General features: G+C 44.4%; 41 protein-coding genes, 2 tRNA genes, 7 pseudogenes and 1 other annotated feature (2 of these 51 only partly in view). Of the genes and pseudogenes, 27 read left to right on the top strand and 23 right to left on the bottom strand.

Annotated features, from left to right (window positions below):
• From HGD77_RS13925 to HGD77_RS13885, 9 genes are all read right to left on the bottom strand, one after another.
• Positions 1-68, bottom strand: the 5' end (the start) of a protein-coding gene (locus HGD77_RS13925; protein WP_004281112.1) for a Na+/H+ antiporter subunit E. The gene continues 451 nt to the left of window position 1, outside the view; the window shows 68 of its 519 coding nt (coding positions 1-68); the start codon lies at positions 66-68; its stop codon lies beyond the left edge, outside the window.
• Positions 68-1,876, bottom strand: a complete 1,809-nt coding sequence (locus HGD77_RS13920; RefSeq protein WP_086044371.1) for a monovalent cation/H+ antiporter subunit D — start codon at positions 1,874-1,876, stop codon at positions 68-70. The genes HGD77_RS13925 and HGD77_RS13920 overlap by 1 nt, the downstream gene beginning before the upstream one ends.
• Entirely contained in the window at positions 1,876-2,241 is a 366-nt protein-coding gene (locus HGD77_RS13915) for a Na+/H+ antiporter subunit C (RefSeq protein ID WP_004281114.1), read from the bottom strand. The genes HGD77_RS13920 and HGD77_RS13915 overlap by 1 nt, the downstream gene beginning before the upstream one ends.
• Before the next feature lie 4 nt (positions 2,242-2,245).
• The gene (locus HGD77_RS13910; RefSeq protein WP_168731005.1) at positions 2,246-5,083 is read right to left on the bottom strand and encodes a monovalent cation/H+ antiporter subunit A; all 2,838 of its coding nucleotides are present in this window, start codon (positions 5,081-5,083) and stop codon (positions 2,246-2,248) included.
• Between the two features lie 435 nt (positions 5,084-5,518).
• On the bottom strand, positions 5,519-6,901 hold the full coding sequence (locus HGD77_RS13905; RefSeq protein ID WP_168730878.1) for an ATP-binding protein: 1,383 nt from the start codon (positions 6,899-6,901) through the stop codon (positions 5,519-5,521).
• 41 nt (positions 6,902-6,942) lie between these two features.
• The gene (locus HGD77_RS13900) at positions 6,943-8,445 is read right to left on the bottom strand and encodes a UvrD-helicase domain-containing protein (RefSeq protein WP_004281118.1); all 1,503 of its coding nucleotides are present in this window, start codon (positions 8,443-8,445) and stop codon (positions 6,943-6,945) included.
• Between the two features lie 15 nt (positions 8,446-8,460).
• Positions 8,461-9,243: a bifunctional phosphoribosyl-AMP cyclohydrolase/phosphoribosyl-ATP diphosphatase HisIE gene (hisIE, locus tag HGD77_RS13895; RefSeq protein WP_004732472.1), complete on the bottom strand. Its 783-nt coding sequence runs from the start codon at positions 9,241-9,243 to the stop codon at positions 8,461-8,463.
• A gap of 237 nt (positions 9,244-9,480) precedes the next feature.
• Entirely contained in the window at positions 9,481-10,368 is an 888-nt protein-coding gene (locus HGD77_RS13890; RefSeq protein WP_004644933.1) for an SDR family NAD(P)-dependent oxidoreductase, read from the bottom strand.
• A 295-nt stretch (positions 10,369-10,663) separates the two neighbouring features.
• A complete protein-coding gene (locus HGD77_RS13885; protein ID WP_004732469.1) occupies positions 10,664-11,941 on the bottom strand; it encodes an O-acetylhomoserine aminocarboxypropyltransferase/cysteine synthase family protein in 1,278 nt (425 codons plus the stop codon).
• A 308-nt stretch (positions 11,942-12,249) separates the two neighbouring features.
• Between HGD77_RS13885 and ettA the strand changes: the two genes are divergently transcribed.
• On the top strand, positions 12,250-13,911 hold the full coding sequence (ettA, locus tag HGD77_RS13880; protein ID WP_026056536.1) for an energy-dependent translational throttle protein EttA: 1,662 nt from the start codon (positions 12,250-12,252) through the stop codon (positions 13,909-13,911).
• Positions 13,912-13,988: 77 nt separating this feature from the next.
• On the opposite strand, the gene HGD77_RS13875 is transcribed toward ettA, so the two are convergent.
• The 5 genes from HGD77_RS13875 to HGD77_RS13855 all read right to left on the bottom strand — a co-directional run bounded on the left by HGD77_RS13875 (position 13,989) and on the right by HGD77_RS13855 (position 16,673).
• Positions 13,989-14,330 (bottom strand): membrane protein, encoded by a 342-nt coding sequence (locus HGD77_RS13875; protein ID WP_004281123.1) that lies wholly within the window; start codon positions 14,328-14,330, stop codon positions 13,989-13,991.
• A 157-nt stretch (positions 14,331-14,487) separates the two neighbouring features.
• Positions 14,488-14,563: transfer RNA gene (locus HGD77_RS13870), tRNA-Glu, on the bottom strand.
• A gap of 38 nt (positions 14,564-14,601) precedes the next feature.
• Positions 14,602-14,677: transfer RNA gene (locus tag HGD77_RS13865), tRNA-Ala, on the bottom strand.
• 57 nt (positions 14,678-14,734) lie between these two features.
• Positions 14,735-16,243, bottom strand: coding sequence for a glutamate--tRNA ligase (gene gltX / locus HGD77_RS13860; protein ID WP_004732466.1), 1,509 nt, complete (start codon positions 16,241-16,243; stop codon positions 14,735-14,737).
• A 127-nt stretch (positions 16,244-16,370) separates the two neighbouring features.
• Complete coding sequence (locus HGD77_RS13855; RefSeq protein ID WP_004281126.1) at positions 16,371-16,673, bottom strand: hypothetical protein; 303 nt, start codon at positions 16,671-16,673, stop codon at positions 16,371-16,373.
• A gap of 429 nt (positions 16,674-17,102) precedes the next feature.
• Between HGD77_RS13855 and HGD77_RS13850 the strand changes: the two genes are divergently transcribed.
• The 9 genes and pseudogenes from HGD77_RS13850 to HGD77_RS13810 all read left to right on the top strand — a co-directional run bounded on the left by HGD77_RS13850 (position 17,103) and on the right by HGD77_RS13810 (position 27,519).
• Positions 17,103-18,080, top strand: a complete 978-nt coding sequence (locus HGD77_RS13850) for a sulfate ABC transporter substrate-binding protein (protein WP_228761477.1) — start codon at positions 17,103-17,105, stop codon at positions 18,078-18,080.
• A gap of 244 nt (positions 18,081-18,324) precedes the next feature.
• Positions 18,325-19,344 (top strand): sulfate ABC transporter substrate-binding protein, encoded by a 1,020-nt coding sequence (locus tag HGD77_RS13845; protein WP_026056537.1) that lies wholly within the window; start codon positions 18,325-18,327, stop codon positions 19,342-19,344.
• 184 nt (positions 19,345-19,528) lie between these two features.
• Complete coding sequence (gene rsmH / locus HGD77_RS13840; protein ID WP_004281129.1) at positions 19,529-20,440, top strand: 16S rRNA (cytosine(1402)-N(4))-methyltransferase RsmH; 912 nt, start codon at positions 19,529-19,531, stop codon at positions 20,438-20,440.
• Positions 20,441-20,516: 76 nt separating this feature from the next.
• On the top strand, positions 20,517-20,783 hold the full coding sequence (gene ftsL / locus HGD77_RS13835) for a cell division protein FtsL (protein ID WP_370940785.1): 267 nt from the start codon (positions 20,517-20,519) through the stop codon (positions 20,781-20,783).
• A gap of 15 nt (positions 20,784-20,798) precedes the next feature.
• Positions 20,799-22,621: pseudogene (gene ftsI, locus HGD77_RS13830) on the top strand (penicillin-binding protein PBP3).
• A gap of 11 nt (positions 22,622-22,632) precedes the next feature.
• Entirely contained in the window at positions 22,633-24,129 is a 1,497-nt protein-coding gene (locus HGD77_RS13825; RefSeq protein ID WP_005265515.1) for a UDP-N-acetylmuramoyl-L-alanyl-D-glutamate--2,6-diaminopimelate ligase, read from the top strand.
• 9 nt (positions 24,130-24,138) lie between these two features.
• Entirely contained in the window at positions 24,139-25,542 is a 1,404-nt protein-coding gene (locus HGD77_RS13820) for a UDP-N-acetylmuramoyl-tripeptide--D-alanyl-D-alanine ligase (protein WP_005265516.1), read from the top strand.
• A complete protein-coding gene (mraY, locus tag HGD77_RS13815) occupies positions 25,543-26,661 on the top strand; it encodes a phospho-N-acetylmuramoyl-pentapeptide-transferase (RefSeq protein WP_005265518.1) in 1,119 nt (372 codons plus the stop codon).
• 54 nt (positions 26,662-26,715) lie between these two features.
• Positions 26,716-27,519 (top strand): putative RNA methyltransferase, encoded by an 804-nt coding sequence (locus HGD77_RS13810; RefSeq protein WP_005265527.1) that lies wholly within the window; start codon positions 26,716-26,718, stop codon positions 27,517-27,519.
• Positions 27,520-27,571: 52 nt separating this feature from the next.
• On the opposite strand, the gene ponA is transcribed toward HGD77_RS13810, so the two are convergent.
• Positions 27,572-30,097 carry a penicillin-binding protein PBP1a gene (gene ponA, locus HGD77_RS13805; protein ID WP_017397739.1) on the bottom strand — a complete coding sequence of 842 codons (2,526 nt, stop codon included), beginning with the start codon at positions 30,095-30,097 and terminating at the stop codon, positions 27,572-27,574.
• A 165-nt stretch (positions 30,098-30,262) separates the two neighbouring features.
• On the opposite strand from ponA, the pseudogene HGD77_RS13800 reads away from it, so the two are divergent.
• The 13 genes and pseudogenes from HGD77_RS13800 to HGD77_RS13740 all read left to right on the top strand — a co-directional run bounded on the left by HGD77_RS13800 (position 30,263) and on the right by HGD77_RS13740 (position 46,785).
• Positions 30,263-31,321 (top strand): annotated as a pseudogene (locus HGD77_RS13800) (pilus assembly protein PilM).
• Positions 31,321-31,960, top strand: a pseudogene (locus HGD77_RS13795) (PilN domain-containing protein). Before HGD77_RS13800 ends, HGD77_RS13795 begins: the two co-directional pseudogenes overlap by 1 nt.
• Positions 31,957-32,679, top strand: a pseudogene (locus HGD77_RS13790) (type 4a pilus biogenesis protein PilO). Before HGD77_RS13795 ends, HGD77_RS13790 begins: the two co-directional pseudogenes overlap by 4 nt.
• Positions 32,679-33,207: pseudogene (locus HGD77_RS13785) on the top strand (pilus assembly protein PilP). The pseudogenes HGD77_RS13790 and HGD77_RS13785 overlap by 1 nt, the downstream one beginning before the upstream one ends.
• Positions 33,208-33,269: 62 nt before the next feature.
• Positions 33,270-35,402, top strand: a complete 2,133-nt coding sequence (pilQ, locus tag HGD77_RS13780) for a type IV pilus secretin PilQ (RefSeq protein WP_415877830.1) — start codon at positions 33,270-33,272, stop codon at positions 35,400-35,402.
• Positions 35,403-35,438: 36 nt separating this feature from the next.
• Positions 35,439-35,975, top strand: a complete 537-nt coding sequence (gene aroK / locus HGD77_RS13775; protein ID WP_005265535.1) for a shikimate kinase AroK — start codon at positions 35,439-35,441, stop codon at positions 35,973-35,975.
• 28 nt (positions 35,976-36,003) lie between these two features.
• The gene (gene aroB / locus HGD77_RS13770; RefSeq protein WP_005265536.1) at positions 36,004-37,083 is read left to right on the top strand and encodes a 3-dehydroquinate synthase; all 1,080 of its coding nucleotides are present in this window, start codon (positions 36,004-36,006) and stop codon (positions 37,081-37,083) included.
• Positions 37,084-37,093: 10 nt separating this feature from the next.
• On the top strand, positions 37,094-37,972 hold the full coding sequence (locus HGD77_RS13765) for a hypothetical protein (protein ID WP_005265537.1): 879 nt from the start codon (positions 37,094-37,096) through the stop codon (positions 37,970-37,972).
• 448 nt (positions 37,973-38,420) lie between these two features.
• On the top strand, positions 38,421-42,896 hold the full coding sequence (gene gltB / locus HGD77_RS13760; RefSeq protein WP_017397742.1) for a glutamate synthase large subunit: 4,476 nt from the start codon (positions 38,421-38,423) through the stop codon (positions 42,894-42,896).
• A gap of 72 nt (positions 42,897-42,968) precedes the next feature.
• Complete coding sequence (locus HGD77_RS13755; protein WP_005265541.1) at positions 42,969-44,390, top strand: FAD-dependent oxidoreductase; 1,422 nt, start codon at positions 42,969-42,971, stop codon at positions 44,388-44,390.
• A 183-nt stretch (positions 44,391-44,573) separates the two neighbouring features.
• Complete coding sequence (locus tag HGD77_RS13750) at positions 44,574-45,164, top strand: LemA family protein (RefSeq protein WP_005108521.1); 591 nt, start codon at positions 44,574-44,576, stop codon at positions 45,162-45,164.
• Between the two features lie 29 nt (positions 45,165-45,193).
• Positions 45,194-46,231, top strand: a complete 1,038-nt coding sequence (locus HGD77_RS13745) for a TPM domain-containing protein (protein WP_005265542.1) — start codon at positions 45,194-45,196, stop codon at positions 46,229-46,231.
• Positions 46,225-46,785: a TPM domain-containing protein gene (locus HGD77_RS13740; protein ID WP_005265543.1), complete on the top strand. Its 561-nt coding sequence runs from the start codon at positions 46,225-46,227 to the stop codon at positions 46,783-46,785. Before HGD77_RS13745 ends, HGD77_RS13740 begins: the two co-directional genes overlap by 7 nt.
• A gap of 76 nt (positions 46,786-46,861) precedes the next feature.
• Here HGD77_RS13740 and HGD77_RS13735 read toward each other — a convergent pair.
• Positions 46,862-47,296: pseudogene (locus tag HGD77_RS13735) on the bottom strand (IS5-like element IS17 family transposase); the annotation flags it as partial.
• Between the two features lie 46 nt (positions 47,297-47,342).
• On the opposite strand from HGD77_RS13735, the gene HGD77_RS13730 reads away from it, so the two are divergent.
• A protein-coding gene (locus HGD77_RS13730) for an IS3 family transposase (RefSeq protein ID WP_155861555.1) occupies positions 47,343-48,562 on the top strand; the annotation gives its coding sequence in 2 pieces (ribosomal slippage) (positions 47,343-47,619 and positions 47,619-48,562; 1,221 coding nt in all).
• Positions 47,618-47,734: a sequence feature (AL1L pseudoknot), on the top strand. It overlaps the preceding gene by 117 nt.
• A gap of 38 nt (positions 48,563-48,600) precedes the next feature.
• Here the strand turns inward: HGD77_RS13730 and HGD77_RS13725 are convergent.
• Positions 48,601-49,107: pseudogene (locus HGD77_RS13725) on the bottom strand (IS5 family transposase); the annotation flags it as partial.
• Positions 49,108-49,678: 571 nt separating this feature from the next.
• Here HGD77_RS13725 and HGD77_RS13720 point away from each other — a divergent pair.
• Entirely contained in the window at positions 49,679-51,313 is a 1,635-nt protein-coding gene (locus HGD77_RS13720) for a PglL family O-oligosaccharyltransferase (protein ID WP_005265546.1), read from the top strand.
• Positions 51,314-51,361: 48 nt separating this feature from the next.
• Here HGD77_RS13720 and bfr read toward each other — a convergent pair whose 3' ends face one another.
• A complete protein-coding gene (gene bfr, locus HGD77_RS13715) occupies positions 51,362-51,826 on the bottom strand; it encodes a heteropolymeric bacterioferritin subunit Bfr (RefSeq protein ID WP_005265547.1) in 465 nt (154 codons plus the stop codon).
• A gap of 255 nt (positions 51,827-52,081) precedes the next feature.
• Between bfr and HGD77_RS13710 the strand changes: the two genes are divergently transcribed.
• Entirely contained in the window at positions 52,082-53,143 is a 1,062-nt protein-coding gene (locus HGD77_RS13710) for an RNA-guided endonuclease InsQ/TnpB family protein (protein ID WP_005265548.1), read from the top strand.
• Positions 53,144-53,300: 157 nt separating this feature from the next.
• Here HGD77_RS13710 and HGD77_RS13705 read toward each other — a convergent pair whose 3' ends face one another.
• The 5 genes from HGD77_RS13705 to gmk form a co-directional block, all read right to left on the bottom strand.
• On the bottom strand, positions 53,301-53,495 hold the full coding sequence (locus HGD77_RS13705) for a bacterioferritin-associated ferredoxin (RefSeq protein ID WP_005265549.1): 195 nt from the start codon (positions 53,493-53,495) through the stop codon (positions 53,301-53,303).
• 220 nt (positions 53,496-53,715) lie between these two features.
• On the bottom strand, positions 53,716-54,099 hold the full coding sequence (locus tag HGD77_RS13700; protein WP_005265550.1) for a RidA family protein: 384 nt from the start codon (positions 54,097-54,099) through the stop codon (positions 53,716-53,718).
• A 75-nt stretch (positions 54,100-54,174) separates the two neighbouring features.
• Positions 54,175-56,280 (bottom strand): RelA/SpoT family protein, encoded by a 2,106-nt coding sequence (locus tag HGD77_RS13695; RefSeq protein ID WP_005265552.1) that lies wholly within the window; start codon positions 56,278-56,280, stop codon positions 54,175-54,177.
• A gap of 214 nt (positions 56,281-56,494) precedes the next feature.
• On the bottom strand, positions 56,495-56,776 hold the full coding sequence (gene rpoZ / locus HGD77_RS13690) for a DNA-directed RNA polymerase subunit omega (RefSeq protein WP_004281186.1): 282 nt from the start codon (positions 56,774-56,776) through the stop codon (positions 56,495-56,497).
• 76 nt (positions 56,777-56,852) lie between these two features.
• Positions 56,853-57,476 (bottom strand): guanylate kinase, encoded by a 624-nt coding sequence (gene gmk, locus HGD77_RS13685; RefSeq protein WP_004281187.1) that lies wholly within the window; start codon positions 57,474-57,476, stop codon positions 56,853-56,855.
• 133 nt (positions 57,477-57,609) lie between these two features.
• Here gmk and ispH point away from each other — a divergent pair, with 133 nt between their 5' ends.
• A protein-coding gene (ispH, locus tag HGD77_RS13680) for a 4-hydroxy-3-methylbut-2-enyl diphosphate reductase (protein ID WP_005265555.1) crosses the window boundary here: on the top strand, positions 57,610-57,671 show its 5' portion. The gene runs 889 nt beyond the window's last position; 62 of the gene's 951 nt are visible here — the first part of the coding sequence; it begins with the start codon at positions 57,610-57,612; the stop codon falls past the right edge of the window.

Here is a 57,671-nt window from a genome sequence, read left to right as displayed (position 1 = left end):
CAGCTTAGCCCAACGATCACAGAAACTAGCGGATGCGGGAACCAACGTTGCAGGAATGATACAGCCATTAAGGTCCCTCCACCGGTTTAAGTTGATTATCATCATATCTGTTTTGTTCAACATACTGCTGATCAATCTGGCGTTGCTTGAATTCAGAAATATTTTCACCTTCCAGAGTGGCTTCCGAAATCGTATAAGGAACCAGATGTGCATTCGGATCGACTGTCTCACCACCGTACTTGGTTTCAGGTAAATAGCTTGGATCAAAAGGTTGCACACTGATAAACTGGCCTTCTGCATCGCGTTTTAACAAGGCAGCTTCATAAACCGGATTATTTTTAATCTGTTCTGCAGTCTGATAATTATATTGATAGATCGGTCCGGCAAACACCACATAGGCAGTCAGGCCAGCAAGCAATAGATAGATTACACGATCATTACGTGCCGGTGCCTTACTTGGTAGGGCTTCGTATTTGTGAAAATCTTCAGAATTAAGGTCATCCTCAGGTCTGGTCGAACGCCAGAACAGCACGAAACCAACCCGGGTAAAGGCCAGAATACTGAGGAAGCTTACCAATAAAATGGTCAGGATAATAATCATCTGATAGTCTGAATTGGCAGAAGCCTGCAAAATAAAGACTTTACCGAAGAAACCACTAAACGGTGGCAGGCCGGCCATCATCAAGGCAATGATGAAATAGACAATCGAAACCAGCTTGTTCTGTTTCATCAGTGGCGCGATTTTAAAGTGATCCTTAAATTCGCCGCGCTGTGAGGTAATCCAGCCTGACAGGATATAAAAGGCTGCGCCAATCAGGGTACTGTGCACCATATAATACAATGCACCGGCCCAGGCTGCAGTTGTATTCATGCCGATTGCTACCAGAATTGTTCCGACTGAAGACAGCACCATAAAGCCGATAAAACGGCGCAGACGTTCTGTGCCGATTGCGCAAATCACACCATAAACCGACGTAATCAGACCAATCACCAGCAGGCAATTCATCAGGATCTGGTGGCTGTATTCATCATCAAAAACAGTTCCATTAATCCGTAAAATTGCATACACCCCGACTTTGGTCATGATGGTAAAGAGTGCTGCCACAGGTGTGGTGGCTACGGCATAGGTTTTGGGTAACCAGAAGCCAAGCGGTAGCATCGCCGCTTTAATTCCGAACACGACAAACAGCATTAATCCACCAGCAACCGCCAGCTTGTGCTGATCTTCAGCGAGGGTAGGCATCAAGCGGGCCACATCTGCCATATTCAGACTGCCGACACTGCCATAAATCATCCCGAGTCCAATCAGGAATAGGGCAGAAGCAAACAGATTAATGGTGACGTAGTGGATTCCCAGCTGGAAACGGGCCTTGCCTTGTCCATGTAGCAGTAGTACATAGGATGCCATCAACAAGATTTCAAAAAACACGAACAGGTTAAACAGGTCACCGGTCAGGAAGGCACCGGTCAAACCCATCAGCAGGAAATGCACCATGGCATGGAAATAACGCCCACGCATATCCCATTCTTTACTGGCATACCAGAGCACCGGCACTGCAAGGGCATAGGTCAAAACCAGCATCATCGCAGAGAGCTGATCGAGAACCAGTACAATACCAAAAGGTGCGACCCATTCGCCCAGCGTATAAACATTGATCTGACCCTGACTACTGTCTACTAAATAGCTGACAGCAATGATCAGGCCCAAGATACTCGAGACATAGCTGATACCCCGACGCCAGGGCTGACGCCAGTCCGTCACCAGAGAGCCTGAACCCGGGTTGCCTAAAAGAACCAGGACAAAAGCGGTAAAGGCCGGTAAAAGAATACCGAAAATAGGGGTATGTTGATTCCAGAAATTGAGAAGATCAGTCATTAAGGCTCATCCTCGCGCGGGTCAAGATTTGGTATTTCTTCTTTGGAGTCAACGTGGTCTGTTCCTGATTCGTAGCGGCTACGCAATGCCAGTTGGACAATAAAGGCAGTGGTGGCAAAGCCAATCACGATGGCTGTCAGCACCAGTGCCTGAGGAAGGGGATCGGTCACTTTCGAGGCTTCAGTCAATACTGCAGGCGAATTCATCTGAATTCGGCCCATGGCAAATAAAAACAGGTTGACTGCATAACCAATCATGGCGAGACCCAACACTACCGGGAAGGTACGGGCACGCAGGATCAGATAAATGCCTGTGGCCGTCAGCAGGCCAATCGCAGAGGCTAATAAAAATTCTAAACTGATCATTCTATTATCCTCTTGGTACAGGGCCAGTCATGCTTGAGTGACGTGAATCGCCTAAGACTGAAATCATCAGCATCGTTGCACCCACAACAGTGACATAAACGCCAACATCAAACAGCGCAGCCGAAGCCAAATGCATTTCTCCAATCATTGGCGGAGAGACATAGATATGTGCACTGGTCAGGAATGGACGTGACCAGAACCAGGCCGCGACACCGGTCAAACCGGCAATGGTTAAGCCGACTCCAATCCAGATTTCATAGAGACGGCCAGATTTGGCCCCCAGCAACTGTTCGGTTTTATCCTGCCCCACTGCGATATATTGAATAATAAGTGCCAGTGAGGTGACCAAGCCTGCAATAAATCCACCGCCTGGCAAATTATGGCCACGCATAAAGATGTACAGGCTGACCACCAGTGCTACAGGCAAGATCCATGATGCAGTAATACGTAACATCAGGGGTGAAGGATTAAAACGATAGGTCAGACCCTGGGTGATGGTGGCGCCATGGGCACGCATTCCATCCATCAGGCTAAGTACACCAATCGCGGCAATTCCAAGTACGGTAATTTCGCCAAAGGTATCGAAACCACGGAAGTCGACCAGAATCACATTCACCACATTGGTGCCGCCGCCCAGTGGAATCGACTGTTGCAGGAAGAACCATGAAATGGAATTATGATCACGGGTCATGATCAGCCAGGCAATAGCTGCTATTCCAAGACCGCCACCTATTGCAATAATGGCATCACGCCAGCGACGGGTCGGACTCGATTCATACGGTGTTAACTGAGGCAGTAAAGATAAACTCATCAGTAGCAGAACCGTGGTGACCACATCGACCGTAATCTGGGTCAATGCCAGATCGGGCGCCGAGAAGCCGATAAAGACCATGGTGACGACCAGGCCGACTGCACCGCTAATCAGTACAGCTTTAATCCGCTCATGATGGAACCACAGCAGCATCCAGCAGGCAGAAAACAGGAGTAACCACAAGATAATCGCCAGAGCAGGGGCGTGGGTCAGTTCACGTGTACCCGTGCCCACCCCATTGTTCACCAGTGGGAAACTGACCAGTGCGACAGTAAAAATTACGATCCACAATAAATAGCTTTGTAATTTGCCATTTTCAGTGGCACGGCGGAAACGGCGTGAATTCAGCAGCAGATTTTTCAAAAACAGTTCGAACAATACCCGGCCCTGCAAGCGGCCCAGTTTTGGATCCAGGTCGATTTCACGTAAGACGCCACCTTTGGCGAGAGAAAAGTAAAAGATTGTTCCGCCGAGCAGAGAAATCACACTCATCAGAAGGGGCAGGTTGAAACCATGCCAAAGCGCCAGATGAGTGCCTTCAAAGGCAAAATTCTGGGTGGTGGCTTGAGTAGTGCTGTTGACAATTTTTTCCACCAGAAGAGCCGGTAATAGACCGACTAAAATACATAAAATTGCTAACAAAGTGGCCGGTGCGCGCATACCAAAGGCAGGTTCATGTGCATCTTTATTCGGGACCTGCTTGCCTAGCGGACCATCGAAAAAGACTCCATGCACCAGTCGAATGGAATAAGCCACCGCAAAAATCCCGGCCAGTGTTGCGACAATGGCTGAAACGACCATGACCGGACCACTCAAGTTCGCGACCAGTTCGGTAAAGAACATTTCCTTGGACAGGAAGCCATTGGTCAGTGGCACACTTGCCATAGCCGCCGCCGTAATCATGGTCAGGGTAGCGGTATAGGGTAGCAGTTGCCATAAGCCTGACAGTTTGCGCAAGTCACGTGTGCCCGATTCATGGTCGATAATTCCGGCAATCATAAACAGGGCCGCTTTAAAGGTGGCATGGTTAATAATATGAAAAATTGCAGCTGCAACCGCCAGAGGAGAACCGATCCCAAGCAGACACATGATCAGGCCTAAATGGCTGATGGTTGAATAGGCGAGTAAGCCTTTCAGGTCTTCCTTAAAAATGGCAAAGAAGGCGGCCATGCACAGGGTAAACAGACCGACAAAGGTCACAATATTATGAAACAGTGCAGCACCGGCAAAGATCGGGAGCAAACGTGCTACCAGGAATAAACCGGCTTTGACCATGGTGGCCGAGTGCAAATAGGCAGAGACCGGTGTCGGTGCAGCCATGGCATTCGGCAACCAGAAGTGGAACGGGAACTGCGCACTTTTGGTAAAGGCACCAAGTAAAATCAGCAACAAGGTTGGAACAAATAAATGATGGGACTGAATCTGCTCAGTCATCGTCAGGATTTGGTCAAGCTGATAAGTGCCGGTAATTTGACCAAGCAGGACAAAACCGCCCAGCATCGCCAGACCACCCATTCCGGTAATGGTCAAGGCCATACGTGAGCCGCGTTGCGCCGCTTCGTAATTGCTCCAGTAACCCACCAGCAAGAAGGAGGAAATACTGGTCAGTTCCCAGAAAACTAATAAGATAATCAGGTTATTTGACAATGAAATCCCGAGCATGGCGGCCATAAACAGCATCAGCAGAAGATACAGTTTGCTCAGTGAGTTTTTTGGATTGAGATAATAATAGGCATAAATATAAATCAGGGTGCCAATTCCGCTGATCAGCAAGGCAAACAGCAATCCCAGAGAATCCAGGCGAAAACTGAAATCAATGCCGAGCTGGGGCAGCCAGGACCAGGTCTGGGTCATCACTGCACCATCAAAGATGGCAGGCGCCTGACTCAATAATAATAAGAAACTGCTGAGGCTGACACCAATTGCCCCTAAAGCCGTTACCCCGCGCGAAAATTGCTTCAGCCACGAGACAAGGGTTGTGCCTAATACTAACGGTAACAATATAATAATCGGCAGCACACTCGTATCCATTGTCATGATTTAAGTTTTGACCAACCTAAGGTGAATCTTTATCTTTCAAGGATTACAGGACCCCAAGGAGCGACCCAAACCTCTCAATCTTGAAAGCCAAAAGAATATTCAAAAAGAATATAAAACAGTTGTATTGCGCAACTTATAAACGATAGCAAATTCCGATTTTACAATGAAATTCGCAAATAAAACCGATCATATTACAGGATAACAACAACATCAACGTTTTTATGTGGAACTTATAAATTATACGCCGGCTCGGATTTAACAGGCGCTGCATGCTTAAACAGATCATCCAGAAGTGACCGAAAATTAAGATTAAATTGCAGGCATTGATTGTAAATTTGACTCAAAATAGTTTAATCAGGGCAAAAGAGAATGCTGAAAAGGCTTCCTTGTTTACTCAAACAGTCGCGCTTATTTTTTTGAATCTGTTTAGAGCGACTGAGGTAGTGTCGGTTGAGGATCCTGGGCAAGTAAAGCCAGCAGTTCCTGTTGCTGTTCGGGATTGAGCTGTTCCCGGATCATTTGCAATACTGCAAGCAGTGTGACGGGTTCGGTGACCGTTTCCAATAAAGTATCTTCGGAAGATAGGTCTTTATTTCGCTGCAATTCCAGCTCTGCGTAGATCTGATCAAACTGGGTTTTCATACTTTCAAGATGAATGGGGTGCAGCTGTTTATTTTCCAGTTTCAGACATTGAAAGCCTTGCGCCTGTTCTAGTAATTCAGGCCGGTTGCCGGTTGCAATAATCTGCAAGTTAGGAAAAGCCTGATGCAGGCGTGACAGGATCACTGCTGCCATCTCCTGATCCAGTTGATGATCAATTGCATCAATCAACAAAACGCCTGTACCTTCCTGGCAAGGGAATAAACTGTTGGGATTCAACAGACAAAGACGCCGCACAATATCACCCACCAGTGCAATCCAGTTGCGGATACTGTTGGGCAGTTGCTGGAAGCTAAAGGTCTGTTGCTGATAGGTCACCATCAATTGCAGCTTGGGCTGGTATTTTAAATAAATCTGGCTGACTTCTGGCAGGATCAGCGACAACGCCTGTTTTAAAGCGCTGAGATTCGGTGCATGCAGATGTGCCTGGGCTTTCTCGATCTGCCGGGCCAGTTCATTTCCTCGAATGTTCTCAGGCTGCTGCAAGGCACGCGCCAAAATCTGGTTCATAACCTTGGCACTTTGCGCATTTTCAATATCACTGATTTCACGAAACCATTCAAAAAAACGGGCAAAGGTGGTGAAAGGAATCGCAGTGATTTCATAAGCATGTGCGGACTGGAGAATGGCCGGGTTATTTTTGTTGAGCAGATTGACTTCATTGGTAAAACGTTCAGCAGGATAATAGGCAATCAGGGGCAAGCCGAGCAGGGGATCGTGCAAGCGGGCTTTCTGATACAAGCTGAGCACACTTTCAAGCTGTGAGGTTTCTGCTTTGCTAAAACCCAGCCCCTGACTGTTTAAAGTCTTGTAGATTTGCCATGAACAGCTTTGTAGGTTCGCAGGCTCAGACTGACTGGATTCTGGCAAGCTGCCCATCTCTTCAGGAAAACCAATCTGGATATCGATTTTGGATTGCAGCCGGGTTTGCATGATGTCCTGATCTTGCATCACCAGACCCGCAGCACGGCTATCACGATAACGGGCTGCAAACCAGGTCAATGCCTGATAGCTAAAACGTAAAAGCGTAGTTTTGCCAGTTCCCTGATTGCCCAGAATCAAGGTAACCGGGCATTGCGGATAATTAAACTGAAGCTGAATGTCGAAAAAATGCAGGGTATGTTTCAGTTGAAGCGCTTGGATGTGCATAGATCACCTGTCCTATGATGTTTACATCCATGCCATGCACCTTAACCGACTGCCTGCCGAAGCGACTGCGGCATTTTGATCTTCAGTTGCTGAATCAGGTCATAAATGTGATGAATATTTAAACTCACTTTAGCACGTGTACAGGCCACGTAAAGTAATCTTAATTCTTCATCACTAATTTTATGGTCTTTTTCATTGAGCTTAAACTGATAGTCATCTTCAATATGAACCCGATCCCACTCTAGGCCTTTGGCCTTGTGCGCCGTGGAAATAATATAATCAGCCTGGGCAATTGGTGTGATTTTAGCCAGAGCTTTTTTCAGCGGATCGGTGCCATGTTCGTCCACCAGTTTGACCAGTGGCTTGATGTCACTGCCTTCATTGGTTTCACAGTATTCATGGACATCATGCCAGGAGTTAAACCAGGCCAGTTCCGGTACATCAACCACACGTTTGCCCTGTTTCAGCATGGCGGCCGCATCGACAAAACGATTCAGTTTGACGTGATCGGCTTGCAGACTGACTTTATCCCCACGAACTAAACCTGCTAATAACAGTTCCATGGCGCGGGCATTGGTCCGGCATAAAATTGCATCCCGCATTTTGGTATGCGGTTTATTCACGACTTTAGAATCTAACAACGGATTGCCGAGTAAAGGCACAGTTTCATTTAAGGCACCTAAAATGGCATTGGCATTCAGGGCAATTTCAGGACCGAAACGAAATGAGGTGGTCAGACGTGATTCAGGTAAAGGTAGTTGCTGCATGGCATTCACTGCACCACGCCAGGCATAAATCTGCTGATGCGCGTCTCCGACATAAATCACCTGGGTGCTGCGCTGTTTCAGCAAAATCCCCAGCATTAAGGGATCGGCATCCTGAGCTTCATCGAACAGCACATAATCGGCCGGGATATTTGGCTCAGACAGCGCCCAGAGCTTCAGATAAATGTCATGACCGATGCCGGCCTGATGATTTGGATCAATCGACTCTAGCCAGCGTCGTTCGACTGCCGGATAAAGTTTCTTCTGTAAAGTCTCGATATCATCCGGATGCAACCAGCTCGGCGCCTGAATATGCCGTGGGGCAGGGTATTGCGAACTGGTCGAGCAGAAATAGCCGACCGCATTGGCAACCAAACTTGCCAGACGCGAAGGCATCAAGACATATTTTTCATAACGCCCACCCATCATACGGCGCATGGTCATCGGTTCAAGCCGGTATTCTTTGGCAATAAAACTTGGACTCAAGCGTGGCAAGCGCAGTTTGTCGGTGACTCCACGTGGAACACTGCGAAACGCCAGCGAGTGAAAAGTACGGCAATCGACACCCCGGTGAAACTTGGCCTGTGCTTCACTGGCAATGGCCTTGTTAAAAGCCAGATACATGCCACGTCTTTGTGGCATGGCATCACTGATCATTTGCAGGGTCGTGGTTTTACCTGTGCCTGCATAGGCAATCACTTTAAAGGATTTGCCCAGACGTGCGTTATCAATGGCAGTGGCCTGCTCATAGGTCGCGGTCGGTTTTTTTAAATCGGACACAGATGAATTCAAGGCTTAATGCTGACGGTTGGCTTTTTCGACCAGACCGGACAAGCCTTGGCGGCGTGCCAGTTCATTTAATACCAATTGCACATCCAGGTCGAAATAACCCAGCATCACGATGGTATGGAACCACAGATCTGCCACTTCATAGATCAGATCATTTTTATGGTCTGCCGAAGCATCCTGATCAAAGTCTTTGGCTGCCAGCACGGTTTCAAAGCTTTCTTCACCGACTTTTTCCAGAATCTTGTTCAGGCCTTTATGATACAGCTTGGCCACATAAGAGGAGTCCGGATCGGCCTGTTTGCGTTCTGCCATCATCTGGCCCAGATAAGACAGGACTTCGACCTGCTCAGATTGCGCGGTTGACGCTTGCATCGCCAGCGTATGCGGATTCGTGGATTTTTCACCATAAATCGCAGACGGATCTTTCAGCTGTGCATCGACAATTTCCCAGCCCATTGGCGTGAGCTTGCGATAGAAACATGATTCACGGCCGGTATGGCAGGCAATACCACCATGCTGTTCAATTTGCAGCACAATCACGTCGGCATCACAGTCCAGACGGATTTCATGTACGGTCTGAAAATGTCCTGATTCTTCGCCCTTATGCCATAACTTGTTACGTGAACGGGAGAAATACACCGCCTGATTTTTTTCGGCAGTTAAAGCCAAGGCTTCACGGTTCATCCAGGCCACCATCAACACGCGTCCAGTTTGATGATGCTGGGCAATGGCAGGGACTAATCCTTGTTCGTTAAATTTTACTTCATCGAGCCATTGCGCGTTGTTCATAAGGGTTTCCATCATTTCAATCAAAATATAAAAATACGGATAGGAAATATCCGCTGATAGTGTACGTGATCTCGCAGCATTTGCGGCAAAAATCTGTGCTTGAAAGGACAGGCTGTGTCGTGGTTTTTTAAATCAGTTCACTTTATTCCAGATCTTGCAAAACTGAGACATAGAAAAGCCGCCCGGTCGGCGGCTCGCATTTCTATTAAATTATCCGTATGAAAACCGTATAAAAAATTACCAGTGTTCGCCCGGGAACAGACGTGCATATGCTTTTTGCACCAAGTTTAATTTTTGTGGTTGGCCCACAGATGCAGTTGAACTTGGGAACAGGTTATAGCCAATTGACATCAAGACATTGTTGATATCCGGTGCAATTGAATAGGTAATGGAAGCCAGGCGGCCCAAACCGGTCGCCACTTTCTTCGGACGTTTCACAATCGCATAGGCAATCAGGTCAGCCGCCTGTTCCGGAGAAAGCGTTGGGACATATTTATAAATTTTAGTTGGCGCAATCATTGGAGTGCGCACCAAAGGCATATAGATCGATGTGATTGCGATTTTATGTGAATGTACTTCTGCAGACAGGCAGCGGCTAAAGGCATCCAGCGCAGCTTTTGAAGCAACATAGGCCGAAAAGCGGGTGGCATTGGCCAGTACACCAATTGAGCTGATGTTAATAATATGACCCGCACGACGAATCATCATTTGCGGCAGGATATTCATCACCAGACGCACGGCGCCGAAATAGTTCAGCTGCATGGTCCGTTCAAAATCATGAAAACGATCTACTGACTCATGCACGGCACGGCGGATCGAACGTCCTGCATTATTGATCAGAATATCAATATGATCAACTGAGGCAATAATCTGTTTGGAGACTTCATCAATCGCTTCCATATTGTTTAAATCACATGGAAAGATTGAGGCTTTGCCGCCTTTGGCTTCAATTTCTGATTTTACTTGTTCTAGGGTTTCCTGAGTACGGGCTACCAGTAAAACATGGGCACCTGCATCAGCCAGTTGATGTGCTGTCGTTAAACCAATACCGCTGGATGCACCGGTAATCAGGACGGTTTTACCTGCAACACGTTTTTCCAGTTGTTTGTGTAGTCTAGTTTTCACGTTTGTTATCCCTAATTTGAAGTCAGCGTTCAAATTATTTTTATTAAAGGTATATGGCGCTCTAACAGAAGATGAGAGCGAAGGTGAGTCCAGATATGATAACCAATTCTTCAGGAAAATCTATAAATTAAAGTATTGAAATTAAAATAAAAATTAGAGTAATTGCTCTATTTTTGTTCACTCTTTCATTTAACTTTTAACATGAAAATAAAAAGTAAAGCAAGTGGCTGTTTTAGAAAATAAATAAAAAAACCTCACCAAAATGATGAGGTTTCGAAGCGGCTCGGGCACCTTTTTAAACGGCCGCCAGCGCCTGTTCCAGATCGGCAATCAGGTCATCACTATGTTCAATCCCAATGGATAAACGCACCATATCCTCACTGACGCCTGCCGATTTTAACTCTTCGGCATTGAGCTGACGATGCGTAGTAGTCGCCGGATGGCAGGCCAGACTTTTAGCGTCGCCGATATTGACCAGACGGGTGAACAATTGCAGGGCATCAATAAAACGTGTGCCGCCTTCGAGACCATGTTCTACCCCAAAGGTCAGAATGGCAGAAGGTTTACCTTTTACATATTTCTGTGCCAAGGCATGCTGTGGGTGATCTTTCAGGCCGGCGTAATTGACCCATTTCACTTTAGGATGTTTTTGCAGATATTCAGCGACTTTCAGTGCATTTTCGGTATGACGTTCCATACGCAAGCTTAAAGTTTCCAGACCTTGCAGAATCAAAAACACATTCTGCGGACTGATCGCAGCGCCGGTATTACGCAGTGGCACTACACGCGCACGTGCGATATATGCTGCTTCCCCCAAAACTTCGACATAGTTCACGCCATGGTAGCTTGGATCAGGCGTATTCAGGGCAGGGAAACGTTCAGGGTATTTACCCCACGGGAATTTGCCGCTATCCACAATAATGCCGCCAATTGAATTGCCATGACCACCGATATATTTGGTCAGGGAATGCACCACAATATCCGCACCAAAGTCGAAAGATTTTTGTAGTACTGGGGTGGCAACGGTATTGTCGACAATCACCGGTACGCCATATTCATGTGCAATTTTAGCAATGGCTTCCAGATCAATAATATTACCCAGTGGATTACCAATCGATTCGACAAAGACCAGTTTGGTTTTTTCATCAATCAAGTCACGCAGACTTTCCGGCTTTTCATAATCAAAGAAACGGACTTCAATGCCCTGTTTTGGTAGGGTATGGGCAAAGAGGTTATAGGTACCGCCATATAGCGTTGACACAGAAGCAATGTTGTCACCCGCTTCCGCAATGGTCTGAATCGCATAAGTAATCGCAGCCATGCCAGAGGCCAAAGCCAGCGCGCCAATTCCACCTTCCAGTGCTGCGACACGTTGTTCCAGAACCGCAGTGGTCGGGTTCATAATTCGGGTATAGATATTGCCCTGAACCTTTAAATCAAAGAGATCGGCCCCATGTTGAGTATTGTCAAAGGCATAAGACGTGGTTTGGTAAATCGGCACTGCAACAGCTTTGGTGGTTGCTTCTGGGGTATAACCTGCATGAATCGCAAGGGTTTCTGCTTTATAACTCATTCTGTTTGATCTTCTTGTTTAAGTTTATGGCTTGAGTGTAGCATTTTCACATATGAGTAAAAGTGCAATTTTATTGAAATAAATATATGAAATATTCATATATCGACCTGGATTTGAGTCGTTTATTTTACTGAAAACAACTGTTTAAAAAAACATCATCAATAAACTTGTAACAATGCATTGAAGTTCATGGCAATGGCTTATGTTTTCGCAGCTTTCTGCGTATAATAGCCGATTATTTTTTCGCTCATTTTTGAGCTGGGGTGGTTGTTTTAACCCCATTTGGTTTTTCAGTTGAGGAGTCCTACGTGGCCCAATATATTTACACGATGAACCGAGTGTCGAAGATGGTTCCGCCTAAGCGCGAAATCCTGAAAGACATCTCCTTATCATTTTTCCCAGGCGCTAAAATTGGTGTGCTTGGTTTAAACGGTGCAGGTAAATCTACCTTGCTTCGTATTATGGCGGGCGTAGATAAAGATTTCTCTGGTGAGGCACGTGCGCAACCGGGTACAAAAATCGGTTATCTGGAGCAAGAACCACCTTTAGATGAAACCAAAGACGTTCGTGGTAACGTCGAAGATGGTTTGCGTGAACCGCTTGATGCTTTAGCGCGTCTGGATGAAGTCTTTGCTGAATATGCAGCAGAAGATGCAGATTTCGATGCACTTGCGAAAGAGCAAGAGAAGCTTGAAGCAATTATCCAGACCTGGGATGCGCATAACCTTGCCAACCAGATGGATCAAGCGGCTGCAGCATTGAACTTGCCTGCCTGGGATGCAGACGTATCTAAGCTTTCAGGTGGTGAACGTCGTCGTGTGGCACTTTGCCGCTTACTTCTGTCTAAACCAGACATGTTGCTTCTAGACGAACCGACGAACCATTTAGATGCTTCTTCTGTATCTTGGTTGGAACGTTTCTTGAAAGATTTCCCGGGTACCATCGTCGCGATTACGCATGACCGTTACTTCCTGGATAACGTAGCTGAATGGATTCTTGAGCTTGACCGTGGTATGGGTATTCCGTATCAAGGTAACTATTCTTCTTGGCTTGAGCAGAAAAATGCCCGTTTAGAGCAAGAGAACAAGCAGGAAGAATCTTTTGCTAAAGCATTGAAAAAAGAACTTGAATGGGTTCGTTCAAATGCCAAAGGTCAGCAAAAGAAAAACAAAGCGCGTATGGAGCGTTTTGAAGAGCTTAACTCACGCGAATTCCAGCAGCGTAACGAAACCTCTGAAATCTACATTCCACCTGGTCCACGTTTGGGCAACAAGGTTGTAGAAGTTGAAGGTATCAGCAAGTCGTTTGGTGATCGTTTACTGTACAAAGATTTAACGTTCACAGTACCACCTGCTGCCATTGTGGGTATCGTGGGTGAGAATGGTGCGGGTAAAACCACGCTATTCCGTATGATGACTGGCGAACAGCAACCAGATACCGGTACGGTAACGCTGGGTGAATCGGTTAAAGTGGCTTATGTCGGTCAGATCCGTGACACGCTAGACAACAACAAAACTGTCTGGGAAGAAGTGTCTGGTGGTTTAGATATCTTGAAGATTGGCGAATACGAAATTGCATCACGTGCGTATATCGGTCGCTTTAACTTCAAAGGCCAAGATCAGCAAAAACGCGTAGGTCAATTGTCAGGTGGTGAGCGTAACCGTTTACAACTTGCGAAAATCCTGCAAATGGGCGCAAACGTTATCCTACTCGATGAACCATCAAACGACTTGGATATCGAAACCTTGCGTGCACTTGAAGATGCCATTCTGGTATTCCCAGGTACTGTGATGGTGATCTCGCATGACCGTTGGTTCCTGGACCGTATTGCAACGCACATCTTGTCATTCGAAGGTGAAACACCTGAATTCTTCACCGGTAACTATGCTGAGTTTGAAGAATATCGCCGTAAGCGTGATGGTGATGATCTTGTAGCGAAGCGTCAAAAATATCGCAAAATCGGTGTTTAATCATCTCCGACTTTTGTAAATAAAAAAACCAGCCTCAGGGCTGGTTTTTTTATGTTTATTATATTGTGGAGGGTAAATTAGATTTCCCACTCATGATTACATTCACGGCATTTCCATTTCTTTTGGGTTTGCATGAATGCCTGCATTGAAATTTTAAAATCAGGTAAGTCCTTATAGAACATAAAGCCTGCGATCAAAGAAAGAATAAAGACGATCACAGTCGCAGTCTGTAAAGTGGTACCTGCACCATCGCCAAAAATCCACATCGCGATGCTAATAATCACCAGCAATAGCAACAGGAACAGGGCAGGAACCAGAAACATTAAGCTTTTAGGAACCACTGGACGTGGAGCTGCTTGACCTGGCTGGGCCACTGGCATGATTTTCGGGCTTTGACACTTAGGGCAACGATATTGCATTACAACTCCAAAATTCTAAATTACTGATTATTTTATCGGAAGATGCGAAGAAACCGAAATATTGCCCAACATAAAATATACAGGCAATAAAAAACCCAAGTCGCGATGCTTGGGTTTTTTATAAGATGACCATAATATATTATGGTCATCTTGAATATGGCGTCCCTACGGGGATTCGAACCCCGGTTACCGCCGTGAAAGGGCGATGTCCTAGGCCTCTAGACGATAGGGACAATTGAGGCAAATAACACAGCTAAAGCAAGACTTGATTTGGTGGAGTCAAGGAGGATCGAACTCCTGACCTCTACAATGCCATTGTAGCGCTCTACCAACTGAGCTATGACCCCAGTCTGTGTGAGCGCTATATTAGGGATATCGCGCTCACACGTCAACACAAAAATTAATTAAGCTTGATCAACTGCTTCATTTTTCGGCAACTTTAAGCTTTCATTGAGTTTTTCCCAGACTTTCAGCTCTTTTTTGCTTGGACCACCGACAATTTCCAGCGCATGACGTAAACGTGCAAAGGTTAAATCAGGACCAATGGTAACCATCGTTTGCATCACGGGTGTAGACGCAGTCGAACCGGCGATCGCAATAAAGAACGCAGGCATGAAATCACGTAACTTGATTTCCATCTGTGTCGCCAAGTCCATCAAGGTCTGGCTCACCGTGTCGTTATTCCAAGTAAACAGGCTTTCTAAACGCCAAATTGCGAATTGAAGACTTTGACGTACCTGTTCATCCGACAGTTTCTTGCTTTCAAACTGTTCTTTAGACAGGGTCGGGAAATGGTTGAAATAATGTGCAGACCAGTTCACAGCTTCAGACAGCAGGTTAATACGCGGTTGAATCGCAGCTGCAATTTCTTCTAATTTGGCACGATCTGCTTTCCAGGCCAATAAGGTGTCTAGAAGTTCAGCCGGGCTGAGTGCCTTGATCCATTGACCATTTAACCAGTTCAATTTCTCAACATCAAAGATCGGACCACCGAGGGATACACGTTTGATATCAAAATGCTCAATCATTTCAGCCAAAGTGAATTTTTCACTTTCATCTGGCATTGACCAGCCCATACGACCCAAGTAGTTCAACAAGGCTTCAGGCAGTACACCGATGTCTCTGTAATAGTTAATTGAGGTCGGGTTTTTACGTTTAGACAGCTTAGATTTATCCGGGTTACGCAGCAGTGGCATGTGGCATAGTATCGGCATTTCCCAACCAAAATATTGATACAGCAACTGATGTTTCGGCGCAGATGGAATCCATTCTTCACCACGAATTACGTGGGTGATTTGCATCAAATGGTCATCTACTACGTTAGCCAAGTGGTAGGTTGGTAGGCCATCGGTTTTCAGCAGGATTTGCATGTCTACTTGCGCCCATGGAATTTCGACTTCACCACGTAGCATGTCATTGAATTTACATACGCCTTCAGTTGGTACTTTCATACGGATGACGTGTGGTTCGCCAGCGGCCAAACGGCGCTCAACTTCTTCTTGAGTGAGATTCAGACCGCGACCGTCATAACGTGGCGACTCACCACGTGCCTGCTGTTCTGCACGCATTTGATCCAGTTCTTCAGCAGTTGCGAAACAGTAGAAAGCATGACCTTTCTCTACCAGTTCCAAGGCATAATTTTTATAGATATCCATACGTTCTGATTGGCGATACGGCGCATGCGGGCCACCGACATCAGGACCTTCAGACCAGTTCAGACCCAACCAGCGCAATGAATCCAGGATCATTTTTTCAGATTCAGGCGTTGAGCGCAGTTGGTCAGTATCTTCAATACGAAGAATGAATTCACCACCATGCTGTTTAGCAAAACATAAGTTAAACAAGGCGATATAGGCAGTACCTACATGCGGAAAACCAGTAGGAGAAGGTGCAATACGAGTACGAACAGTCATAGCCGGATCTAATCTTAGATATAAAATTGCAGCTATTATAGCGAAAAAGCCACATCACTTAATGCTTTATTCAACATTGAATGATGTGGCTTTTAAATCCGGGAATATTCAGCGCTGTTGAGGCTGATTAAGAATGAGCGCTCGAAAAAATACTTTGGACAAAGCGGGTGAAGCGGTAATTCTGTTCTGCAAAGAAATTTTGCGAAGGTGCGACTTTAAATGCAGTCAAGACTTTTAGATTATCTTCTGTTTGAAGTGTTTTTTCAGTTTTTTGTTGCTGAATCGCTTTTTCAATCGGCGAAGTCTTACTTTCAACAGTGCTTACTGTAGGCTTCGGCAAATCTGTCTTCACAACAACGGCATGACCGAGTTGAATCGAGAACAACATAATCAGGCTTAGGATGCTGGCTGTGAATAATGTAAATTTCATATCCAAACTTCCTCCTTACTTCTGGTTGGTTTTATTTTGTTAAAAATGTTTTTTTAATACTCTGTCTACAATTTAATCACAGTTGATCATAAAGAAGTAGAACCAAGTCACATTTTTTACAAAAGAAATAATATAACTCTGTGGAAAATTACCAAAAATCGTAATTTCCTGTTTTGGTGGCCTATTTTTAACAGACAACTGTGAAGAGAACGTGAAGAACTGTCTTATATTGTAGCAGAAGATTACTTTTCTAGCAGAATATGTATCCGAATTTAATTGTTAGAAGATATCTCAAAATCATAAATAGATTGTAGATATTGTTATAAATATATGATTGTTATGTTTATTTTTGATTTGTATAGTGCAGGTCATATAAACAAGTCATATAAACAATGAGTTACATCAAATGAAAAAATAATAGCATCCGCAATCTTGACAATTTTAGTGGGAACAGCAGTACAGAATTCCATTGCCAAAGATTTCCTGAATGTCTCTTATGACCCGACCCGTGAATTTTATCAGGAATATAACGAAGAATTTGGCAAGTTCTGGAAGCAGAAAACCGGACAAACGGTTAATTTTAAACAGTCGCATGGCGGTTCAGGCAAGCAGGCACGTTCGGTGGTCGATGGTTTGCAGGCCGATGTCGTAACCTTGGCCTTGGCCAATGATATCGAAGAAATCGTCAATGCAGGTTTAATCGAGAAAGACTGGCAAAAAGAGTTTCCGAGTAATTCGGCACCTTATACCTCTACGATTGTATTCTTGGTGCGTAAAGGGAATCCAAAGCAAATCAAAGACTGGAATGATCTGACCAAAGCGGGTGTGGACATTATTACCCCAAACCCAAAAACCGGTGGCGCACCGCGTTGGATCTACCTGTCTGCTTGGGGTTATGCGCTGAAACAGCCTGGCGGGAATGATGCGAAAGCCAAAGAGCTGGTGAAAAAACTTTATCAAAATGTCAAAGTGCTCGACTCCGGTGCTCGTGGTTCACTGACGACGTTTGCCGAGCGCGGCATTGGCGATGTGCTTTTATCCTGGGAAAATGAAGCCTTGCTGGCGACGCAAGGGCTGGGTAAAGACAAATACGATATCGTCTATCCATCGATTTCCATTCTGGCCGAGCCATCAGTAGCGATTGTCGATAAAAACGTGAATAAAAATGGCAATACCCATCTGGCCAAAGGTTATTTGAACTATTTGTATTCACCGAAAGGGCAGGAGCTTGCTGCGAAATATTTCTTCCGTCCGCGGGACGCCAAAGTGGCTGCCAAATATTCAGACCAGTTTCCGAAAATCCAGACCTTTACCATTGATAAAGTCTTTGGTGGTTGGGCCAAAGCGCAAAAAACACATTTTGTGAATGGGGCGATTTATGACCAGATTTACAATGAAAAAAGATAAGTGAGCGGTAGTCTAAATAGAATAAAGAAAATGGCTAAAGTGTTATCCATTTTCTTTATATCTAATGCATAAAATTCTATATATTAGATATAAGTAGAATAATAAATAGTATTTTTCTTTTAAAAACAAAATATTAATACAGAAAAACCTTTCATTTTATCGTGTTGTGATGTTGTAGGGTGAATTGCGATAAATGATTTTATTTCATATAGTTATATCTAATGAAGATAAACTCCGTGCTGCCATGAAAATTCAATTAAAATCGTTATTTAGTGCTGCCTTATTGGCGACTGGTTTAGGCATGACCGCTACTGCTTCACAAGCAGCAGACCGTCAGTTTCTGAATGTATCCTATGATGCCACGCGTGAATTCTATGATGAATTTAACAAATCATTTGGCACTTACTGGAAAAACCGCACCGGTCTGGATGTGAATTTCAAGCAGTCACATGGCGGTTCGGGCAAACAGGCACGTTCTGTGGTCGATGGTCTGAAAGGTGATGTGGTGACTTTAGCGCTGGCCAATGACATCGAAGAAATTGTGAAATCTGGTCAGATTCAGCCGGGCTGGCAAAAGGAATTCCCACACAACTCGGCACCTTATACCTCAACGATCGTATTCATGGTACGTAAAGGTAATCCGAAAGGCATCAAGGACTGGAATGACTTAACCAAACCAGGCGTGCAAATTATTACGCCGAACCCGAAAACGGGTGGTTTGCCGCGTTGGGTGTATCTGTCTGCATGGGGTTATGCCGAGAAACAGCCAGGCGGTAATAAAGCCAAAGCACAGGAATTTGTCGGCAAGCTTTATAAGAACGTGAAAGTGATGGATTCTGCTGCACGTGCTTCAATGACCACCTTTGCCGAGCGTGGGATTGGCGATGTATTGCTGACTTGGGAAAATGAAGCTTTAGTAACGCAAAAAACCTTGGGTAAAAACAAGTTTGATATCGTTTATCCATCAATTACGATTTTGACTGAACCGTCAGTGGCGATTGTGGATCGTACTGTAGAGAAAAATGGCAATAAATGGTTAGCAACAGGTTATATCAATTACCTGTATTCACCATTAGGTCAGGAAATGGCTGCTAAACATTTCTATCGTCCACGTAATGAAAAAGTATTAGCTAAATATTCGGCACAGTTCCCGAAAATTAAAACTTTTACCATTGATGAAGTCTTTGGTGGTTGGGCCAATGCACAGAAAACCCATTTTGTGAATGGTGCAATTTTTGACCAGATCTATAACAGCAAACGTTAATTGATCTGCCAAGTCATCTGGATTGAAAAAAGCCTCCAAAACCGGAGGCTTTTTTGTATGAGAAAAATGCTAAAACGGTTTTCTCTATGGAAAGTAATATTTATCTACAAAAAGTCGTTTGGAGCTTTGCCTAAACAGGGTGATAATGTGCAGTTAAATTTTTCCCCCTATTGATTGAGTTTTTATGTCACATATTTCTGTATTACTTCACGAAACGATTGATGCCTTGTTGGCGGGTCGCAATACGGGAACTTATGTGGATGGTACCTTTGGCCGTGGTGGGCATACGCGTTTATTACTGTCCAAATTAGATGAAAATGCACGCGTCTATGCCTTTGATAAAGATCCGCAAGCACTGGCTGTAGCGGCTGAACTCGAACAAGAAGATTCACGTTTTAAAATTATTCATGCTAGCTTTGCTGATCTGAAAGATGCCTTGGCTGAACTGGGCATTGAACACGTCGATGGGGTGATGGCGGATCTTGGTGTTTCTTCACCGCAGCTGGATCAGGCTGAACGTGGTTTCAGTTTTATGAAAGATGGCCCGCTGGATATGCGCATGGATAACTCGCAAGGTCCAACCGCAGCAGAATGGCTGACCCAGATTGAAGAAGAAGCGCTGGCGAATATCATTTTTAAATATGGTGAAGAGCGTTATAGTCGCCGTATCGCCAAAGCGATTAAAGCTGCTGGATATATTGATACCACGGCAAAGCTGGCTGAGATCGTAAAAGTAGCGCACCCGAAATGGGAAAAAAATAAGCATGCTGCGACCCGTACTTTCCAGGCGATTCGTATTGCTATTAATAAGGAATTAGAAGATATTGAAATCTTCTTGCCTCAGGCCGTTGAAATCTTGAAACCTGAAGCACGTTTGGCGGTGATTAGCTTCCATTCACTGGAAGACCGTTTGATTAAACAATTTATTCAAAAAGAGTCAACGCTTGAAGAGGATTCAGGCTGGGGAATGCCACAACAACAGAAAGATACGCGACGTTTAAAGAAAGTTTCTCGTGTTAAAGCCAGTGATGAGGAGGTTAAAGCCAATCCTCGTTCGCGTAGCGCATGGCTCCGGGTAGCAGAACGTTTAGCTTAATAGGCAGATCATGAAAACGGAAGTGGTTGATAAAAAAACAGAAAAATTGTGGCTGAAAAAAGTTACAATCTATCTCATGCTGATACTGATGGTCTTCATCAGTGCAGTATTTGTGGTATTTCAGGTATTTGAATACCGTCAGGACAACAGAAAGCTGAGTACCTATCTGCGTGAAAGGGATGACCTGAATGCAGAGTGGGGGCGTTTGCTGATTGAACAGCAAACTTTTGGCGCGACGGCACAGATCGGTACGCGTGCAGTGACACAGCTGCGTATGTATTCACCTCCGGTTTCACAAAGTGTCGTGATTTCCTTACCACAAACTTCAGATGAGAAAAAATAAGGCTAGCGTTCCGACATGGTAGACAAGAGAAAGAAGCAACCGGTACGTAAAAAACAATCGGTCACCGACAAAAATGCCTCAAATGTTTATATCAATCGTTTTTACATCATGTGGGCGGTGGTGCTGCTGTGTTTTGTGACACTGATTTGCCGTGCTTTCTATGTACAGATTATTAATAAAGATTTTTTGCAAAATAAAGCCAATGCCAATATTTTAAGAACCAATACCATCAAGGCGATGCGTGGCGTAATTTATGATCGTAATGGCATTCCATTGGCGATTAGTACCCCAATCATGAAAATTGTGATTGATCCACGTGATTATTTTGACAATAAAAAACTCTATGATGAGACCATGCTGGCGCTGGAAAAAGAACCGAATAGCCGCAAGCTCAAACGTCAGCTACCTGATAAAAACCTGAATCTGGATGAGCTGGCGGATGCAGTCGGTATGGATCGGGCAGAACTGCGCAAAAAAATGGAAGAACGTCCGCGTTCACGTTATCTGATCCTGAAAAAAGAAGTTCCGCCACAACAGGCCGAACTGATCATGAAACGTAATTTTCAGGGCGTATATACCGAGAAAAACTATAAACGTTATTATCCGCAGCCGCAGCCAAACTCTCAGATTATTGGCCTGACCAATAGCGAAGGCAGCGGCATTGAAGGTCTGGAAATGCAGCTGAATAGCCGTCTTTCCGGAAAGGATGGCGAGCAGCAGATCATTCGCGATAAAAAAGGCAACCGGGTCAAAGAACCTGAAGTGATTAAAGAAGTTGAGCCGGGCGAAAATATTACCCTGAGTATCGACTCGCGTCTGCAATATATTATGTACCGTGAGCTGACGGCTGCTGGTGTTGCCAATAATGCCCGTTCAGCGACTGCGATTGCGGTAGATGTCAAAACCGGTGAAATTCTGGCGCTATCTTCATGGCCATCGTATAACCCGAATGATAAAAACAGCCTGCTCAACAAGGATGCCATGCGTAATCGCGGTGCAGTCGATTCTTTCGAGCCGGGTTCGACCATGAAGCCGCTGACCGTGGCAATGGCGCTGGAAAGTGGCAAATATACGGCGAATTCAGTCGTGAATACCACACCGGGCAGTATGCGGGTCGGTAATCATACCATCCGTGATACGCATAACTATGGTCAGTTGACACTCGGGGGTATTCTGCAGAAATCCTCTAACGTTGGTGTGGCGAAACTGGCCTTGTCGCTGCCTTATGAAACCTTACCAACCTTCTATAAACGTCTCGGTTTTGGTCAGCGTTCAGCAGTGAAATTCCCGGGTGAAAGTGCCGGTTTGATTCTTCCACCAAGTAAATGGAATGTGTCAGAAGTGGCAACCATGTCCTATGGTTATGGTCTGAACGCGACGGTACTTCAGCTGGCTGATGCCTATGCCATGCTGGCCAATAAAGGCGTAAAAATGCCGCTGAGCCTGTACAAGCTGGAAGAGCAGCCCCAAGGTGAGCAGATGATCGATGCCAATATTGCCGATCAGGTCCTGCTGATGATGGAAACTGCAACCTTGCCGGGGGTACGGCGACTCGTGCCACCATTCCCGGTTATCGCGTGGCGGGTAAAACTGGTACTGCACATAAATTGCGTGCCGACCGTAAAGGTTATTCAACCAGTGAATACCGTGCATTGTTTGCCGGCGTAGCACCAGTCAGTGATCCACGGATTGCCATGGTGGTGGTGGTAGAAAATCCACAAGGCACCTACTATGGCGGTACCGTATCTGCACCAGTCTTTGCCCGCGTGATGCAGGAATCCTTGCGTCTGCTGAATGTCCCTCTGGACAAACCTTTAGAACCTCCCAAAGTCCAGTAAATAGGTGATCAATGTCTATTACATTTCAAGATCTCTACACCCCTCACGATGTCGCTGACTGGATGAAGCAATCCTTTCAGGGCTTCGAGCTGGATAGTCGTAAAGTTAAACCCGGACAGATTTTTATTGCCTTGACCAGTCTGTCACAACCGGAAAAAACTGCTCAATTTGCCCAGAAAGCCTTAGAGCAGGGCGCATTGGCCGTGATTTCAGAAACTGAACTGGATGTATCTCCAAATCTGATGGTGGCAGATGTACGTCATCTCATGGGGCAATGGCAAAAGCAGTATTTGCAAGCAATCCAACCCGTTGCGGCTGCGCGTATTCTTGCAGTCACCGGCACCAATGGTAAAACCACGATTTCTCGCTTGGTGGCTGAATTCATCATGCTGCAAGGTAAAGCCTGTGCGGTGATGGGCACAACAGGTAATGGAATTTTACCGAACCTAGAAGCATCTTCGCATACCACCCTGGATGCCTTGCAACTGCAAAATGCCTTGCATGGCTATGCGCAGGCCGGTGCGGAGTTTGCCTCGATTGAAGCCAGTTCGCATGGTCTGGAACAAGGCCGCTTGAATGGTTGTGATATCGAGATTGCGGGCTACAGCAATTTGAGTCGTGACCATCTGGATTATCATGGAACGCTACAAGCTTATGCAGAAGCAAAGTCTGGTTTATTCCGATTTAAATTTTTAAAAGTGGCTGTCATCAATATTGATGATGAACATGCACAGATCATGCTGGATGCTGCGAAAAACAATCCGGCACAGCCTAAAATTTTGACTTATTCCACCCAGCAAAAAGCGGATTATCAGGTTCAGGATATTCAGTACAGCATTTCAGGTGCGACCTTTAAACTAAAAACTGCTTCTGCTGAATATAGTGTTAACAGTCCATTGCTGGGACATTTCAATATTGAAAATCTGATCGCCAGTCTGATCATGGCGGAGCAGGCTGGATTTGACCTGAACAACTTGATTGCGTCTGTACCACAGCTCAAAGGTGCACCGGGCCGGATGCAGGTGCTGCGTGATGGCGAGCGCCTGTTTGTGGTGGATTATGCGCATACCCCGGATGCCTTGACTCAGGTTCTGGTGACCTTGAAACGTCATGTTTCACAAAATCTCTGGGCTGTTTTCGGCTGTGGCGGTGATCGTGACCGTGGTAAACGTCCACTGATGACTCAGGCTGCTTTAGACGGTTCGGATATCGCAGTACTCACTTCGGATAATCCGCGGACCGAAGATCCGGCACAAATTTTTGCGGATATGAAAAATGGCATTGATTTTTCCGGCAAAACCTATCATGAAATTCATGACCGTCGTGAAGCGATCAAGTTTGCGGTTAAACACGCGCAGGCGGGTGACATTGTCGTGATCGCAGGGAAAGGGCACGAAAATTATCAGGAAATTGATGGCGTACGTCACTGGTTTGATGACGTGATCGAAGTGCAGGCGGCGATTGATGCCCAGCATTGCAGTACAGATTCAGCCTATTCAGCGCATTAGGATTCAGATATGCATACCTCAACAACAAGTACTGCGGCGCTGGAGCCGTGGAGCATAGAACAATTACAGCAGGCCACCCAAGGCTACTGGCTGAATGATAAAAAGCCTGCAGGCCAGATCAAGCGGATTTTGACTGATTCACGTGATGCAGAAGCAGGTGATGCTTTTCTTGCGCTGAAAGGCGAGCGTTTTGATGCACATGACTTTATTGCGCAAGTGGCGGCTCAAGGTTGTGACATTGCCATTGTCAGCCGTCCGGTGGATGCTGATATTTGCCAGCTAGTGGTAGAAGATACCCGTCTGGCATTGGGATTGTTGGGTGCTTATCGCCGTCAGCAGAATCCTCAGCTCAAAGTGATTGCCTTGACCGGCAGTAGTGGCAAGACCACGACTAAGGAAATGTTGGGGAGCATCTTGTCGCGTCTGGCACCGACCTTGGTGACACGTGGTAATTTGAATAATGACCTTGGTGTGCCAGTGATGTTGCTTGAGCTGCGTCCTGAACATCAATATGCAGTAATGGAACTCGGTGCAAGTCATCAGGGTGAAATTGATTACACTTCAAAAATGGTGCAGCCGCATGTAGCCGGAATCATTAATATTGGGACTGCGCATTTAGGTGAATTTGGTGGTCGTGACGGAATTTGCCGTGCAAAATCCGAAATTTATGCGCATATCTCTGAGACTTCGATTATTCCTGCTGCAGATGATTTTGCTGAAACCATTCGTGCCGCAGTAAAAACTGAAAAAAACTTGAGTTTTGGTGCTGGTGGTGAAGTCTATGCCAGCAATGTAGTCCTTGATGCTCAATCTTCAAGCTTTACCCTGAATACAGCGCAAGGCTCGAAAACAGTTCAGTTGCCGTTTGCCGGTGAGCATAATGTCGAAAATGCGACCGCAGCAGCAGCTTTCGCCCTGGCGATCGGTATTAATCTTGATGATATCGTAGCCGGTCTGGAACAGGCCGTGGGTGCGAAAGGTCGTCTGAACTTTATTCCGCACAAAGACTATTTATTTATTGATGATACCTACAATGCCAATCCGGGTTCGATGCGTGCAGCGGCTGAAGTTCTGGCGCAGCAGCAAGGCATCCGGGTGATGGTCACTGGCGATATTGGTGAACTTGGTTCATCTGCTGCAATTGAGCATTACAAGCTCGGTCGGGATCTGGTCTCGGTGAAAGGCATTAATTTTGTGGTGGCTGTGGGTGAATTTGCTCCGGCCGCACAAGAAGGTGCCCGTAGTACACAATATGGTAAAAAAATGCAGGCTTTCCTGAATCAGGAGCAGGCATTACCGTTTTTAATTCGTTTGATTGAAACACATCAACCTCAGCCGATGTCATTCCTGTTTAAAGGGTCGCGTTTTACCCATATGGAAACATTGATGGCTGCATTGATGGAGAAACTCTAAATGCTGTTATGGCTCTTTGAACATTTGGCGGGCTTTGACAGCACGTTTCAGGTGGTTCGTTATTTAACTTTACGTGCTTTGCTCAGTGTCTTGACGGCACTGACCATTGGTCTGGTGCTCGGTCCTATAATGATTCGCAAGCTTCAGGCGCTGAAATATGGTCAGGCAGTCAGCTCGTATGCCCCTGAAAACCATGCCAAGAAAATGGGAACGCCGACCATGGGCGGGGTACTGATCCTGCTTTCAATCGGGATTTCGACTCTACTTTGGGCGGATCTTTCCAATCCTTATGTCTGGATTGTGCTGGGTGTGATGGTGATTTTCGGTGCCGTTGGCTGGGCCGATGACTGGATTAAAATCCGTTATAAAGACAATGCGGGTTTGCCTGCGAAGAAAAAATTCTTCTGGACTTCAGTGGGTTCATTAGGTGCTGGTATTGCCTTGTATGTGATTGCGCAGCAACAGACCAATCCAGTGCATACCGCGAATATGCTGGATCTATTGATTCCATTCTTTAAAGACCTAAGCATTCCATTGTCGATGATTCCGTTGGGTATTGGTTTTATTATCTTTACCTATTTCGTGATTAACGGTGCATCCAATGCCGTGAACCTGACCGATGGTCTGGATGGTCTGGCGATTATGCCAATCGTGCTGGTTGCTACAGGTTTGGGCGTATTTGCCTATTTGGCCGGTGACGTGCGCTTTGCCAATTATCTGCATATTCCTTATGTAAAATATTCGTCTGAACTGGTGGTGGTCTGTGCTGCCATGATCGGAGCGGGTCTGGCTTTCCTTTGGTATAACGCCCATCCAGCCCAAGTATTTATGGGGGATGTCGGTGCTTTATCTCTCGGTGCAATGCTCGGTACGATTGCCGTCATGGTTCGTCAGGAAATCGTATTTGCGATTATGGCCGGTGTCTTTGTGGTGGAAGCGGTTTCAGTGTTCTTGCAGATTGGTTCATTAAGAATGCGCAATAAACGTGTATTCCTGATGGCACCGCTACATCATCATTATGAAAAGAAAGGCTGGCGTGAAACCCAGGTGGTGATCCGTTTCTGGATTATTACGATTATGCTGGTAGTTTTGGGTCTAATGACCTTAAAATTGCGCTAAGAAATGCATTGGAAAAAGTCGGCGCATGCCGGCTTTTTTATTTTGGAGAAAATGATGAATTTACTCATGTGCCCAGTCTGTCGCCAGCAGTTGAGCTTAAATGAAAGAACATGGCGATGTGAGAATCATCATAGTTACGATGTCGCTAAACAAGGCTATGTGAACCTGCATGTGGTTCAGCATAAGCACAGCAAAAACCCGGGAGATACGCCTGAGTCTGTGCAGGCACGTCGTGCATTTCTCAGCGCAGGTTATTATGCGCCTTTGCAACAGGCTGTCGTGGAAAAGATTCGCGAGTTGCGGATTGAGAATCTTTTAGATATTGGTTGTGGCGAAGGCTATTACACCAATGCCATGCAGGCCGAAGTGCTGCAATGCGTTGGGGTCGATATTGCCAAGAATGCGGTTCAGGTCGCAGCCAAGCTGAATAAAGAGGTGACTTGGGTCGTAGGAACTGGAGCGACTTTACCAGTATTAGATGAGTCGATTGATCTGTGTACCAGCTTATTTAGTCCAATTCCCAAACAGGAAATCCTGCGAGTCCTAAAACCAAAATCTTATTTGATGGTGGTGACACCGGCCCCACAACATTTATATGCTATGCGTGAGGCTTTATTTGAAGAAGTGAAACCACACGAGCCGCAGAAGTTTGTTGAGCAGTTACAAGATGAATTTAATCTGGTTAGTGAGCAGGTGATTGGTGCGCCAATGGTTTTGCCACAGGCTGATTTAAAAAACCTGATTGCCATGACACCCTATGCTTATAAGGCCAAGCCGGAACACCGTTTAGCACTCGAACAGCAGGATCAGTTTGAATTGCTGGCGCAATATCAGATTTATCTGTTCCAGAAAAAATAAAAAATTGAATATAAAAAAGCCCTCAACTGAGGGCTTTTTTATATTAGTCAGATCACTGAACTTCTTCGATCAAATTTTCCAGAGAATCTACCCGGTTCGGCTGAAGAGGCTGTTCTTGTGGTGCAGAACCTTCATCATCTGGTAAACGAATCGGTTGATCTGGCAAATCTTCAAAGTCAGTTTCTGTGCGTTTCGGGACGACCACAGGTGCAGGACGGTAAAGTGCTGTCGCCAGAGGCGGAGAAGACGGATCATTCTGTGCTTCATCAGCCTGAACCACCTTGTTGCGATTTACCGGTGCCTTAGCATTGCGGTCTAAACGTACCCAGGCTTCTGGCTGGCCTTTTAATGCCTTGCCCATAAAATCGGTCCAGATCGGTAGAGCTGCCACACCACCATATTCACGGCGACCTAAAGTGGTTGGCTGATCAAAGCCTACCCAGGTCACGGTGACTAACTTACCATTGAAACCTGCAAACCAGGCGTCTTTGGCATCATTAGTGGTACCGGTCTTCCCGCCGATATCACCACGACCAATTCTTAATGCAGCACGGCCAGTACCATGCTGAATCACATCACGCAAAATGTTGGCCATGTCATAGGCAGAGCTGGATTTTAAAATACGCTGTGCCTGACGATAATTACTGTCTTCGGCAGAGACTTTAGGTGCAGCCTGTTTTTGCTCTAAAGTTGTATTGTTGATTGCAATTGCTTCGTCATCTGCGGTAATAGGGTCAGTGGTTTGCGTTGTTTCTTCTTTTGCATTGATACATGAAATGCAGGCATATTCAGGCTTGGCTTCAAAGATGGTATTGCCATAGGCATCTTCAATGCGGGTAATAAAGTGCGGCTGGATTCGGTAACCACCATTTGCAAAGGTGGCATAGCCAGTCGCCATCTGAATCGGGAGGACCTGTGGGGTGCCTAAGGCAATGGTATAGTTACGTGGAATCTGACTGTCCTGTAAACCAAAATCCATAAATAACTGACGTGTACGTTCAATCCCGACGGCCTGTAATAAGCGCACTGAGACTGTATTACGTGACAGATAAAGTGCACGACGTAGCGGGATCATGCCCAGATAACGGCCATCCGAATTACGTGGCGTCCATTTGCCAATGGTAATGGGTGCATCATTGACCATGGTATGCGGCGTCATGCCACGCTCTAAGGCCAGTGCGTAAACAAAAGGTTTAATTGTAGAACCAGGTTGACGCCAGCCTTGGGTTGCACGGTTAAATTTAGACTGATAAAAATTATACCCACCGACAATAGCCTCAATCGCACCATTATTTGGGTTGATGGCAATCAATTGTCCTTGCACATTGGGAATCTGCACCAATGACCAAGAGGTTTTATTTTCATTGGGTCTTAAGCGAACAATGTCTTTGACTTTGACAATCTCGGATGCTTTGCTCGGTGCACCACCTACACTGTTAACGTTACGAAAGCGACGCGCCCAGGACATACCTGACCAGGGAACAGTCACGCTGCTTCCGTCCTGCATGAGTGCTTCAAAACTGGAATTACCCACCTGAGTTACTTGCGCAGGATAAGTATTGGCATAGGCACGGAACTTGTTGAGGGGTTGATCATGTGCTTCAGCACCACGCCAGCCATGTCGACGGTCATAAGCCTCTAAGCCTTCTTGTACCGCTTGCTCCGCATAGGCCTGACGTTCACTATGGATGGTGGTATAGACTTTATAACCAGAATCTACCGCTTGTTCACCAAAATTTTGTACCAGTTCAGAACGTACCATTTCACCGACATACGGGAATTTGTTTCGGGTACTCCGGTCAGGCATATCTAAATTTACCGGTTCAGCAATGGCTTGTTGATATTGGCTCTGGTTTAAATAGCCCAATTGCAGCATACGTCCCAAAATCCAGTTGCGACGTTCCAAGGCACGCTTGGGATTGGCGACCGGATTGTATCGAGAAGGTGCTTTAGGCAGGCCAGAGATCATGGCCATTTGTGCAATTGAAAGCTCTTCTAAGCTCTTGTTGTAGTAAATTTTAGCTGCTGCTGCGATGCCGTAAGCATTTTTCCCCAAGAAAATTTTATTGACATACAGGGTCAGAATTTCTTCTTTACTTAAGTTTTGCTCAATTTTACGAGCCAGAAAAATTTCTGTCAGTTTACGCTTTAGCGTCCGTTCAGGGCTAAGGTAATAGTTTTTTGCCACTTGCATGGTAATGGTCGAACCGCCGGTCTGTACATCCGAGCCAGTCACCGTTTCACTGAGTGCGCGGCCCAAGCTTTTAAAGCTGATTCCGCTATGCTCAAAAAAGCTGGAATCTTCAGCGGCGAGGAAAGCATGAATAAATTCGGTTGGAATTTGTTCATATTTCACGGGAACAGAAAGCTTGCCTCCATATTCGGCAATTAATTCATTATCTGAACTAAAAACTTGTAAAGGCTTTAATAGAGGGGCCTTTTTAAGCGTAGACATTTCAGGCAAAGATGGGGCAATATAGAGATACATGCCATAGAAACCCATCGGAATTGAGATCAGTATAATGATAATGATCAAAAAAAATGGATGAACAAGGCCTGAACAAGATAGCTTTTTCATAACAAGTAAGTTTTAATAAGAGCTAATGGCGAACTAATTACCGGTCAGTATATCCTGTCGATATCCATATTGTTAGATGAGTTATTGTATCTATATAAAATTATAGACTGGACCAATTGGTAAGTTAGATTGAATTGGGGACAAAAAAATAATAGAAAGTGTATTGTGCGCAGGTTATATCGTAAACTAAATAAGGGGTTAATAGGAGTCGATATTAGTTCGACTTCTGTTAAGGTTTTAGAACTTTCTGTAAAAAGTGGCCGTTACTGGGTAGAGAGCTATGCTTTGGTCCCATTATCGGAAAACAGTGTTGTTGAAAAAAACATCTTAAACCCAGAAGCAGTCGCTGATGCCCTTGGGCGTGCAATTAATTTGGGCAATACCCAGTCGAATCAGGCCGCTTTTGCGATTCCAACTTCAATGGTCATCACCAAAATCATTGAGATGGATGCAGATATGTCGGATGACAAACGTGAGGTTCAGATTCGTGAAGATGCGGAACAATATATTCCTTTCCCACTCGATGAAGCGAGTCTGGACTTTGAAGTTCTGCCAGACCGTCTTACTAATCCAAACCGGGTCAATGTGCTATTGGTCGCTACCCGAATTGAAAATGTCGAAGCACGTTCTGAAGTTTTGGAAATTTCTGGTCTAACGCCTAAGATTGCAGATGTAGAAAGTTTTGCGCTGGAAAATGCCTTCAAAGTATTTTCGGATACTTTGCCGATGGGGGTCAATACGGTTGGTATCTTAGATATTGGTCATAGTATGACGACCTTGTCGGTGATGCAGAACAACAAGATTATTTATACCCGTGAGCAGGTGTTTGGCGGCAAGCAATTGACTCAGGAAATTCAGAATCGCTATGGATTATCCTTTGAAGAAGCTGGACGTGCTAAAAAAACCCGTGCTTTACCGGATGATTATGATATTGAAGTGCTAGAGCCATTCCTGGATGCCGTGGTACAACAGGCAGCCCGTTCATTGCAATTCTTCTTTTCATCTTCTCAGTTTAATGAGATTGACCATATTTTACTGGCCGGCGGGAATGCCAATATTCCAGGTCTGGCAAAATTATTACAACAAAAACTCGGTTACCGTGTCACGATCGCGAATCCATTTTTGTAAATGGGCTTTTCTCCTCAAATTGATATTAAAAAAATTGAAAATGACGCGTCATCACTCATGGTTGCATGCGGTTTGGCATTAAGGAGTTTTGATTAATGGCAAGAATTAACTTACTTCCTTGGCGTGATGAGCTAAGAATTAAAAGAAATAATGAATTCGTGGCAATCTGCGTGGGGGGCGCTTTTCTTGGGATTAGCGGCAGCGGGTTCAACCTGGTTTTATTATGATCACAAGCTTCAAGATCAGGAGCAGGCCAATCAGCTGATTCAAAGTACTAACCAGAATTTGGATGTGCAGTTAAAGGCGCTTGAAGGTTTACAAGAACAGCGTAATGCGATTGTTGAACGGATGAAACTGATTCAGGGTCTACAAACTCAGCGTCCGATTGCGGTGCATTTGATTGATGAAATTGTACGGGTGACCCCAAGCAATATGTATATCACCAAATTCCAGCGTATCTGTGACAAGTTTACTATTGAAGGTCGAGCTGAGAGTCCAAATACGGTCGCAGAACTGCTCCGTAATCTGGAAGCTTCATCTTGGTATCGAAATGCCTTTATGAACGCTTTCCTAGAGGCTGAAGAAGCAAAAGAAAAGGCACCGAGCTCTATTATTCTACGTGTGGAAGAGTCCTATGGTAGTTTTACCGTGACGGTAGATCTGGATCAGATCGCTCAGCCAGTACTTAACGAAGAACAACAAGCAGTCGCTACAACTACGGGGGCATCATCATGAGTAATGAAGAATTCGATGAGTTCAGCCAGGATGTCGTCGCTGTACCCAAAAACAAAATGACTGTTGAAAAGTTTTTTCAGCAATTCAATACATTAGATCCAAATAACTATGGTAGCTGGCCTTTATCGGTCAAAATTACTTGATGGATTTTTATTGCTGCGCTGGCATTTGCGGTGATTTACTTCGTTATGATCAGAAGCACGATTGAATCGATTTCACAAGCCAGTACCCAGGAACAAAACCTGCTGAATGAATTCCGTGAAAAAGAATCCAAATTACGCAACTTACAACAATATCAAATCCAGCTTCAGGAAATGGAAGCCCGTTTTAACCAGCAGTTAGAACAGTTACCGAAAGAAACTGAGATTCCGGGTCTGGTTGAAGATATTAACCTGAGCGGTGTGAATTCAGGCCTGAAGTTTAAAAATATTCGTCTAGAGCCTGAAATTAAACAAGAGTTCTTTATTGAACAGCCGATTGCAATTGAAGCGACTGGGGATTATCACGCTTTTGGCTCTTTTGTCAGCAGTATTGCCGGCTTGTCGCGTATTGTAACGCTGCATGATTTCACCATTACCGGTACTGAAAATAAAGAGAAAAAATCTGAAATTCCAGTCATTGATTATGTGGTAAAAGCCAAAACTTACCGTTATGTCGGTAATGCTGAAGGTGCTGCAGCACAGCCTGAAGCTAATAGCACTACTCAGGGGGCGCAGTAATGAAGAACATTAAAATTACTTCAGCTTTAACACTTGGGTTTTTATTGTTGGGATGCGATTCACGCATTGATGCAGTCAATCAGGAAATGGCTAATATTCGTAATCAGCCACCTTTGCCAATTGAACCGGCTCCTGATTTTATGCCAGTTGAAACCTTCAACTATGCAGCACATCAGATCAAAAGCCCTTTTTTACCAAGCTCTCTGGCTGCTGAACTGAAAATTATGGCGGGGAAACGGGTTATATCCAAACCTATCACGTCAACTGCAACCGCTAGAAAGTTATCCGCTCGAAACATTGACCATGAAAGGCAGTATGCGCAATCAGGCAGGACAAATTCTGGCTTTAATCCAGACGCCTGATGGTGAGGTTGAGCGGATTCAACGTGGTAGCTATATGGGACTTAATCATGGTCGTGTGGTTGGAATTACACCAACACAAATCGATTTGATTGAGATTATTCCAGATGGCCGTGAGGGATATGTGGAACGTCCGCGAAGTTTGGTTCTTATCGGGCCGGCGCCATAAGTTTTAAAGGAATAACAATGAATAAGAGTATTAAAGAATTTATTTTTGGGGATGTTAATACAATGAATCGTGTGTTTCGTCAGTTTTCCATGGGTGCTGTTGCGATTGCGGTGATGCAAGCGGCTAGTGCACAGGTTTCAATGACCAATGTAGTACCCATGCAGCTTCCTGGACAAGGAACTGAGATTCGGGTGATGTTCAATGGTTTGCCACCACAACCACAGGCCTATCAATTAGAATCACCGTCACGTTTGATTCTGGACTTTGACAAGGCACAACAGAATTTAAAACAAAGCAGTATTCCGGTGGCAACACGTGAAGCCAGTTCAGTGGATGTCACTTCGGATGCTCAGCGGGCACGTCTGACGGTAAACTTGACCGAGGCAGGAGCCTTTACGACTCGCGTGGAAGGTAATACCTTTATTCTTAAAATTAACTCGGCAACTCCTGTAGCCATAGCTCAACCTGTGCAGCAACAGTCAGCTCAGGGTATCAGTAATATTGGTTTCCAGCGCGGTGCGCAAGGTGAAGGCCAGGTCGTTATTGATCTGCTAGGAAATAATACTCCTGTTGATGTACAGCAGCAGGGTACCAAGGTTATTGTGCGCACTTTAGGTTCCAAGATTCCGGCTCATTTGACCCGTCGTCTAAATGTAAATGATTTTGCTACACCAGTTTCCAGTGTCGATGCCGTGAATCAAAATGGTTCTGGCGTGATTAAGATTCAGTCTGCGGAAAGTTATGAATATATGGCTTACCAGACTGATAACAAGCTGACCATCAGTTTGAAACGTCCGGAAGCCAAGAGCCCATTACGTCCTAAAACAGTTGCTTATTCGGGTAAGAAAATTTCTTTAGATTTCCAGGATATTGAAGTCCGTCGTGTTTTACAGCTCTTGGCCGATTTTACCGATATCAATATGGTGGCCGCAGACAGTGTACAAGGCAATATTACTTTGCGCTTAAAAGAAGTGCCATGGGATCAGGCGCTGGATATCGTACTGAAAACCAAAAATCTGGATAAACGCCGCAATGGTAATGTGATCTGGATAGCACCAGTTGCAGAACTGATCAAGGCTGAAGAAGAAGAAGCTAAGGCTATTAAGCAGAGTGTTGCACTTGCTCCGATCCAAACTGAATATATGCAGCTGAGTTATGCTAAAGCCGCTGATATTGAGAAACTGATTACGCAGAATAAATCTGCACAGAACTCAAGTAATTCATCAAATAGTTCTTCTAATACTACTAATAATGATGATAAAGAAAGCCTTTTGAGTTCTCGTGGTTCTGTATCTATCGATGCGCGTACTAACACATTAATTGTGAATGACACCCAGCCATTTATTGATAAAATCCGTAATATGGTGGATCTGCTTGATGTACAGGTCAAGCAAGTGATGGTTGAAGCTCGTGTTGTTCGTGCATCTACTGAATTTGCGAAAGAAATGGGCGTGAAATGGGGAATCTTATCTCAAGGTATTACCAACAATGATCATTTACTTGTTGGTGGTAGCGATACCACACTTTGGGATTTAAGAACACCTGAAATCGATAGTACTACAGGAATACCAGAGTATGAAATTCAACGTCCAGATAATTTGAATGTTGATTTAGGAGTAGAAAATGCAGCCGGACGTATTGCTTTTGGTTTAATTAGTTTATCTGATTTCATGCTTGATCTTGAATTATCAGCGCTACAAGCGGATGGTTATGGTGAAGTCATTTCTACGCCTAAAGTTCTGACTGCGGACAAACAAAAAGCAACTGTTGAGTCTGGATTGGAAGTCCCATATCAATCAACTGAGGGTAGTGGTGCAAGTGCAACAGCAACGACTGAATTTAAAGATGTGGTACTTAAACTGGATGTAACTCCAAGTATTACACCAGACGGTAAAGTGCAAATGGCATTGGATATTTCTAGTGACAGTATTGCGGGTGTAACACCGATGGGTGAGTATTATTTAAATAAGAATCGGTTAAATACGAATGTCTTGGTTGAAAATGGTGAAACAGTCGTGCTTGGTGGAATTTTTGAACAAGAGACCCTGAATAACCAAACTAAAGTACCATTCTTGGGAGACATTCCTTATTTAGGCCGTTTATTCCGTAAAGATGTAAAAACAGATAATAAGCGCGAGTTACTGATTTTCGTTACACCTCGAATTGTTAATGACAGTGTTTCAAGAAATCATTAATATATTTTGAATTTAACAAAATGAATAGGTGACTCCTTGCCAAGCAAAGAGTTTGAAACCCTACCAAATATTTATTTGGTAGGGCCGATGGGGGCAGGTAAAACAACAGTAGGACGACATCTCGCAGAATTGTTAGGACGCGAATTTCTAGACAGTGATCATGAAATTGAACGTAAAACAGGCGCGACCATTCCCTGGATTTTTGAAAAAGAAGGGGAGCAGGGTTTCCGTGACCGTGAAACTGCTGTCATTAATGACCTTACCTCACGTCCCCATCTGGTTTTAGCCACTGGTGGTGGTGCCATTACTCAGATTTTAAACCGAGACTATCTGAAACAGCGCGGAATCGTCGTTTATTTATACACGCCAGTTGAAATTCAACTGCAACGTACCTATCGCGATAAAAACCGTCCTCTCCTCCAAGTCGAAAATCCGGAACAAAAGTTACGTGATTTATTGGCAGTCCGTGATCCCTTGTATCGGGAAGTGGCGCATCATATTATTGAGACCAATCAGGGTGCTGCGCGTGATCTGGCGCAGCGGATTCTCAATCTCATTACTTCTAAAAACTAAGTTCATTGAATCAAGTGGTTAATCAAGCATGCAAACCTTATATGTAGAACTCGGAGAACGTCGTTACCCTATTTTTATTGGAAGCGATCTGGATCCACAGGCCTTATTGGCACCCTATATTCAGGGCAAGCAAGTGATGATTGTAAGCAATACTACGGTTGCACCACTTTATTTGCAGCGTTATCAAACAGCAATTGAAGCTTTGGAAAAACGTGTTGCGACCTGCATTCTGCCTGATGGTGAAAAATATAAGGATAACCAGCATCTGAATCTGATTTTTGATGCACTGCTTGAAGCCGGGTTTAACCGGGACTGTACTGTACTGGCATTAGGTGGTGGCGTCATTGGAGATATGGCCGGGTTTGCCTCGGCCTGCTTCCAGCGCGGTGTGTACTTTATCCAGATGCCAACGACTTTACTATCGCAAGTAGATTCCAGTGTCGGTGGAAAAACCGGGATTAATCATCCACTGGGTAAAAACATGATTGGCGCTTTCCAGCAACCTCAAGTGGTACTGGCGGATATGTCGCAGCTTATTACTTTGCCGGACCGCGAACTTTCAGCAGGTTTGGCTGAAGTGATTAAATATGCGCTGCTAGGCGATGAGTCATTTCTGGTCTGGCTTGAAGAAAACATGGATGCTCTGGTCGCTCGTGATGAGAAATTATTGGCTGAGGCCGTTTATCGTTCCTGTGCGCATAAGGCACGGATCGTAGCTAATGATGAGAAAGAGCAAGGTGAACGTGCACTGCTGAATCTGGGTCATACTTTTGGTCATGCGATTGAATCCTATATGGGGTATGGTGTCTGGCTACATGGCGAGGCTGTTGCCACCGGTATGGTGATGGCTGCGGATCTGTCACAGCGTATGGGCTGGATTTCTCAAGAAGATTTAGAACGTACAAAAAAAATCATTTCTCGTGCCAAACTTCCTGTGGTTTGTCCTAAAATCCCTCTGGATGATTTTCTGGCCTATATGGCCCATGACAAAAAAGTCTTAAATGGACAATTGCGTTTGGTGTTATTAAAGCAATTAGGCGAAGCAGTGATTACCCGGGACTTTGATCTCGAGTTAATGAAACAGGCAATTTTAGCCAATCAGGCATAGGTTTAGTTTTATGGCAGCATTACATACTCCTTGGCAAAAGATTCAGCATTATTTCTGGCTGGTCTGTGGTGTATGCTGCCTATTTGCTGCCTTAGTCTTTTGGGCGGTGACTGATTCAGATGATGTCGTCGAAATTGAAAAAAAGCCCGAAACTGAAGTGCAATTGCAGATTCAACCGGAAAAAGTCGCCACAATGACCCATCTTGGTGCACTTTTTCAGGAAGTGAAACCACTGGATCTAAATACGCGTACCGTCGTGAATGCCAGTCATGAGCCGGAATTTCGCGGTACCAAATTTGTCAATGAAGCGAAAAACCAGCACGCCATTGAATTATTTCGTGTGACCAATGAAGCCATTTTAAAAAGTTTTCTTAAGAAACAGTTCGATCGTAAACCTTTTATTTATTTAAGAATCTCGGGTGAAAATCAGCCAGAACAATATGTATTGTTATATGGTCAATATAAGACGGCGGCGCAAGCTAATCAGGCACTCTCTACACTGAAGTTAAATTTACCGGCCTCAGTCAAGCCTGAAGTTGTAGCAATGCAGCAATATGTCAGTCTGGTCAATAATCTGGGTTCAGAGGAATTGGCCAGTAATCAAAAGCTTTACGAAATTCGTTTGAAAAATGTGCCTTTGCCGAAAGTAGATGAATCGGTACGACTTAGACAGCAGCAAACCCAAACTGAGTCCAAGCCGCGTAGCTCTGATGCTGCGACTACCAGTACCACAATTGTGCGCCGTGATTCATCGGGAAATGTAGTTGATGTACAGAAATCTGAAAGTGCTGTAGAAGGTACACCTCAACCACAAAATAACAATAATCGACCTGCTCAGGGCAGTAATCCGCGTCCTCAAAATAACGAGATTAGTGATCCATTTAATTAGTCCGGTCTAAAATAGCGCATCCAAAAAATTACAGAATTAAAAATGGGCGCTTTTGGTGCAAAAAATGCACATTAAAATTAACCCTTAGAGTGCTGTTCTGCGCTAAATCTTTGTCATCTGTATTGTTTTAATTTATGCGCTGTTTGTTGGCATGGAATTTGCTTTATTGGTGCATGAATTGAATTAATCTCCCTGTTTTAGCGCGAAAAATGATTCGATGACACTATGTGAATGTCATATTTATTCCAGATTTTTATGTTATTCATGAGCAAAATAAACTTTATTTGTTATGCATTTAGTCTAAAAAAGGACTAGTCTGAAGAAATAAAGAAAATGCTTTTGCTCTACCAAGACGGTCTTCGAAAGTCCATTAGACGCCAGCGCAGAGAAAAATTTAGATTGTTTAATAGCCTGTTGAGGCTTAGTGAAAGAAGGGTACGCTATGCACATGCCATCGCCTAATAATGTAGCTCCCGCTCAAGGTTTATACCAACCGGATGAGTTTAAAGATAACTGTGGTTTCGGTTTAATTGCCCATATGCAGGGTGATGCTAGCCATGATCTCGTCAAGACCGCGATTCATAGTTTGAGTTGTATGACCCATCGTGGTGGTATTGCCGCAGATGGCAAGACGGGAGATGGTTGTGGTCTGCTCTTGGCAATGCCGAAAAAATTCTTCCGTGAAGAAGCTAAACGCTTAAGCGATACCACCTTAAGTGAAGTCTTTGCTGTAGGTTCAGTATTCCTAAATCTTGATCCTGCACTTGCGGCACACGCCAAACAGGTTTTAAACAAAGAGATTGAAGCTGAAGGTTTAATCGTTTTAGCTTGGCGTGTGATTCCCACCAATGTCGATGCCCTTGGTGAAATTGCTTTGCAATCGATGCCAGCATTTGAACAGATTATTGTTAACTGTCCAATGGGTGTGACTGAGGTTGAGTTTAACCGTAAGTTATTCCTGGCACGCCGTCGTGCAGAGCAGCTGTTAAGCAATGATACGTCTTTCTATGTCACTACTTTATGTTCAACGGTGATCAGCTATAAAGGCTTGATGATGCCAGAAGCGATTGCAGATTTTTATACAGATCTGGCTGATCCACGTTTGGAATCGCATATCGTGGTGTTCCATCAGCGCTTCTCGACCAATACCTTGCCTCGCTGGCCTTTAGCACAACCGTTCCGTTACCTGGCGCACAATGGTGAAATCAATACCATTACTGCGAACCGTAACTGGGCCATGGCGCGTGTACCAAAATTTGCAAATCCTTTATTACCAGGTTTAACTGAACTGAATCCAATTGTGAACCGTACCGGTTCAGATTCTTCAAGCCTGGATAACATGCTGGAGATTCTGGTTGGCGGTGGTATGGATCTGTTCCGTGCACTCCGTATGCTGGTTCCGCCTGCCTGGCAGAATGTGGAAACCTTAGATGCAGACTTGCGTGCATTCTATGAATTCAACTCAAAACATATGGAAGCTTGGGATGGCCCGGCAGGTTTGGTGATTCAAGATGGGCGTCATGCGATCTGTATGCTGGATCGTAACGGTCTGCGTCCTGCGCGTTGGGTGATTACCAAAAATGGTTATATCACGCTGGCTTCTGAAATTGGCGTGTGGGGTTATCAACCTGAAGATGTGATTTCTAAAGGCCGTGTCGGTCCTGGTCAAATGCTGGTCATTGATACGCAAACCGGTAAAGTGCTGGATACCCAAGATGTCAATAATCATCTGAAACGTATGCGTCCATACCGTGAATGGTTACGTGAAAATTCTGTGCGTTTGCAAGGCAGTCCAGAGCTGGAAGAATATTTATGTGATCAAGGCTTAAAAGGCGATGGCCTGAAAGCGGCACAAAAAATGTTCATGGTGACTTTTGAAGAGCGTGACCAGTTGTTACGTCCGATTGCTGAAAGCGGTCAGGAAGCGGTTGGCTCTATGGGTGATGATACCCCAATGGCAGTATTGTCTCGTCAGGTGCGCCATGTGTCGGATTATTTCCGCCAGCAGTTTGCACAGGTCACTAACCCGCCAATCGATCCGCTACGTGAATCGATTGTGATGTCACTGGAAACCTGTTTAGGTCGTGAACAAAACGTCTTTGAACAAGGGCCTGAGCATGCAGACCGCTTGATCATTTCCAGTCCTGTACTTTCTAATTCGAAAATGCATCAGATCCGTACGCTGGGTCGTGCCGGTTATGAAATTGCAGATATTGACTTGAACTATGCTGAAACCGAAGGTCTGGAAGCAGCGATTGCGCGTATTTGTGAAGAATCTGCACAAGCCATTCGTGATGGTAAAACCTTACTAGTGCTTTCCGACAAGAAAATCCGTGAAGGTTACTTGCCTGCCAATGCCTTTATGATCACCGGTGCGGTGCATCATCACCTGATCAAGACTGGTTTGCGTACCGATGCCAACCTGATTGTTGAAACCGGTTTTGCCCGTGATCCACATCAGTTTGCAGTGCTACTTGGTTTTGGTGCAACGGCAATCTATCCATATCTTGCTTATGACGTGATCAATGATCTGGTTGCCAAAGGTGAGTTATTGGGTGATCCGATTTATGCACAAAACAATTTCCGTAAGGGGATTGAAAAAGGTCTACTGAAAGTTCTTTCGAAGATGGGTATTTCTACGGTTGCTTCTTATCGTGGTGGTCAGTTGTTTGAAGCAGTGGGTTTATCTAATGAAGTGGTGGATAAATGCTTCATCGGTGTGCCAAGCCGTATTCAGGGTGCCACTTTTGTCGATCTTGAAAATGACCAGAAACAGTTGGCGGATATTGCCTGGAAAAACCGTAAACCAATTGATCAGGGCGGCTTGCTGAAATTTGTCTTTGGCAAGGAATACCATGCCTTTAACCCAGACGTGATCAACTCGCTACATAAAGCAGTACGTTCAGGTAATTATGCAGACTTTAAAGAATATGCAGAACTGGTGAACAAGCGTCCGATCGCAACGATCCGTGACTTATTCAAACTGAAAACAGACAACTCGATTCCAGTCGAACAAGTGGAATCTGTGGAAGAGATCCTACCTCGCTTTGACTCTGCCGGCATGTCTTTGGGCGCCTTGTCACCTGAAGCACACGAAGCGATTGCGATTGCCATGAATACGATTGGCGGTCGTTCAAACTCGGGTGAGGGCGGTGAAGATCCAGCGCGTTACGGCACCATCCGTAACTCGAAAATCAAACAAATTGCATCGGGCCGTTTTGGTGTGACGCCTGCTTACTTAACGTCTGCAGAAGTTCTCCAGATTAAAGTCGCGCAAGGTGCAAAACCAGGTGAAGGTGGCCAGTTGCCGGGTGGTAAAGTAAATGGTCTCATTGCCCGTTTACGTTATTCTGTACCGGGCGTTACCCTCATTTCGCCACCTCCGCATCACGACATCTATTCAATTGAAGATTTATCACAGTTGATCTTTGATTTAAAACAGGTTAACCCACAGGCGATGGTGTCAGTTAAGCTGGTTTCTGAACCGGGTGTCGGTACGATTGCGGCAGGTGTAGCGAAAGCCTATGCCGATTTCATTACCATTTCTGGTTATGATGGCGGTACAGCGGCTTCTCCACTTTCTTCAATTCATCATGCAGGTTCACCGTGGGAACTGGGTCTTTCTGAGGCACATCAGGCTCTTCGTGTGAATGACCTGCGTGGTAAAGTTCGCGTACAGACAGACGGCGGTTTAAAAACCGGTCTGGATGTTGTCAAAGCAGCAATTCTGGGTGCTGAAAGCTTCGGCTTTGGTTCGACTCCGATGATCGCATTAGGTTGTAAATACCTGCGTATCTGCCACCTGAATAACTGTGCAACCGGTGTCGCAACTCAACAAGATCATTTACGTCAAGAGCATTATATTGGTGAGCCACAAATGCTGATCAACTTCTTCACCTTTATTGCTGAAGAAACCCGTGAATGGCTGGCAGCACTCGGTGTATCAAGTCTGAAAGACCTGATTGGCCGTACTGATCTGCTGGAAGTTTTGCCAGGTGAAACTGCAAAGCATGCACATCTTGATTTAAGCAAATTGCTTGAGTCGCATCCTGCTGCAGAAGGTAAAGCACAGTATTGTCAGGTTCAAGGTAATGCACCATTTGATAAAGGCATTCTGGCTGAAAAAATGGTGGATGAGATTCTGCCTGCGATTGAAGCAGGAACTGGCGGCGAATATAGTTTCATGATCGGTAACTGTGACCGTTCGATTGGCGCACGTCTGTCTGGTGAAATTGCGAAACGTTATGGCAACCTGAGCATGGAAGCCCATCCGGTGAAAGTCCATCTAAATGGTACTGCGGGTCAGTCGCTGGGTGTATGGAATGCTGGTGGCTTACATATCAGTCTGGAAGGTGATGCCAATGACTATGTCGGTAAAGGTATGGCCGGTGGTCGCATCTCGATCTTTCCACCAAAAGGTTCGCCATTCCAGACCCAAAATACCGCGATTATTGGGAATACCTGTTTGTACGGTGCGACTGGCGGTAAGTTATACGCAGCGGGTACAGCGGGCGAGCGTTTCGCGGTGCGTAACTCGGGTGCATTTGCCGTAATTGAAGGTGCAGGTGATCACTGCTGTGAATATATGACGGGCGGTATTGTGACGGTACTGGGTAAAGTTGGGCATAACTTCGGTGCAGGTATGACTGGTGGTTTTGCTTATGTGCTTGATCTGGATAATGACTTCGTTGATCATTATAACCACGAACTGATTGAACTGAACCGTATTTCCACCGAAGCGATGGAAGAGCATAAAGCCTTCCTGGGTCGTATCCTGGATGAACATATTAAAGAAACGGGTAGTGCTTGGGCGTACAAGATCCGCCATGAGTTTGACTTCTACAGCCGCAAGTTCTGGTTGGTAAAACCAAAAGCAGCCAACTTGCAAACGCTGTTAAAAACAACTCAAGCTGATCCACAATAATTCCACTACTGCAGAAACATAGGCAGATGTAAGGCAACTGTGAACCCCTTACATCTCCCCACGGAGAGAGACATGGCAGAACGCCTGAATAATGACTTTCAATTCCTGGATGTCGCACGCCAAGATCCAGAGAAAAAAGAGAGTGATGTCCGCAAAGCAGAATTTGTGGAAATTTATAAGCCTTATACCGCGGAAATTGCAGCCAATCAGACACATCGCTGCCTCGGCTGTGGTAACCCGTATTGTGAGTGGAAATGTCCGGTACATAACTACATTCCAAACTGGTTAAAACTGGTGTCTGAAGGCCGTTTGTTCCAGGCGGCTGAATTGTGTCATCAGACCAATACTTTGCCGGAAGTTTGTGGTCGTGTCTGTCCGCAAGACCGTCTGTGTGAAGGGGCGTGTACTCTCAACGACGGTTTCGGCGCGGTGACGATCGGGAATGCAGAAAAATATATCAACGACACGGCCTTTGCTTTGGGCTGGCGTCCAGACATGTCTAATGTGCAATGGACCAATAAAAAAGTCGCGATTATCGGGGCAGGTCCTGCAGGACTTGGCTGTGCGGATATTCTGGTGCGTAATGGGGTAAAACCTGTAGTCTTTGATAAACGTCCAGAAATCGGTGGTCTGCTCACCTTCGGTATTCCAGAATTCAAAATGGAAAAAGATGTGATGAAACGCCGTCGTGAAATCTTCACAGGTATGGGTGTTGAATTCCGTCTAAATACTGAAATTGGTACAGATGTCACTATCGACCAGTTACTGGCTGACTACGATGCTGTATTCATGGGTATGGGTACATACACTTACATGAAAGGTGGCTTCGCGGGCGAAGATCTGGATGGTGTTTATGATGCGCTAGACTTCCTGATTGCGAATGTCAATCGTTGTCAGGGCTGGGAAAAAGATCCGGCTGAATATATCAGTGTTGAAGGCAAGAAAGTCATCGTTTTAGGCGGTGGTGATACTGCCATGGACTGTAACCGTACTTCGATCCGTCAAGGTGCTGAATCGGTGGTCTGTGCCTATCGTCGTGATGAAGAAAATATGCCAGGTTCACGTCGTGAAGTACAAAATGCACGTGAAGAAGGGGTGAATTTCCAGTTCAACCGTCAACCGATCGAAATTGTCGGTGAAAATGGCAAAGTAACTGGGGTGAAAGTGATCAGCACTCAGCTGGGTGAGCCGGACAGTCGTGGTCGCCGTAGTCCAGAGCCGATTCCGGGTTCAGAAGAAATTCTTCCGGCGGATGCAGTCCTGCTTGCTTTTGGTTTCCGTACCAGCCCAGCCGACTGGTTCACTGATGTAGAAATCAATCTGGATGGTTCAGGTCGTGTCGTTGCTGCTGAACAGCAGCAATACAAATTCCAGACCTCAAATCCAAAAATCTTTGCTGGTGGTGACATGGTTCGCGGTTCTGATCTGGTGGTAACCGCAATCTGGGAAGGCCGTCAGGCAGCTGAAGGGATTCTGGATTATCTGGATGTTTAACAGTTGAAAATTCACTGAAGTCATTTAAACAACCCGCTACGGCGGGTTTTTTATTTTTGGATATTGTCTAATTTAAAGAGAGGCCATTAAAAAAGATTATAAAAAGTAACAAAACTTTAGAAAATACTGTTTAAAATCAAATTAATTATATAAATATTAATAAAGAATTGAGGACAAGATATCATGCGTGTATTCAAACAATCTCTTATCGCCTTAATGCTGGCCAGTACCTTGACCCTGAGTGGTTGTGGTTATAACACCTTACAAGTCAAAGATGAAGCTGTAACGGCCGCCTGGTCGGAAGTCCAGAACCAGTATCAGCGCCGTGCCGATTTAGTACCTAATCTGGTGAATGTGGTCAAAGGCTATGCTTCGCATGAAGAGCAGGTTTTAACTGAAGTGACCCAAGCACGTGCCAATGTTGCCGGTCTGAAAGTTGACCGTGAAGTGCTGGAAGATCCAGAACTGTTTCAGCGTTATCAGGAAGCACAGGCGCAGATGACCAGTGCCTTGTCTCGTCTTTTGGCCGTCACTGAAAATTATCCAGATTTGAAAGCGAATCAACAGTTCCGTGATTTACAGGTACAGCTAGAAGGGACTGAAAACCGGATTGCGGTGGCACGTAACCGTTATATTACGACAGTACAGGACTTCAACTCTTATGCGCGTCAGTTCCCGCAAGTCATGACAGCCAAAGTGATTGGCATGGACACCAAACCGAACTTTAGTGCCGAGCAAAGTGCTCAGAAAGCGCCAACGGTCTCCTTTGAATAAGTAAGATTTGTAAATAAGCGAGAGATCAGATGTCCGAGATGCTGCTGAAATATTGTGCTGGTTTGCTCCTCATGCTGGGTATGGGAGCAACGACGCTTGTTTCAGCAGAAACGGCCACAGCTACAGATACTGAAGAAGTCATCGTGGCACGTGAAATCTTGCAGCCTAAAAATAATCAAAATACTCCAGCCCAAAATATAGAAACTGCAGCAGCATCACAGCCACAAATTGCCAATGACATGGCGGAAGGGCAGATTCAGCGTGATTTACCCAGTCTGAATGAACCGGTCATTGATCAGGCAAATTTACTTAGTCCTGCTGAAAAGCAGCAGCTGAGCCAGCGTATCCTGAAACTTTATAATGAAGGCAAAGGGCAAATAGGTGTGGTCATTGTGCCGACTACGGGACAGGAAGATATTTTTGATTATTCCATGCGTGTCGCTGAGGCCTGGCAGCTCGGCTCGGCCAAACGGGATAATGGTTTATTGATGACCATTGCCATCAATGATCGCCGCATTCAGATCTTGACCGGTTATGGTCTGGAAGGTGTGTTGCCCGATATCGTGGCAGGCCGGATTATTAATGACAGAATTACGCCGTATTTTAAGCAAGGGCAGTATGCTCAAGGGATCGATTCTGGACTGGAGGAAATTGAACGGATTCTAAATCTTGATCCTGAAATTGCCGCCCAAGCCGCGGATGAGCTAAAAGAGCGACACGAACAGGCTTATAAAGCCCAGCAAGCCTCTCAAGCCACTTTTGGTGCTGTAATTTTTATTATCATCGCTGGTGTGGTTGCTTCGATGATTTTTGGTAAAAAACTTAGTGCTGCAACTGCTGCAGTTGCAGGTACAGCTGCTGGCCTAGTCAATGGCATGGGCTTAATTGCCAGTTTAATGATTGGGATTGGCGTATTTTTTGTATTAATCACTTCACTGGCGCAATTACTTTTGTATGCTTTTGCTTCTGGTGCTGGTCGTGGCGGTAGCGGCCGCGGTGGTTTTGGTGGCGGCTTCGGTGGAGGCGGTGGTGGTTTTGGTGGGGGAGGGGCATCAGGCTCATGGTAACAACAACAGATACAACAGAGATTGTCACGCAACCGAAGCTGGAAGAATATGCACAGCCGAGTTTTAAGCGATGGTTCAAGCATTTCTTTTATATGCCAGCAACCAAGCGGTTTTTCTCCAAGCAGGATCAGCATGCAATTGCATTAGCTGTTGAAGAAGCTGAGCATGGGCATGTGGGGGAGATTCAGGTCGTAATCGAGGGATGCTTATCCGCACGATCAGCCTATTATCAGGATACTTTGTGTAGAGCTCGACAACTCTTTGCCGAACTCGGTGTCTGGGATACCGAATATAATAGTGGGGTATTGCTATATTTAAACTTGTGTGAGCATAAGGTTGAGATTGTGATTGATCGGGGAATTAAACAGGCAACCACTCAAGAAGTCTGGGATCAGATTTGTCAGCATATTGTTCAATTATTAAAGCAAAAGCAGTTTAAGCAGGGTGTGATTGAAGGTGTTATAGAAATTGGAAAAGTTCTAGATCAATATTACGATCGAAAAATAGATGATTTAGAAAATGAAATAGGGAATAAACCGATTATTTTAGGGTGATTTTTTTATATATTGCTTGCATAAGGCTTTGTTGCACAAAGATTTGAAATGCAAAGCGCCCCTAATTGAGCCAAATTTAAGGCGTAACTTGGGTAAGTGGTCGACCTAATTCCGTAAATCTGTTGAGGACTGCTACACGTGCATGAATTTCATTCACCTGACTAGGAAAGCTTCTTGCCATTAATTTATCGCCTAATAATTTGATGCAATGCATCTTGGTTTCCACCAAACTGCGGCGATGATAGCCTGACCATTTTTTCCATAATGTCCTGCCTAAACGTTTAACTGTTCGAAGTAATTCATTTCGCTCTAGCGAGCTACTCTTTGTATCTTTCCATGGTTTCGCATTTTTTCTAGGTGGAATCACCGCATGTGCTTGCCGATCTGCAATGACCTGACGGCATTGCTTGGTGTCATAAGCTCCATCGGTATAAACAGAGTCAATCTGCTCATCTTGTGGAATCTGATTAAGTAAATCACCAAGAACCTGTGAATCACTGACATTATTGAACCGTACCGGGTTTGTCGGAGAGTCAATATTCTGAGAGACTATCCCGATGACAAAATTAAAATATACCCCTGAAATCAGAGAAAGAGCGGTTCAATTATTGATTGAATCCGAGAAAGATTATCCATCGAATTGGGCTGCAATCACAGCAATTGCTCCTAAAATTGGCTGTACTCCTGAAACACTACGTGTTTGGTATCAAAAATACTTAGATCAACAAAATCCAGTTAAAGCACAGCAGCTTTCAGACCAAGAACGTATCAAACAACTGGAACGCGAAAATAAAGAACTGCAACGTGCTAACGAAATTCTACGTAAAGCAGCGGCTTTTTTCGCCCAGGCGGAGCTCGACCGCCCACACAAATAATGGTGGATTTTATCCATAATAATAAAGAGCTGTACGGAGTCGAGGCGATTTGTAGAATTTTACCGATCGCACCTTCAACCTATTACCGGACTCTAGATCTCACAGTAAATCCAGAACATCGAGCGAAACGAGATTTACATGACTTGCAGCATGCTGAGGAGATTAAGCGAATTTGGAAAGAAAGTTCAGGTCGATACGGTGTGCGTAAGGTCTGGCAACAACTGAAACGTGAAGGCTATGTGATTGCACGTTGTACAGTTGCTCGATTGATGCAAAAGCTAGGTATACAAGGTGTTTGGCGTGGTAAGAATAAACAAACCACCCGTAACCGAGATGACCAAAAACGGGCAGATGATTTAGTGAAACGTAATTTTAATGCTGATCATCCAAACCAACTATGGGTGGGTGACTTTACGTATATTCAAACTCATTCAGGCTGGGTATATACCGCATTTGTTATTGACGTGTTCTCACGAGCAATTGTTGGATGGAAAGTATCTACACGGATGAATACAGATATGGTGCTCGATGCATTGGAGCAAGCATTGCACGATCGAGGTATGCCTAAGAATGTGATTCATCATTCAGATAGAGGTGTTCAATATCTTTCTATTCGCTATACCAATCGTTTAGAAGCAGCAAATTTACGAGCATCAGTCGGTACGACAGGTGATTCATACGATAATGCTTTGGCTGAAACGGTGAATGGCTTATACAAAACAGAAGTGATTGAATATTTAAAAGCAGATTGGCAAGGTTTAGCGGATGTACAACTTGCGACATTAAATTGGGTAGATTGGTTCAACAAAAAGCGTGTACACAGTGCACTGGGTTATGTATCGCCTTTTGAGTTTGAAGCAATGTACTATGATAAGATTAATCCGTTAGGTCAGGTGGCCTAACTTAAATAAAAAAGTCTCCGACAAACCCGGTACGGTTCATTATTGGTTGTGAGCTGAATAGCGCGTATTTGTAGGGTTTTGGCATCTATACCAATATGTAGTTTACGCCATTGGCGACGATATTCAGCTCCATGTTTCTTGCGTTTCCATTCGCCCTCACCTAGAAACTTCATGCCTGTAGAGTCTACGAGTAGATGCAGCCCATCGCTACTTTTTTGGTAGCTGATTGCAATGTCAATATGCTGTTGTCGTCTACAAATTGTAGTGTAGTCTGGCGCTATCCAATTTAATCCGCAAAGTTTAATCAGACTTTGCACAAAGCCAGTGACCATACGTAAAGACAGACGGAATAAGGATTTAATCATTAAGCAGCATTGGATGGCTGCGTCGGAGTAGGTTTGATTTCGCCCTTGTTTGCCTTTTGATGGCGCATACCATTGCGTAGCAGGATCAAACCAAATGGCAATATTTCCGCGACTCATGAGTGCTCGGTTATATGCGGGCCAATTGGTTGTGCGGTAGATTTTGTGTGTAGGCTTCTTCATTTGAAAATTATATCGCTGAAAAAGCCTTTACAGATAGGTTTGTGCAACAAAGCCGATTGGTAATAAAAATGACAGTATTAATTTAATTAATTAAATTCTACACTGTTCCTATTCAGTGATGAGATCATTGATTTTTTTCATTACGCTCAATTAATTGAGCTTACATGCCTAAAAAATGGAAGAAGTCCATATTAGCTAACTTATGGATTCTTGATTTTATATGGACACTTATGGAGTATCGATCAATGTAAAGCCTTTTTGAGCGTTCATAACATTCTCCACAAATATTTTGTTGATTTATTTATAAGCTTTGTAAGCTAATTTATAGGTTGCACAAAGTGTGCCAAAGCATATTATCCAATTATTATGTATGAAATCAATACATTGTTTAATGGATTAAAAAATGTAAAAAAGCGGAAAGTAAATTTGTGTAACTAACTGACAAAAAATGTCAGTTCCTGCTCACTATATGCTTAATCAGAATTGAAAATTTTATAAAGTAAGAATCTAATTACCAGAAGACATAATTTTTTGTTTATTATGTGCCAAACTTTCACTGCCTGATATTTCTATGAAATTCACGCTTGCCCTCATTGCAGCAATTCTTATCTCTCTTGCATGGCTCATGCCGATCCACTACCGCCCTTGGGTCACCTATACCGGTGAACTCTATGCCTTCTTTGCATTATTTGCGCTCGCTGCGATCTGTCTAAAAGAAAAACTCGAAATTCCAGCAATCAGTTTGCCATTATTACTACTCACCTTTATTCCTTTTATACATTTTCTGGTAGGACAAGTATTTTTCTTTAGCACTGCTATGATGGGCTTCATTTTTGTCTTTAGCTTTTGGCTGGTAAGTGTGTTGGGTTATCACCTTTCAACAGGAAACTATAGCCGAGAAGAAACCTTTACTAATTTGAGTTATGTATTTTTAGCTTCAGGAACGATTACGGGTCTAATTGCGCTGTGTCAGTGGTCTAATCTGGATTCTGTACTGCCAGGCATGGTGAATATCAGTGGTACACAGCGTCCCTATGCTAACTTTGCCCAGCCGAATAATATGGCGACTTTCTTGGTCATGGCTTTGATGAGCTGCCTTTACTTATATGAAAATAAAAAAATCCATACCAAATGGTTATTTGCCTGCGCTGCAGTGATTGTTATAGGAGTTGCTTTAAGTCAGTCGCGTACTGCCTGGGTGGCTGCGATTGCGATCATACTGTATTTAGCGTTCTACCAATATAAAGGTGTTATTCGCCTGAAATGGTATTACAGTAGCTTTTGGTTTATCTTTTTTGTTGCCTGTATTGTGGCTTTTCCATTACTCAGTCAACTCGCTGCACAAGCGATGGATACCGACGTCGTGCAAAGCAGGAATGTGGTATCTCGTGCTACCGGTGATATGTCACGTATTGCCATCTGGCAGCAAATGTTGGCTGCCATTCAGGCACAGCCATGGTTTGGCTATGGTTGGTATCAAACTAGCGCAGCGTTCGTTTCAGTCAGCGATACTGTACAAGGCCCGGTGTGGATCCGTAGTGCGCATAATTTTATTATTGATTTCCTGCTCTGGAATGGACTGATCATCGGTCTGCCTTTCTTGGCATATTTTGGTTATTTAGGCTTTCAGTTACAGCGCTGGGTGAATACGCCAGAATCTGTCATTGGAATCTTGATGATCGGGGCTTTTGTGACACATGCCATGTTTGAGTTTCCACAGCATTATGCCTATTTTCTGCTACCAGTCGGTTTTATTCTGGGTACGGTTCTGGCACAAAATCCAAAAATTAAAACAGTGGTTATGCCATCAGTCGGTATGAAATTCATTTTTGCTGTTGGGTTACTTTTATTGATTGTGATTTATCGCGATTATGATGTTGCAGTACCAAAACTCGGACAAAGTATTCGTTATGAGAAGCAGCCAGAAAAAATCACTAATGAAAAACCAATTTATTTGCTGACCGAGTTTAATCATCGCATTGCCTGGATTCGTCTGAATCCTTATAGCAAGGCATCTGCTGATCAGATTCTGGAAGGTGAACAAATGGTCTTGAGTTATCCGACTAAATATAACCTGATCAAATATGCCAAACTTTTAGCTTTTAATGGATATGAGGCGGAAGCCAAGCATCAGCTGCAACGCTTAAAGATCATTCAGAAAACTGAAATGAGTTATAAAGAGTTAACGCAGGATATGCCGCGCTAAATACAAAAAGCCAGCAGATGCTGGCTTTTTCTTGGCTTAATTTTAAGTTTAGAGCTGACTTTGAATATAGTTTTCAATGCCAATGCTTTCGATCAAATCAATTTGTGTTGTGGTCCAGTCCAGATAGTTTTCTTCTTTCTCTAGGATTTCCTGAACCAAATCACGCGTTACATAATCCATTTGGGTTTCAGCCAGCGCGACTGCTTTCTGGATGACTTCAATATTTTCTTTGACTTTACGCACGTCACAATGCAGCACTTCTTGAGTATGCTGACCGATATACAGCTTGCCCAGATTCTGTAAATTCGGCAGGCCTTCCAAAAATAAAATACGTTCAATAATTTTGTCGGCATGTTTCATCTGAACAATGGATTCTTTATATTCTGCCGAGCCCAGTTTCTCAATGCCCCAGTCATTAAACATGCGCGAATGCAGGAAATACTGGTTAATGGCAGTTAAGTGGTGATACAACACCTGATTGAGCTGATTAATCACATCACGATTGCCTTTCATCGCATAACTCCATTTGGACCTGTTTTATCTTTCTAAGAAAGCGCTCTAATCCTGATAGTAAAGCAAGTCAGGGGTAAATGGCGAGTAATTTATCAAATCAAACGTAAAACCTCGTTTTCAAGGCAGGGATATAAATGAGTGACCTAAGCCATACGACATAAAGTGACCTAAGCCATACGACATAAAATGTCGTTTCAAATTAACATTTTTAACTTTGGATATTCTATTGGTTATTTTCATTGATAAAATAATCGCATGAAAACACTTAAATTACGCATTAAAGATAAACATTCTAAGATATTAGAGCAATTAGCATCTGAAGTGAATTTCGTCTGGAATTATGTCAATGATTTAAGCTTTAAACACCTTAAAAGAAAAGGTGAATTTCTCAGTGCTTACGATATTGCTGAATATACGAAAGGTACATCTAGGCTTTGTGGGTTACATAGTCAAACCATTCAGGCTGTTACCGAAGAATTAGTCATACGCAGAAAGCAATTCAAGAAGACCAAACTAAAATGGCGGGTCAGTCATAAGAAATCAGCCAGAAGATCACTAGGTTGGATACCCTTTAAGAAAGTAGCAATCAAGTATGCTGATGGCCATATCCAGTATGGCAAGCATCAGTTTAAAATATGGGATAGCTATGGACTGTCAAATTACAGTATCAAGACTGGTTCGTTTGTCGAGGATGCGCGTGGCCGCTGGTATGTCTGCTTAGTTGTGAATAGCCCTGAAATTGAGAAATCGACTGCGACTAATTTGATTGGGATTGATCTGGGCTTAAAGGATATAGCCACTTGTTCGGATGGTACGATAATTTCAAATCCCAAGTTCTACCGTCAATATGAACAGAAATTAGGGATTGCTCAACGAGCTAAAAATAGAAAACGTGTCCGTGCATTACACGCCAAGATTGCAAACTGTCGTAAAGACCATTTGCACAAAGCAAGTACGATGCTTATAAAGAAAAATGCATTAATTGTTGTAGGCGATCTGAGTGCGAAAAAACTGGTGAAAACCAAGATGGCGAAGTCTGTTCTGGATACCGGATTTTCAGCATTCAAGACCATGCTCAAGTATAAATGCGAGAACGCAGGAGTATGGTTTGAAGAAGTTAGTGAAAGTTTCACAACCCAAATGTGTTCGTGCTGTGGTGAGGTCACTGCAAGCAGTCCGAAAGGTAGAGCAGATTTGCGAATAAGAGTATGGGAATGTGAAAACTGTTCAAGTGTTCTGGATCGGGACTTGAATAGTGCTAAGAACATACTTGCGCTTGGGCATAAGCGTCTCGCAGGAGGAATCAGCTCTATTTAGAGAGGTGAGGATGTCAAGGAACAGCAAATGAAAATCGACATCGAATCGATCCAGACTCAGATGAGTGGCAATAAAAACCCGCCAGAGTCAAAGGCGGGGGAGTAATGATTGAAGATCATTGTTTTTCATTATGCTTATAAGGAGAAATATTTTGAATTTATGCTGCAACGGCCAGTCGTGCTGCGATTTGTGAAACTTCATCACTGATGATCATACGAGCTTCTGGTACACAGCGGCCACAGCAAGTTCCCAAGTCCAACATATCGCGGACATCACGATAACTTTCAGCGCCATTTGCAATAGCATCTTTAATGTCTTGATCTGTAATGCCACGGCATAGACAAACGTACATAGGACACAACCACAGTGATTAAATAAGATAAGTAATATTATTGATAATTGTTATCGTTTGTCAATAAAAATCATTTGAAATAGCTTTTATCGTGATTGATGATTTAGATAAAAAACTACCATCTGAGCGGAAATCCAAGCACTGCTCGGATTTCCACACAAAAGCAATTCATGATTTAGAATGAGATATTGCAGGGTGGGGACTGAGTGATTTTTATAACTTATTGATTAATGATGACAATGCCATCCATTTCAACCCAAGCATCTTTAGGCAGGCTAGCCACACCTAAAGCGGCACGTGCTGGATAGGGCTGGGCAAAATACTCACCCATAATTTGATTGACCAGTTGAAAGTGAGATAAGTCGGTCAGAAAAATATTCAGTTTGGCGATATCTGCCAAAGAGCCACCAGCGGCTTCACAGACTGCTTTTAAGTTATCAAACACCCGGCGAATTTGAGCTTCAATGCCTTCAACCAGTTCCATACTATAAGGATCCAGACCAATTTGACCTGATAGATATAAGGTATCACCCACTAAAATGGCTTGCGAATAAGTACCAATCGCAGCAGGGGCATTTTCAGTATGGATTACTTGGCGGGACATTAATTTCTCCTTTTATCATCGACATACATCATATTCGATCAATTCGGCCGATCAAAGCACTATCGTTTTAAATGATCAACTTGCTTTAGAGGCTTCACTGAAAACGATGGGCTGAGCCAGGCGGATAATTCGTGGAAAGCCGAAATACATGCGTAAATCCCGGATAATCTGTGCAATCTGTTTACGGTTATGCACCACGATATTGACATAAGTTTTGTCATCCTGAGTACGTACCATTTCCACCCCGGAATGCGCTTTACGGCATTGGTAAATCAGGTCTGAAATCTGCTCGTCATTCATGTCCAAGTCAATACTGAGATAGGCAGTAAAGCTGATATCTTCGAGGTCATCAGAGGTCCACTGTAACAACATGATATTTTCTGGATGCTGATGCTGTTCATGCAGCAGGTTGTGGCAGCGCGCACGATGCACAATCAAACCGCGACGGGTCAAATGACCCTGAATCGGATCACCCAGCACAGGATTGCAGCAATGTGCATATTTGACATCGACACCTTCCGTTCCCTGAATCAGACGGTCTGAGCTGGCAATATTCTGATGATGATCTTGGGCAAATAAATGGTTGGCCACCAGTTGCGGTAATAAATCACCGACTGCAATCTGTTCAAACAGCTGTTCCTTGCTGGAAACATGGCGCCATTCCAAAAGGTTTTTCCAGTCTGCTTCCGTCATATCGCGAATAGAACGATGGAAGAGTTTCAAGGCACGATTGAGAGCCTGTTGTCCGACCAAACGTTGCTCATCTGGATCTTGATCGCGCAGAATATTCTGAATAGCACGACGAGCTTTCTGGGTATTAATAAAACTGAGCCAATCTGGGTTCGGCGTCGCAAGGACATCAGTAATGATTTCGACTACCTGACCACTGACTAAAGGAGTCGACAGTGGTTTGGTTTCATTATTAATTTTTGCACCCACCGCATGGTTGCCCAGGAATAAACTCGCCGCATAAGCAAAGTCGACCGCCGTGGCACCTTGCGGTAATTCATGTAAATGGCCGTGTGGGGTATAGACCCAGATTTTTTCCTGATGTAAATAGTCCAGTAATTCACTGAAAGTGGTTTTGGCACATTCGCCATCGACTAGGACATTCAGGTTTTGCATTGAAGCCTGAATTGCTGAGCGGCAGGCTTGCGGCGCACTTTCACCGAGTACAACACCAAAACGTGCTGCTTTACGCATCAGTTCGGTTTGAATGGTCAAAGACAAAGTGGTCTTTTCGCCTTTCAGTCGCATCATCAGGGACTGGTTGCCACCCGGTAATGGACGACGGATATGGTCTTCATAGCTTTGAATCTTAAAGCTATGGGTCAGAATCTCTGCCAGTCGGTCACAATCGGCAATGCTCTGTAAAATAATTTCAAAAGCATGGCTGTGAGTTAATTCTTGTAGATCGATGTCATTTTTAACGAAGTGGCGCAGTAGCTCAATATTGTTGTTTTTCTTCTTAATCCGGCCTTGAATGGCATTCTGTTGCAGCAGTTCGGTCAGGTTCTTTTCCCACTTGGCCTGATATTCACAGCGTTTTGGCTTGGTTTCCAGTAGGGCGGCCTGCACATTGTTATACATGTCCAGATCTAGATTCTGATAACAAAGATGTTCCAGATTATCCGCCATTTCATTCATGCCGACAATACGTGCCATTGGAACAAAAATTTCAAAAGTTTCGCGGGCAATACGTGCCCGTTTGTCTGGACGTAGTGCATCCAAAGTGGTCATATTGTGATAACGGTCGGCCAGTTTCACAATAATGACACGTGGATCCTGTAAGGTGGCTTGCAGAATTTTTCGGAAAGAAGCCGCTTTATTATATTCTTTATCGCTAGAATGACTTAGTTTGGTGACACCATCGACCAGTTCAGCGACGGTAAAACCAAAAATCTTGCTAATATCATTTTTGTTAAATTCGGTATCTTCAATCACATCATGCAGCAGGGCAGCCATTAAAGTTTCAGTGTCCAAACGCATATGCGCCAAGATACAGCTGACCGCAATCGGATGTAGAATATAAGGTTCACCACTTTTGCGCACAATCCCATCATGCGCCATATCTGCATAATCACAGGCCGCAAGCACACGTTCGACATCGCTTTCACTTAAATACGCATCGATAATGAGCTCTAACTGCTGCTTGGCTTGACTGACCTGTGGGCCTGGCATAAAACACCTTTTCAACTGAATTTTTTACAAATAAAACCTGAAAGCGCTTTAGAAATGTGAATTTCCTGGTTTGATGGTTTTTGGCTGCTAGCGAGCAGAAAACCAATACAAACTTGATAGCTAACCCTTATGTTATAACCGTTCTGGCATAAATATAAAAGTCACATAACAAAAAAAGCCTAGTTTAGAACTAGGCTTTTTGAGTGACGATCTCTTACTGGAAAGAAAAACCGTCTAAGTTTAGATTATTTGCAGAAAGTGCAAGATCCAGACTTGATGTTTGATAGTCTTGATCACGTTGTTTCAAAATGTCTTTTGATACATGACCTGAAGCGATTTCACGTAAAGCAACAACAGTCGGTTTGTCATTGTCCCATTCTACAGTTGGTTCAATACCTTGACGTGCCAATTGACGCGCGCGCTTGCTTGCCACTAGTACAAGCTCAAAGCGGTTGTCTACATGGTCTAAACAATCTTCAACGGTGACGCGTGCCATAAGAATTCTCGTTTGAATAATAAATTTTAACAGACTGCTCAGTATAAAAGGCTTTGTCTATAGACTCAAGTTTTAATCACTGTTCAGTCGGTGTAATCAGTTTTTGAATCAGTTTTTCATGACGGTTGGCTTGCTGGCTAAGTACCAGACGATTGGCAATAATCACCGCTTCCAAGTCATGCAGCGCCTTATTAAAGTCGTCATTAATAATGATATAGTCAAAGTTGCTATATTGTTGCATATCTTCTACCGCGCAGCTCAGACGGTGTTCAATCACATCCACAGCATCAGTACCACGGTTAGACAGGCGTTCACGTAGATCAAACTGGCTTGGTGGCAAGATAAAAATTTGTTTAGATTCAGGAAAAAGTCGACGAACCTGCTGTGCACCTTGCCAGTCAATTTCCAGTAGCACATCATGACCTTTAGCCAGTTGCTCTTTGACTGTGGCTTGTGCGGTCCCGTAGTAATTACCAAATACTTCGGCGTATTCGATAAAACCACCTTCATTGACCAGATTTAAAAAATCTTCTTTATTAGAGAAATGGTAGTGCACGCCATCGAGTTCGCCAGGTCGTTGACCGCGTGTAGTGTGTGACACAGAAACGTGAAGATTGTTGACACGCTCAAGTAGGGCTTTAACAAGGGATGTTTTGCCTGTTCCAGACGCTGCAGAAACGACAAACAAGAGACCCGACATGATATTTTTCCTGATATGATAAAATATCTTCTCTATTTTAGAGTAGAGCGGCTTTAAACTAAATAGTTGTCAGTCGATTGTTTACATTTATTTCAATTGAACCGCTAAAAATGGTATGAGTATTGAGGATTCTATGGAAATTGTTTTAGCCAACCCACGTGGTTTTTGTGCTGGTGTAGATCGTGCCATTGCGAT

The organism is Acinetobacter sp. NEB149 (assembly GCF_012516415.1).
Classification (GTDB): domain Bacteria; phylum Pseudomonadota; class Gammaproteobacteria; order Pseudomonadales; family Moraxellaceae; genus Acinetobacter; species Acinetobacter lwoffii_V.
The sequence above is the reverse complement of the archived record's forward strand: the minus strand, read 5'-3'. Positions and strand labels throughout refer to the sequence as shown.

Coding starts and splice junctions, on each gene's coding strand:
- HGD77_RS13920 (WP_086044371.1), bottom strand. CDS start 1,876: ATGACTGATCTTCTCAATTTCTGGAATCAACATACCCCTATTTTCGGT.
- HGD77_RS13915 (WP_004281114.1), bottom strand. CDS start 2,241: ATGATCAGTTTAGAATTTTTATTAGCCTCTGCGATTGGCCTGCTGACG.
- HGD77_RS13910 (WP_168731005.1), bottom strand. CDS start 5,083: ATGGATACGAGTGTGCTGCCGATTATTATATTGTTACCGTTAGTATTA.
- HGD77_RS13905 (WP_168730878.1), bottom strand. CDS start 6,901: ATGCACATCCAAGCGCTTCAACTGAAACATACCCTGCATTTTTTCGAC.
- hisIE (WP_004732472.1), bottom strand. CDS start 9,243: ATGAACAACGCGCAATGGCTCGATGAAGTAAAATTTAACGAACAAGGA.
- HGD77_RS13885 (WP_004732469.1), bottom strand. CDS start 11,941: ATGAGTTATAAAGCAGAAACCCTTGCGATTCATGCAGGTTATACCCCA.
- HGD77_RS13875 (WP_004281123.1), bottom strand. CDS start 14,330: ATGCAATATCGTTGCCCTAAGTGTCAAAGCCCGAAAATCATGCCAGTG.
- gltX (WP_004732466.1), bottom strand. CDS start 16,243: ATGACTGTTCGTACTCGTATTGCACCTTCTCCTACTGGTTTTCCGCAT.
- HGD77_RS13855 (WP_004281126.1), bottom strand. CDS start 16,673: ATGAAATTTACATTATTCACAGCCAGCATCCTAAGCCTGATTATGTTG.
- HGD77_RS13845 (WP_026056537.1), top strand. CDS start 18,325: ATGAAAATTCAATTAAAATCGTTATTTAGTGCTGCCTTATTGGCGACT.
- rsmH (WP_004281129.1), top strand. CDS start 19,529: ATGTCACATATTTCTGTATTACTTCACGAAACGATTGATGCCTTGTTG.
- ftsL (WP_370940785.1), top strand. CDS start 20,517: ATGCTGATACTGATGGTCTTCATCAGTGCAGTATTTGTGGTATTTCAG.
- HGD77_RS13825 (WP_005265515.1), top strand. CDS start 22,633: ATGTCTATTACATTTCAAGATCTCTACACCCCTCACGATGTCGCTGAC.
- HGD77_RS13820 (WP_005265516.1), top strand. CDS start 24,139: ATGCATACCTCAACAACAAGTACTGCGGCGCTGGAGCCGTGGAGCATA.
- mraY (WP_005265518.1), top strand. CDS start 25,543: ATGCTGTTATGGCTCTTTGAACATTTGGCGGGCTTTGACAGCACGTTT.
- HGD77_RS13810 (WP_005265527.1), top strand. CDS start 26,716: ATGAATTTACTCATGTGCCCAGTCTGTCGCCAGCAGTTGAGCTTAAAT.
- ponA (WP_017397739.1), bottom strand. CDS start 30,097: ATGAAAAAGCTATCTTGTTCAGGCCTTGTTCATCCATTTTTTTTGATC.
- pilQ (WP_415877830.1), top strand. CDS start 33,270: ATGAATCGTGTGTTTCGTCAGTTTTCCATGGGTGCTGTTGCGATTGCG.
- aroB (WP_005265536.1), top strand. CDS start 36,004: ATGCAAACCTTATATGTAGAACTCGGAGAACGTCGTTACCCTATTTTT.
- HGD77_RS13765 (WP_005265537.1), top strand. CDS start 37,094: ATGGCAGCATTACATACTCCTTGGCAAAAGATTCAGCATTATTTCTGG.
- gltB (WP_017397742.1), top strand. CDS start 38,421: ATGCCATCGCCTAATAATGTAGCTCCCGCTCAAGGTTTATACCAACCG.
- HGD77_RS13755 (WP_005265541.1), top strand. CDS start 42,969: ATGGCAGAACGCCTGAATAATGACTTTCAATTCCTGGATGTCGCACGC.
- HGD77_RS13750 (WP_005108521.1), top strand. CDS start 44,574: ATGCGTGTATTCAAACAATCTCTTATCGCCTTAATGCTGGCCAGTACC.
- HGD77_RS13745 (WP_005265542.1), top strand. CDS start 45,194: ATGTCCGAGATGCTGCTGAAATATTGTGCTGGTTTGCTCCTCATGCTG.
- HGD77_RS13740 (WP_005265543.1), top strand. CDS start 46,225: ATGGTAACAACAACAGATACAACAGAGATTGTCACGCAACCGAAGCTG.
- HGD77_RS13720 (WP_005265546.1), top strand. CDS start 49,679: ATGAAATTCACGCTTGCCCTCATTGCAGCAATTCTTATCTCTCTTGCA.
- bfr (WP_005265547.1), bottom strand. CDS start 51,826: ATGAAAGGCAATCGTGATGTGATTAATCAGCTCAATCAGGTGTTGTAT.
- HGD77_RS13710 (WP_005265548.1), top strand. CDS start 52,082: ATGAAAACACTTAAATTACGCATTAAAGATAAACATTCTAAGATATTA.
- HGD77_RS13705 (WP_005265549.1), bottom strand. CDS start 53,495: ATGTACGTTTGTCTATGCCGTGGCATTACAGATCAAGACATTAAAGAT.
- HGD77_RS13700 (WP_005265550.1), bottom strand. CDS start 54,099: ATGTCCCGCCAAGTAATCCATACTGAAAATGCCCCTGCTGCGATTGGT.
- HGD77_RS13695 (WP_005265552.1), bottom strand. CDS start 56,280: ATGCCAGGCCCACAGGTCAGTCAAGCCAAGCAGCAGTTAGAGCTCATT.
- rpoZ (WP_004281186.1), bottom strand. CDS start 56,776: ATGGCACGCGTCACCGTTGAAGATTGTTTAGACCATGTAGACAACCGC.
- gmk (WP_004281187.1), bottom strand. CDS start 57,476: ATGTCGGGTCTCTTGTTTGTCGTTTCTGCAGCGTCTGGAACAGGCAAA.